60 protein-coding genes (1 of these 60 running past the window's edge) are annotated in these 54,893 nt (G+C 70.0%); 36 read left to right on the top strand and 24 right to left on the bottom strand.

What is annotated here, in order from left to right; translation table 11 throughout:
• Positions 1–392 carry the 5' portion of a DUF3761 domain-containing protein gene (locus AC1DXK_RS10850; protein WP_457106863.1) on the bottom strand. The gene continues 10 nt to the left of window position 1, outside the view, so the window shows 392 of its 402 coding nt (coding positions 1–392); its start codon is at positions 390–392; its stop codon lies beyond the left edge, outside the window.
• Between the two features lie 316 nt (positions 393–708).
• Here AC1DXK_RS10850 and AC1DXK_RS10845 point away from each other — a divergent pair, with 316 nt between their 5' ends.
• Positions 709–1,806, top strand: a complete 1,098-nt coding sequence (locus tag AC1DXK_RS10845) for a sensor histidine kinase (protein ID WP_457106864.1) — start codon at positions 709–711, stop codon at positions 1,804–1,806.
• Positions 1,807–1,947: 141 nt separating this feature from the next.
• Positions 1,948–2,376 (top strand): SufE family protein, encoded by a 429-nt coding sequence (locus AC1DXK_RS10840; RefSeq protein WP_457106865.1) that lies wholly within the window; start codon positions 1,948–1,950, stop codon positions 2,374–2,376.
• A 182-nt stretch (positions 2,377–2,558) separates the two neighbouring features.
• On the opposite strand, the gene AC1DXK_RS10835 is transcribed toward AC1DXK_RS10840, so the two are convergent.
• Entirely contained in the window at positions 2,559–3,413 is an 855-nt protein-coding gene (locus AC1DXK_RS10835) for a DUF6456 domain-containing protein (RefSeq protein ID WP_477297735.1), read from the bottom strand.
• A 108-nt stretch (positions 3,414–3,521) separates the two neighbouring features.
• Positions 3,522–3,731: a hypothetical protein gene (locus tag AC1DXK_RS10830; RefSeq protein ID WP_457106867.1), complete on the bottom strand. Its 210-nt coding sequence runs from the start codon at positions 3,729–3,731 to the stop codon at positions 3,522–3,524.
• A 218-nt stretch (positions 3,732–3,949) separates the two neighbouring features.
• On the opposite strand from AC1DXK_RS10830, the gene AC1DXK_RS10825 reads away from it, so the two are divergent.
• Positions 3,950–6,085 carry a S9 family peptidase gene (locus AC1DXK_RS10825; RefSeq protein ID WP_457106868.1) on the top strand — a complete coding sequence of 712 codons (2,136 nt, stop codon included), beginning with the start codon at positions 3,950–3,952 and terminating at the stop codon, positions 6,083–6,085.
• Positions 6,086–6,199: 114 nt separating this feature from the next.
• On the opposite strand, the gene AC1DXK_RS10820 is transcribed toward AC1DXK_RS10825, so the two are convergent.
• Positions 6,200–9,625 carry an AsmA family protein gene (locus AC1DXK_RS10820; protein ID WP_457106869.1) on the bottom strand — a complete coding sequence of 1,142 codons (3,426 nt, stop codon included), beginning with the start codon at positions 9,623–9,625 and terminating at the stop codon, positions 6,200–6,202.
• A 610-nt stretch (positions 9,626–10,235) separates the two neighbouring features.
• Between AC1DXK_RS10820 and AC1DXK_RS10815 the strand changes: the two genes are divergently transcribed.
• From AC1DXK_RS10815 to AC1DXK_RS10775, 9 genes are all read left to right on the top strand, one after another.
• The gene (locus tag AC1DXK_RS10815) at positions 10,236–11,696 is read left to right on the top strand and encodes a methyl-accepting chemotaxis protein (protein WP_477297732.1); all 1,461 of its coding nucleotides are present in this window, start codon (positions 10,236–10,238) and stop codon (positions 11,694–11,696) included.
• Between the two features lie 450 nt (positions 11,697–12,146).
• The gene (locus tag AC1DXK_RS10810; RefSeq protein WP_457106871.1) at positions 12,147–12,371 is read left to right on the top strand and encodes a hypothetical protein; all 225 of its coding nucleotides are present in this window, start codon (positions 12,147–12,149) and stop codon (positions 12,369–12,371) included.
• 392 nt (positions 12,372–12,763) lie between these two features.
• Positions 12,764–15,139 (top strand): ATP-dependent helicase, encoded by a 2,376-nt coding sequence (locus AC1DXK_RS10805; RefSeq protein WP_477297730.1) that lies wholly within the window; start codon positions 12,764–12,766, stop codon positions 15,137–15,139.
• Between the two features lie 418 nt (positions 15,140–15,557).
• Entirely contained in the window at positions 15,558–16,274 is a 717-nt protein-coding gene (locus AC1DXK_RS10800; RefSeq protein WP_012321860.1) for a PhoH family protein, read from the top strand.
• A gap of 133 nt (positions 16,275–16,407) precedes the next feature.
• The gene (locus AC1DXK_RS10795; protein WP_457106873.1) at positions 16,408–16,644 is read left to right on the top strand and encodes a hypothetical protein; all 237 of its coding nucleotides are present in this window, start codon (positions 16,408–16,410) and stop codon (positions 16,642–16,644) included.
• A 141-nt stretch (positions 16,645–16,785) separates the two neighbouring features.
• The gene (locus tag AC1DXK_RS10790) at positions 16,786–17,070 is read left to right on the top strand and encodes an accessory factor UbiK family protein (protein ID WP_457106874.1); all 285 of its coding nucleotides are present in this window, start codon (positions 16,786–16,788) and stop codon (positions 17,068–17,070) included.
• Between the two features lie 290 nt (positions 17,071–17,360).
• Positions 17,361–17,870, top strand: a complete 510-nt coding sequence (locus AC1DXK_RS10785; RefSeq protein WP_457106875.1) for a type III secretion system chaperone family protein — start codon at positions 17,361–17,363, stop codon at positions 17,868–17,870.
• 14 nt (positions 17,871–17,884) lie between these two features.
• On the top strand, positions 17,885–18,688 hold the full coding sequence (gene proC / locus AC1DXK_RS10780) for a pyrroline-5-carboxylate reductase (RefSeq protein ID WP_457106920.1): 804 nt from the start codon (positions 17,885–17,887) through the stop codon (positions 18,686–18,688).
• Positions 18,689–18,792: 104 nt separating this feature from the next.
• Entirely contained in the window at positions 18,793–19,614 is an 822-nt protein-coding gene (locus tag AC1DXK_RS10775; RefSeq protein ID WP_477297727.1) for a TetR/AcrR family transcriptional regulator, read from the top strand.
• Positions 19,615–19,682: 68 nt separating this feature from the next.
• Here the strand turns inward: AC1DXK_RS10775 and AC1DXK_RS10770 are convergent, their stop codons facing one another.
• Both AC1DXK_RS10770 and AC1DXK_RS10765 read right to left on the bottom strand, forming a co-directional pair.
• Positions 19,683–21,629 carry a methyl-accepting chemotaxis protein gene (locus AC1DXK_RS10770; RefSeq protein WP_477297725.1) on the bottom strand — a complete coding sequence of 649 codons (1,947 nt, stop codon included), beginning with the start codon at positions 21,627–21,629 and terminating at the stop codon, positions 19,683–19,685.
• 606 nt (positions 21,630–22,235) lie between these two features.
• Positions 22,236–22,670, bottom strand: a complete 435-nt coding sequence (locus AC1DXK_RS10765) for a response regulator (RefSeq protein WP_457106878.1) — start codon at positions 22,668–22,670, stop codon at positions 22,236–22,238.
• Positions 22,671–22,900: 230 nt separating this feature from the next.
• Between AC1DXK_RS10765 and argJ the strand changes: the two genes are divergently transcribed.
• From argJ to AC1DXK_RS10750, 3 genes are read left to right on the top strand one after another with little or no spacing between them, the layout of a single operon-like run.
• Positions 22,901–24,151 carry a bifunctional glutamate N-acetyltransferase/amino-acid acetyltransferase ArgJ gene (argJ, locus tag AC1DXK_RS10760; RefSeq protein ID WP_457106879.1) on the top strand — a complete coding sequence of 417 codons (1,251 nt, stop codon included), beginning with the start codon at positions 22,901–22,903 and terminating at the stop codon, positions 24,149–24,151.
• Positions 24,148–24,864, top strand: a complete 717-nt coding sequence (locus AC1DXK_RS10755) for an SIMPL domain-containing protein (RefSeq protein ID WP_477297722.1) — start codon at positions 24,148–24,150, stop codon at positions 24,862–24,864. The genes argJ and AC1DXK_RS10755 overlap by 4 nt, the downstream gene beginning before the upstream one ends.
• Positions 24,861–25,289 carry a (deoxy)nucleoside triphosphate pyrophosphohydrolase gene (locus AC1DXK_RS10750; protein WP_457106881.1) on the top strand — a complete coding sequence of 143 codons (429 nt, stop codon included), beginning with the start codon at positions 24,861–24,863 and terminating at the stop codon, positions 25,287–25,289. The genes AC1DXK_RS10755 and AC1DXK_RS10750 overlap by 4 nt, the downstream gene beginning before the upstream one ends.
• A 6-nt stretch (positions 25,290–25,295) precedes the next feature.
• On the opposite strand, the gene AC1DXK_RS10745 is transcribed toward AC1DXK_RS10750, so the two are convergent.
• The 4 genes from AC1DXK_RS10745 to AC1DXK_RS10730 form a co-directional block, all read right to left on the bottom strand.
• On the bottom strand, positions 25,296–26,273 hold the full coding sequence (locus AC1DXK_RS10745) for a Gfo/Idh/MocA family protein (protein WP_457106882.1): 978 nt from the start codon (positions 26,271–26,273) through the stop codon (positions 25,296–25,298).
• Between the two features lie 265 nt (positions 26,274–26,538).
• The gene (locus AC1DXK_RS10740) at positions 26,539–26,949 is read right to left on the bottom strand and encodes a DoxX family protein (protein ID WP_457106883.1); all 411 of its coding nucleotides are present in this window, start codon (positions 26,947–26,949) and stop codon (positions 26,539–26,541) included.
• 32 nt (positions 26,950–26,981) lie between these two features.
• Positions 26,982–27,614 carry an alpha/beta hydrolase gene (locus tag AC1DXK_RS10735; RefSeq protein WP_457106884.1) on the bottom strand — a complete coding sequence of 211 codons (633 nt, stop codon included), beginning with the start codon at positions 27,612–27,614 and terminating at the stop codon, positions 26,982–26,984.
• 71 nt (positions 27,615–27,685) lie between these two features.
• Positions 27,686–28,609, bottom strand: a complete 924-nt coding sequence (locus AC1DXK_RS10730; RefSeq protein WP_457106885.1) for a ring-cleaving dioxygenase — start codon at positions 28,607–28,609, stop codon at positions 27,686–27,688.
• A 120-nt stretch (positions 28,610–28,729) separates the two neighbouring features.
• Here AC1DXK_RS10730 and AC1DXK_RS10725 point away from each other — a divergent pair, with 120 nt between their 5' ends.
• Both AC1DXK_RS10725 and AC1DXK_RS10720 read left to right on the top strand, forming a co-directional pair.
• Complete coding sequence (locus tag AC1DXK_RS10725; RefSeq protein WP_457106886.1) at positions 28,730–29,668, top strand: LysR family transcriptional regulator; 939 nt, start codon at positions 28,730–28,732, stop codon at positions 29,666–29,668.
• Positions 29,669–29,954: 286 nt separating this feature from the next.
• Positions 29,955–30,650, top strand: coding sequence for a GntR family transcriptional regulator (locus tag AC1DXK_RS10720; protein ID WP_457106887.1), 696 nt, complete (start codon positions 29,955–29,957; stop codon positions 30,648–30,650).
• A gap of 49 nt (positions 30,651–30,699) precedes the next feature.
• On the opposite strand, the gene AC1DXK_RS10715 is transcribed toward AC1DXK_RS10720, so the two are convergent.
• The 4 genes from AC1DXK_RS10715 to AC1DXK_RS10700 are packed head-to-tail and all read right to left on the bottom strand — an operon-like array spanning position 30,700 to position 33,882.
• A complete protein-coding gene (locus AC1DXK_RS10715; RefSeq protein ID WP_457106888.1) occupies positions 30,700–31,278 on the bottom strand; it encodes a GbsR/MarR family transcriptional regulator in 579 nt (192 codons plus the stop codon).
• A 48-nt stretch (positions 31,279–31,326) separates the two neighbouring features.
• Positions 31,327–31,449 carry a DUF2474 family protein gene (locus AC1DXK_RS10710; RefSeq protein WP_331294531.1) on the bottom strand — a complete coding sequence of 41 codons (123 nt, stop codon included), beginning with the start codon at positions 31,447–31,449 and terminating at the stop codon, positions 31,327–31,329.
• A complete protein-coding gene (gene cydB, locus AC1DXK_RS10705) occupies positions 31,449–32,456 on the bottom strand; it encodes a cytochrome d ubiquinol oxidase subunit II (protein ID WP_457106889.1) in 1,008 nt (335 codons plus the stop codon). The genes AC1DXK_RS10710 and cydB overlap by 1 nt, the downstream gene beginning before the upstream one ends.
• A gap of 7 nt (positions 32,457–32,463) precedes the next feature.
• Positions 32,464–33,882 carry a cytochrome ubiquinol oxidase subunit I gene (locus AC1DXK_RS10700; protein WP_457106890.1) on the bottom strand — a complete coding sequence of 473 codons (1,419 nt, stop codon included), beginning with the start codon at positions 33,880–33,882 and terminating at the stop codon, positions 32,464–32,466.
• A gap of 257 nt (positions 33,883–34,139) precedes the next feature.
• Between AC1DXK_RS10700 and AC1DXK_RS10695 the strand changes: the two genes are divergently transcribed.
• Positions 34,140–35,354 (top strand): pyridoxal phosphate-dependent aminotransferase, encoded by a 1,215-nt coding sequence (locus AC1DXK_RS10695; protein ID WP_457106891.1) that lies wholly within the window; start codon positions 34,140–34,142, stop codon positions 35,352–35,354.
• A 42-nt stretch (positions 35,355–35,396) separates the two neighbouring features.
• On the opposite strand, the gene AC1DXK_RS10690 is transcribed toward AC1DXK_RS10695, so the two are convergent.
• Positions 35,397–36,323, bottom strand: coding sequence for a dihydrodipicolinate synthase family protein (locus AC1DXK_RS10690; protein WP_457106892.1), 927 nt, complete (start codon positions 36,321–36,323; stop codon positions 35,397–35,399).
• A 266-nt stretch (positions 36,324–36,589) separates the two neighbouring features.
• Between AC1DXK_RS10690 and AC1DXK_RS10685 the strand changes: the two genes are divergently transcribed.
• From AC1DXK_RS10685 to AC1DXK_RS10675, 3 genes are all read left to right on the top strand, one after another.
• The gene (locus AC1DXK_RS10685) at positions 36,590–37,363 is read left to right on the top strand and encodes an amino acid ABC transporter substrate-binding protein (protein ID WP_457106893.1); all 774 of its coding nucleotides are present in this window, start codon (positions 36,590–36,592) and stop codon (positions 37,361–37,363) included.
• Between the two features lie 123 nt (positions 37,364–37,486).
• Positions 37,487–38,167 carry an amino acid ABC transporter permease gene (locus tag AC1DXK_RS10680; RefSeq protein ID WP_477297716.1) on the top strand — a complete coding sequence of 227 codons (681 nt, stop codon included), beginning with the start codon at positions 37,487–37,489 and terminating at the stop codon, positions 38,165–38,167.
• Positions 38,164–38,925, top strand: coding sequence for an amino acid ABC transporter ATP-binding protein (locus tag AC1DXK_RS10675; RefSeq protein ID WP_457106895.1), 762 nt, complete (start codon positions 38,164–38,166; stop codon positions 38,923–38,925). Before AC1DXK_RS10680 ends, AC1DXK_RS10675 begins: the two co-directional genes overlap by 4 nt.
• Before the next feature lie 43 nt (positions 38,926–38,968).
• Here AC1DXK_RS10675 and AC1DXK_RS10670 read toward each other — a convergent pair whose 3' ends face one another.
• Positions 38,969–39,697 carry an SDR family oxidoreductase gene (locus tag AC1DXK_RS10670; RefSeq protein WP_477297714.1) on the bottom strand — a complete coding sequence of 243 codons (729 nt, stop codon included), beginning with the start codon at positions 39,695–39,697 and terminating at the stop codon, positions 38,969–38,971.
• Positions 39,698–40,007: 310 nt separating this feature from the next.
• On the opposite strand from AC1DXK_RS10670, the gene AC1DXK_RS10665 reads away from it, so the two are divergent.
• Positions 40,008–40,232: a hypothetical protein gene (locus AC1DXK_RS10665; protein ID WP_457106897.1), complete on the top strand. Its 225-nt coding sequence runs from the start codon at positions 40,008–40,010 to the stop codon at positions 40,230–40,232.
• 125 nt (positions 40,233–40,357) lie between these two features.
• Positions 40,358–41,098 (top strand): DUF4336 domain-containing protein, encoded by a 741-nt coding sequence (locus AC1DXK_RS10660; protein WP_457106898.1) that lies wholly within the window; start codon positions 40,358–40,360, stop codon positions 41,096–41,098.
• 11 nt (positions 41,099–41,109) lie between these two features.
• Here AC1DXK_RS10660 and AC1DXK_RS10655 read toward each other — a convergent pair whose 3' ends face one another.
• The 4 genes from AC1DXK_RS10655 to AC1DXK_RS10640 all read right to left on the bottom strand — a co-directional run bounded on the left by AC1DXK_RS10655 (position 41,110) and on the right by AC1DXK_RS10640 (position 42,522).
• Positions 41,110–41,349 carry a hypothetical protein gene (locus AC1DXK_RS10655; RefSeq protein WP_457106899.1) on the bottom strand — a complete coding sequence of 80 codons (240 nt, stop codon included), beginning with the start codon at positions 41,347–41,349 and terminating at the stop codon, positions 41,110–41,112.
• A gap of 259 nt (positions 41,350–41,608) precedes the next feature.
• Positions 41,609–41,872 (bottom strand): hypothetical protein, encoded by a 264-nt coding sequence (locus AC1DXK_RS10650; RefSeq protein WP_457106900.1) that lies wholly within the window; start codon positions 41,870–41,872, stop codon positions 41,609–41,611.
• A 65-nt stretch (positions 41,873–41,937) separates the two neighbouring features.
• On the bottom strand, positions 41,938–42,141 hold the full coding sequence (locus AC1DXK_RS10645; protein ID WP_457106901.1) for a hypothetical protein: 204 nt from the start codon (positions 42,139–42,141) through the stop codon (positions 41,938–41,940).
• 15 nt (positions 42,142–42,156) lie between these two features.
• On the bottom strand, positions 42,157–42,522 hold the full coding sequence (locus AC1DXK_RS10640; RefSeq protein ID WP_477297711.1) for a hypothetical protein: 366 nt from the start codon (positions 42,520–42,522) through the stop codon (positions 42,157–42,159).
• 255 nt (positions 42,523–42,777) lie between these two features.
• Between AC1DXK_RS10640 and AC1DXK_RS10635 the strand changes: the two genes are divergently transcribed.
• On the top strand, positions 42,778–43,041 hold the full coding sequence (locus AC1DXK_RS10635) for a hypothetical protein (RefSeq protein WP_457106903.1): 264 nt from the start codon (positions 42,778–42,780) through the stop codon (positions 43,039–43,041).
• 168 nt (positions 43,042–43,209) lie between these two features.
• Positions 43,210–43,398, top strand: coding sequence for a hypothetical protein (locus tag AC1DXK_RS10630; RefSeq protein ID WP_457106904.1), 189 nt, complete (start codon positions 43,210–43,212; stop codon positions 43,396–43,398).
• 17 nt (positions 43,399–43,415) lie between these two features.
• Here the strand turns inward: AC1DXK_RS10630 and AC1DXK_RS10625 are convergent, their stop codons facing one another.
• The 3 genes from AC1DXK_RS10625 to AC1DXK_RS10615 form a co-directional block, all read right to left on the bottom strand.
• Positions 43,416–43,661 (bottom strand): hypothetical protein, encoded by a 246-nt coding sequence (locus AC1DXK_RS10625; protein WP_457106905.1) that lies wholly within the window; start codon positions 43,659–43,661, stop codon positions 43,416–43,418.
• A gap of 130 nt (positions 43,662–43,791) precedes the next feature.
• The gene (locus AC1DXK_RS10620) at positions 43,792–44,127 is read right to left on the bottom strand and encodes a hypothetical protein (protein ID WP_457106906.1); all 336 of its coding nucleotides are present in this window, start codon (positions 44,125–44,127) and stop codon (positions 43,792–43,794) included.
• Positions 44,128–44,206: 79 nt separating this feature from the next.
• Positions 44,207–44,965, bottom strand: coding sequence for a CDP-diacylglycerol diphosphatase (locus tag AC1DXK_RS10615; RefSeq protein ID WP_457106907.1), 759 nt, complete (start codon positions 44,963–44,965; stop codon positions 44,207–44,209).
• A gap of 96 nt (positions 44,966–45,061) precedes the next feature.
• Here AC1DXK_RS10615 and AC1DXK_RS10610 point away from each other — a divergent pair, with 96 nt between their 5' ends.
• From AC1DXK_RS10610 to AC1DXK_RS10590, 5 genes are all read left to right on the top strand, one after another.
• Positions 45,062–45,442: a hypothetical protein gene (locus tag AC1DXK_RS10610; protein WP_457106908.1), complete on the top strand. Its 381-nt coding sequence runs from the start codon at positions 45,062–45,064 to the stop codon at positions 45,440–45,442.
• Positions 45,443–45,663: 221 nt separating this feature from the next.
• Complete coding sequence (locus AC1DXK_RS10605; RefSeq protein ID WP_457106909.1) at positions 45,664–45,966, top strand: hypothetical protein; 303 nt, start codon at positions 45,664–45,666, stop codon at positions 45,964–45,966.
• A 358-nt stretch (positions 45,967–46,324) separates the two neighbouring features.
• Entirely contained in the window at positions 46,325–46,858 is a 534-nt protein-coding gene (locus AC1DXK_RS10600) for a Ros/MucR family transcriptional regulator (protein WP_457106910.1), read from the top strand.
• Positions 46,859–47,055: 197 nt separating this feature from the next.
• A complete protein-coding gene (locus tag AC1DXK_RS10595; RefSeq protein WP_457106911.1) occupies positions 47,056–47,316 on the top strand; it encodes a hypothetical protein in 261 nt (86 codons plus the stop codon).
• Positions 47,317–47,482: 166 nt separating this feature from the next.
• Positions 47,483–48,958 (top strand): protein adenylyltransferase SelO, encoded by a 1,476-nt coding sequence (locus tag AC1DXK_RS10590; protein ID WP_457106912.1) that lies wholly within the window; start codon positions 47,483–47,485, stop codon positions 48,956–48,958.
• A gap of 16 nt (positions 48,959–48,974) precedes the next feature.
• Here AC1DXK_RS10590 and AC1DXK_RS10585 read toward each other — a convergent pair whose 3' ends face one another.
• Complete coding sequence (locus AC1DXK_RS10585; protein ID WP_457106913.1) at positions 48,975–49,190, bottom strand: hypothetical protein; 216 nt, start codon at positions 49,188–49,190, stop codon at positions 48,975–48,977.
• A 226-nt stretch (positions 49,191–49,416) separates the two neighbouring features.
• On the opposite strand from AC1DXK_RS10585, the gene osmF reads away from it, so the two are divergent.
• From osmF to AC1DXK_RS10555, 6 genes are all read left to right on the top strand, one after another.
• Positions 49,417–50,337, top strand: a complete 921-nt coding sequence (osmF, locus tag AC1DXK_RS10580) for a glycine betaine ABC transporter substrate-binding protein OsmF (protein WP_477297707.1) — start codon at positions 49,417–49,419, stop codon at positions 50,335–50,337.
• Positions 50,338–50,589: 252 nt separating this feature from the next.
• Positions 50,590–51,780, top strand: a complete 1,191-nt coding sequence (locus tag AC1DXK_RS10575; RefSeq protein WP_457106915.1) for an ABC transporter permease — start codon at positions 50,590–50,592, stop codon at positions 51,778–51,780.
• Positions 51,777–52,709 (top strand): ABC transporter ATP-binding protein, encoded by a 933-nt coding sequence (locus AC1DXK_RS10570; protein ID WP_457106916.1) that lies wholly within the window; start codon positions 51,777–51,779, stop codon positions 52,707–52,709. The genes AC1DXK_RS10575 and AC1DXK_RS10570 overlap by 4 nt, the downstream gene beginning before the upstream one ends.
• The gene (locus AC1DXK_RS10565) at positions 52,706–53,449 is read left to right on the top strand and encodes an ABC transporter permease (RefSeq protein WP_477297705.1); all 744 of its coding nucleotides are present in this window, start codon (positions 52,706–52,708) and stop codon (positions 53,447–53,449) included. Before AC1DXK_RS10570 ends, AC1DXK_RS10565 begins: the two co-directional genes overlap by 4 nt.
• A gap of 255 nt (positions 53,450–53,704) precedes the next feature.
• Positions 53,705–53,923, top strand: a complete 219-nt coding sequence (locus AC1DXK_RS10560; RefSeq protein ID WP_457106918.1) for a hypothetical protein — start codon at positions 53,705–53,707, stop codon at positions 53,921–53,923.
• A gap of 488 nt (positions 53,924–54,411) precedes the next feature.
• Positions 54,412–54,777 carry a hypothetical protein gene (locus tag AC1DXK_RS10555; RefSeq protein WP_477297702.1) on the top strand — a complete coding sequence of 122 codons (366 nt, stop codon included), beginning with the start codon at positions 54,412–54,414 and terminating at the stop codon, positions 54,775–54,777.
• Positions 54,778–54,893: the final 116 nt, after the last annotated feature.

Genomic DNA, 54,893 nt, shown 5'->3' with positions numbered 1-54,893 from the left:
CACTGCGCGACCCCACGATGGCGCGAGCAGGTTCCGCGATGCGTGTGGCTGAAGCTCCATGTCCCGTCCCGGCATCTGGCCGTAGCGCCGGTGGGCTTGGTGCCGTCGAGACTTTTGGCCGGCTGATGGACCTCCGACCCGTCCCGGCTGCGATAATGGCCGTGCCGGTCCAGTGTCCGGTCGTCCGGCTCGGAGAACGGCCGGGCGGAGGCGCTCCCGGACACGCCGAAGGGGACGACGAGCAGGACGACGATCAGGACGACGAGGCCGGCGAGCCCGAGCCCGCGCCCCCGCGCAGCGCCCGGCCAGCGCCACGGCGGCAGACTCACCAGCGGCACCAAACTGCGGGCCATTGGCCGGAGGACGCGATGGCTCGGGATCGGGATGGGCACCAGGATGCCTCTTCAAGGTTGTGTCTGATCCCATCAGACACAACCGGAGAAGGGCGTCACGGACTATCTACGGTTATCCATAGAACAGTTACAGGTTGCGAATCGGCCTCCCGGGCGCCGACCGTCGGGGCCGGGCGGGCCTGCCCGCAACCGGACGCGGAACGGCCTCGAAAGCTATCGCGGCTATTTCCGCTGTGAACGGCGGTCCCGAAGGCGGACGAAGACCGGAACGGCCGTCACCTCGACACGTTGACCGGCGCTATCCACACGCGGGCAAAGCCTTTCACGCAGTTCGTCAGAGTGAATCGGGTAAAGAATGGTCGGTGACCCACCAGAGTCCGGAGCGGCTCAGCCGCTGGACGAAGGCCCCGTGCGGGATCCTGGTGCGGGTCCGGCGCAGGGGACGACGGAGGCCGCTGCGCTGAGCGACAGTTTCAGGCGCTTCGCCGACGTCGTGCCGCTCATGATGTGGCGTTCGGACGAGGCCGGGCACGCGGTCCACCACAACGTGTGCTGGCTAGAATTCACCGGGCGCCCGCTTGAGGCGGAACTCGGTCTCGGCTGGCGCAGCGGCCTGCATCCCGAGGATTTCGACCGCCACGCCAAGGTCGTCGCGGAGGCCTTCGCGGCGCGGGCGCCGTTCACCGTCGAGTTCCGGCTGCGGCGGCACGACGGCGTCTATCGCTGGTTGCTCGACACCGCGCGGCCCGTCGTGGAGGACGGCCGGTTCCAGGGTTATCTCGGTTCCTGCTTCGACATCACCGACCGCAAGCACGCCGAGGAGCACATCGAGCACGCGCTCGCCGAGAAGGAGGCGCTGCTCGCCGAGGTCTACCACCGGGTCCGCAACAATCTGCAGGTGATGGTCAGCCTGATCGGTCTCTACGGCCGGGCGGCGCCCGACGCCTGCCGCGGCAGTTTCGAGGCCCTGGGCCAGCGGGTGCGGGCGATCGCGCTGGTGCAGCAGCACCTCCACGAGGCGCCACACATCGCGTCGATCGACCTGAAGGACTACCTGCACCGCCTCGCCTCGGGCCTCGGCCAGCTCCGGCGGGCGGGTCGGATCAGCGTCCAGGTCGGCGGCACCGGGAACGGCCTCGTGGAGCCCCGCATCGCCAATGCGCTGGGCATGATCGTGGCGGAGATCGTGGCGGAGTGTCTCGACGCCACGGCCGAGCACGTCGCCTGCTCGATCGCCATCGACATGGAGGCCCAAGCCGGTCGGCCGCCGCGCCTGTCGATCGTGTCCGGCGTGAGCGAGATGGCCGCCTCCGGCCGTCCCAACGTCCCGAACCTCGGCCCCCGTCTGATCGCCGCCTACGCGGCCCAGGCGGAGATCGCCGTCACCGGCGATGCCAGCCCGGGCGACCCCCTGTGGCTGACCCTGCCGCCATCGCACCCGACCGAACAGTGAGGGCGCCCGCGGCGCCGAGCCCCGTCGCCACGGCGGTTCGGCCGGCCTATACAGCAGCGTCCCGAAAGATGGCCGCCGGCTTTCGGATCCCGGCCTTGCCGCCACCAGACCGAGCGCAGTGTATCCCGGACCCGGCTGAGCATGCTTCCCCCGATCGAAACCATCATCGACAATTTCGAGATCGTCGAAGACGACGACATGCGGCTTGAGTACCTGATTGAACTCGGCCGTGCCCTGCCGTCGATGCCCGACGCGGAGCGGACCGAGGCGAACCGCGTTCATGGCTGCGAGAGCCAGGTCTGGATCGACACGGGCGTGGATCGGTCGGGTGGGGTGCCGCGCCTCGTCCTGCATGGCTTCAGCGACTCGTTCATCGTCCGCGGCTTCGTGGCGCTGATGGTGGCGCTCTACACCGGCAAGACCCCGAAGGAGGCTGCCGAGACCGACGGCCTGGAGCTGTTCCGGCAGCTGCGCTTCGGCTCCCATGTGACCTCGAAGCGCTCCAACGGGGTGCGGGCCATGGCCGAGCGGATCCACCATGACGCGGTCCGGCTCGCGGCGGAGGCCTGAGGATCGAGGCCGGCGCCGTCGCGCCGGGGACCGCGAGAGTGTCAGCTCGTCCCGCCGGCACGGCGCCCACTCCTCCCGAAGCGTGAAGCCGGTGGCCTGCGCGGGCATCGGCGCCGTGCCGTGCCCGCCCGTCGGCTCGATCCCATGCGCGGCATCGGGACCGGCCTGAACTGAGGTTCCCCTCAGCCCCGCCACAGGCGCAGGCGCCCGCGTTCCGGCCCGATGGCCTCCCGCTCCAGCCCGTAATGCTCGGCCAGCCGGCCCAGAGCGATCCGCGCCACGACCTTCGCCGACCGGGCCGGCCAGCGGCGCTCGGCCTCGATCCGCTCCAGACCCTTGAGGAACCCGCAGAGGTCGATCAGCAGCCCCGACAGGTCGCTCCCGACCGCGTCGAGGGCGCCGCGTACGCGCTGCCGGGCCGCGATCACGTGGTCGGCGGCGGAGGCCGGGTCCCGGGGACCGCCGCCATCGACCCGGGGGGCGCCGAAATCCGAGCCCATCCGCGGCAGCAGGGCGGCGGCGCTGATGTCCCGCCGCAGACGCTCCCCAGCCTCGAACGAGGCCGCGTCGATCAGCGGCGCGCCGTCCCGGTCACGCCGGCGCACCATCCAGGCGAGGGGATTCTCGGCGGCGTTGCGCAACGTCGGCCCCGCACCCGCATCCCCCGCCACGACCGTCAGTTCGCGGTGTTGCGCGGCGAAGGGCATGTCGCCGGACGAAGCCTGCCGCCGCAGGCGCGCCCGACCGGCCGCGCTGATCGTCAGCCGCGTCCCGGCGGCGTCCCACGCTGCAAGATCGGCCGCGGTGAGGGCGCGACCGGAGGCGGCCGCGAAGCGTCCGCCTCCCACCGAGATCCCGTCGCCGCCCCGCCGGGTCACCAGTGCATTCTCGACGAGGGGATCGGGCCGCGCGTACGCGCCCGCTTCGCCGAGCCGCGCCAAGAGGCGGACCGCCTCCGCCGGCAGGTCGCTCGACGCTGCACGGTCGTGCTTCGCCCCGGAAGCGCCGCTCCGCCCGCTCGCGGCAGTTTTGTTCATGTTTTGTTCCATATGTTCCGAGCCGAGTGCGCCGAACCCTCATCATGTCAGGAAATTTCAGATGATCAAGGTTTTTTTGCCTACAACCCACAGCTATCCTGCGGCGGCTTAGCGTGCCGCCCGGGTCGGCGGCCGATGGAGGATGTCGGCGATCTCGGTCTCGGACTTTCCGCGCACCTCGTAGCCCATCGCCTCGAAACGATCGATCAGCGTCGCGCTGGAGGCAGCGGACCGCGCCGCCCAGTCCGCGAGCACATTGTTCATCCGCGCGAGGTCCGGCTCGTTCTGCTTGTCCTGCGGATCGGGAATCGCGGCCATGTCGGCACCTCGGCGTCGATGCAGAGACCGTGATCGACGCCACGGCCAGCGGTTCAACGCGCGATCCGGAATCGGGCTCCCGCGCCCGGGACCGCGGGCGTCGCGCGAGGCGAAGGCCACGGCGGCGCGCGGCCCCCTCGGCCCCGACCGCTTGCATCGCGGCGCCCGGCGGGACACATGCCCTCACCCGGACGTGACGGGACCCGACGGGAGACACGATGACCGAGATTGGCCACGGATTGCTCGCTCACCCTGACGCTGCGCCGGTCGCGGACGCCCGGCCGCGACGCTTCAGCGTCCACGGGCACGAGATCGCCGATCCCTACGCGTGGCTGAAGGCCGAGAACTGGCAGACGGTCCTGAAGGATCCCGCCGCGCTGCCGGACGACATCGCCGCCTATCTCAAGGCCGAAAACGCCTACGCGGAGACGGCCCTGGCGGGGACCGCGGACCTGCGCCAGCGTCTGGTCGCCGAGATGCGCGGGCGGATCCAGGAGGACGAGAGCGGCGTCCCCGAGCCGGACGGACCCTTCGCCTACTACACGCGCCACCGCGAGGGCGGGCAGCACCCGCTGATCTGCCGGCGCCCGTCGACCGTGCCGGACGTGCCCGCGGCCGGCCCGGACCCGGACGAGACGATCCTCATCGACGGCGATCGGGAGGGCGAGGGCCTGCCGTTCTTCGAGATCGCGGCCGCGGTTCATTCGGACGACCACACGCGGCTCGCCTGGAGCGCTGACACCAAGGGATCGGAACTCTACACGGTCCGCGTGCGCGACATCGCCACCGGCCTCGACCGGGACGACCGGATCGAGGCGACCTCCGGCGAGGCGGTCTGGGCGGCGGACGGCGAGAGCTTCTGGTACGTGGCGGTCGATGCCAACCATCGGCCTGCCAAGGTCATGCGCCACCGCCTCGGTACCCCGCAGAGCGCGGACGAGACGATCTACACGGAAGGCGATGCCGGCTACTTCGTCCATATCGGCAAGACGCAGTCCGGCGCGTTCCTCGACATCACGGCGAGCGACCACGAGACGTCCGAGGTCCGGCTGCTCGACCGGCACGCGGAGTCGGCGAAATTGCGCCTCGTCGAGCCGCGCACCCCTCTGCTGATCTACGGAGTGGAGCACCGCGGCGACCGGCTGTTCATCCGCACCAACGCGGACGGGGCCGAGGACTTCAAGATCGTCACCGCCCCGGTCGACGACCCGGGGCGCGCCAACTGGACCGACCTCGTGCCCCACCGGCCCGGGGTGATGATCCGCCACCTGCACCTGCTCACCGGCCATCTCGTCCGGCTCGAGATCGAGAACGCGCGGCCGCGGATCGTCGTGCGCGACCTCGCCGACGGCGCCGAGCACACGGTCGCCTTCGAGGAGGAGGCCTATTCCCTCGGCCTGCGCGCCGGGCTCGCCTTCGACACGGATACGATCCGCTTCGTCTATTCGTCGATGACGACGCCGTCCGAGACCTGGGACTACGCGTGCGGCAGCCGCACCCGCGCCCTGCGCAAGCGGCAGGCGGTGCCGAGCGGGCACGATCCGGCCGCCTACGTGACCCGGCGGCTCTTCGCCACCGCGCCCGACGGCGAGCAGGTGCCGATCTCGCTGCTGCACCGGCGGGGGCTGCCCCTCGACGGCAGCGCGCCGCTGCTGCTCTACGGCTACGGCTCCTACGGGACGCTGATGCCGGCGGCGTTCCGCACCAACCTGCTCAGCCTTGTCGACCGGGGCTTCGTCTACGCCATCGCGCATATCCGCGGCGGCACCGAGAAAGGCTGGCGCTGGTATCTCGACGGTAAGCGCGAGAAGAAGCCCAATACCTTCACGGACTTCATCGCCTGTGCCCGCGCGCTGATCGCGGCCGGCTACACGACCGAGAGGCGGATCGTCGCCCATGGCGGATCGGCGGGCGGGATGTTGATGGGGGCGGTGGCGAACCTCGCGCCGGAACTGTTCGCCGGGATCGTGGCCGACGTGCCCTTCGTGGACGTGCTCAACACCATGCTCGACGCGGAGCTGCCGCTGACCCCGCCGGAATGGCCCGAATGGGGCAATCCGGCCGAGAGCGAGGCCGCTTTCCGGACGATCCTGTCGTACTCGCCCTACGACAACGTCTCCGCCAAACACTACCCGGCGATCCTGGCTCTCGGGGGCCTCACCGAYCCGCGSGTSACCTATTGGGARCCGGCSAAATGGGTGGCGCGGCTGCGCGCCACCATGACGGGGGGCGGGCCGGTGCTGCTGCGGATCAACATGGAGGCCGGCCACGGCGGTGCCGCCGGCCGGTTCGACCGGCTGGAGGAGGTCGGGCTGATCTACGCCTTCGCGCTGATGGCGGTGGGGAAGTCCTAGGGCTCAGACGCAGTCACCGCGGTCACGCGCATGAGCCCTAAGTCTTTGTTGAAGCATCAATTTTCAAAACTTCGCTGACGCGTTCGTTTGGATCGCTGCATCAGGGCCGCCCGATCACGGGCGGACCTCGGCGGGCGCGGGCGGCTGGGCCGCCCCTTCCTGCGCCCGCGCCCGGCGGGCCGCCTCCTCCGCCGCGGCCTTGTCGGCGCTGGCTTTGTCGGCGGCGGCCTTCAGTGCCGCAGCGCGGACCCTGTCCATCTCGATCCGGGCACGGCGGCGCTGCCGCTCGACCTGATCCGCCTCGGTGAGCTCGATCGTCTCCAGCTCGCGCTGGAGCACGAAGGTGGCCAGACCGTTCGACAGGGTGGCGACGTCGAGGACCCGTTCGGGCGCGGCGAGCGGTCCGTTCAGGCCGAACTGCACCGCCGGCGGCCCGGCATTCCAGCCCCGGGGGACCGGGCCGCCGGCCAGCGTCCCGCGGGCGTCGAGGCGCCCGGCCCGCAGGTCGTAGCCGATCATGCCGGTCCAGCGCGCCGGCCCGAGATCGAGGTCGACCGGCCCGGCCCGCACCACGCCACCCACGAGGGTGACGGCGGCCCGGGCGGTCCCCCGCGCCTGGGCGCCGCCTCGGGCGAGCTCCTCGGTGACCAAGGCTTGGAGGCGGCCGTCCCGCAACGGGTCGTCTATCTCCGCCGCCCGGGCGAGGGCTCGGCCCAGGGCAGCCGGATCGGCCTCGGGCAGGCTCAGATCCGTCAGCGCGAGCGCGCCGCTGCCCGAGAGGCTTTCGGCGAGGCCCGGCAGGGTCTCGGCCGTTGCCGCGAAGCGCAGGTCGGCACTCAGGCGGCCACCGAGCGGGCCGCCGGCCAGCATCGGAAGCGCCGCGCCGTCGAGGCTGCCCGCGCCGGAGACCGAGGCGCCGCCTCCGAGCCGGGCGATCGTGACCGATCCCGCGAGCCGCCCGCCAGCGAGCTTGGCGGTCAGGTCGCGCAGGGTCAGGGTGGCGTCGGCAAGCCCGAGGGCGGCGGTCGCATCCGTGGCGACGAGACCGCGACCGAGATCCAGGCTGGCGACCCGCGCGTCGAGGGAGAGGGCCGGATGGGCGCTCGCCGGCCCGAAGCTGCCGTTCACCCCCGGCGGAATCACCAGGGCGGCGGCCAGCTGCGGGACCGACAGACGGTCGAGGGCGAGGCGGCCGTGCAGGGCGCCCCCCGCCGCCCGCAGCACCGTCCCGTTCACCCCCGCTCCCGCGATCGTGCCAGCAAGAGCGGCAGCGGCCTCGCCCTGCTGCCGGGTGAGCGTGACGGTCAGGTCGGCCGGCCACGCGCCGGGAGCCAGGACCGCGGCGCCGGCCAGCGTCAGGAAGGGCGCCAGATCGCCTGTGTCGGCGCAGATCTCGCCACCGGTGGGGACGAGGTCGGGTCCGACCAGGATCGGGCGGCCCGTGGCCAGCCGCAGGCCCGCGACCGTGCCGTTGACCGTCAGAGAGAGGGCCTGCGCATCCGGCCGTTCGGCGGTCAGGTTCAAGGTGCCGGGCTGCTGGAGGCCGGCGATGTCGGCGCGGCCGAACCAGGCCCCTGCTCGGGGCGCAGTGAGCGTGGCTGTACCGCCTTCGATTTGCGTCCCGCGGCTGGCCAGGGTCAGGTCGAGGGTGCCGCCGCCGGCGCTGCCCCGGGCCTGGGTTCGCAGGGCCGCGGCCACGCCGCCCTCCCGGTCCAGGGTGACGGCGAGGTCGAGGGGTGCGTCCCGCAGGAAGGTGGGCAGCAGGCGGATCTCCCCGACCCAGACCCGCTCCAGAAGGCCCAGCAACGGCGCCGCCGACGGCGCCTTCAATCGGCCGGAGACGCGGCCGGTCCCGTCCGCGCCGATCTGGCCGGACAACCGGGCGCTTGCGCCGGCGAGGTCGGTGACGTCGAGGCTGTCGACCGTGAGACCGGCGCCGTCCGATTGGATCCGCGCCGCGATCGTGCCGGTGCCGGTGCCCGTCGCGCCGAAGCGGACATCCCTGGCCTCCAGGGTCAGGGCAAGGTCGGTGTCCCGCAGCCCGCCGAGCGCCGTCCCCACGGGCGGCAACCCGGCGATATCGAGACCGCTCGCGCGGATCTGTGCGTCGAACCGTCCGCGCTCCTGGCCCTCGGCCGCCATGTAGCGGGCGTTGCCGGTGATCCGCGCCGTCCCGAGGGCGAGGCGCAAGTTGCGCAGGGACAGGCCGGTCGTGGCGGCCGACAGGTCGGCGGCGGCCTCGACCCGGCGCCCGTCGAGGAGCGCGACGAGGGGCCCCTCGGCGCCGAGGCGGCGCAGGTAGCGGCCGAGCGCCTCCGAATCCGGAGCTGCGAGGGCCACCGGGCCGGTGAAGCGCAGGGGTGCCGTCTCGACCTGCCCGCTCGCGCTCAAGGTCGAGTCGGCCGGACCCACCACAGAGAATCGGCGCAGGAGCAGGCCGCCGACGCGCTCCAGGGTGCCGGTGAGGGCGAGGTTCGACCAGTCCTCGCCGCCGATCACGGTGCTGCCCACTGCGAGGTCGAGGTCGAGCATGGCGGGTAGGCCACCGGCCGAGCGCGGCAGGCCGCGGCCGATCAGGTTCTGGCCCTCAGGCGAGGCGAGGAAGGCGTCGAGATCGAGGCGGCGCGCCTCTAGGGTCAGGCCAGCGCGCCACTGGCGTAGGTCGAGCCGGCCGGTGCCGCCGAGCCGTAGCGCTCGGCCGCCGGGATCGATGGCCACGTCCACGCCCTCGAACCGGACCTGCGTGCCCCGGGCTTTGAAGGTTCCGGCGAGGGAGAACGGCAGGTAGGCGCCGGCCGCCTGGGTCGGCGGCCCAACGACGAGTCGCGCCGAGCCCTCGGCCTCCACCTGCGACCCGCCGGACTCGGCCGGCACGAGGCCGAAGCGGGCATCCGCCTCGAAGCGCGGATGCGCGTCGCCACCCCCGGAGATCTTGGCCGCGAGCCGCCCATCGGGACCCGGCGTACCGCTGACCGCCCGGAATGGAACGCCGCCGGTCGTACCCTCGAGCCGCCAGGGTCCGACCAGGGTCGGGGCCTGCAGGTGCAGGTCCTGGACGTAGAGCTGGTCGGTGCGCCCGGTGGCCGGCACCTGGGTGGTGACCAGGAACTGCTGGATCTGGAGGTTCTCGATCGCGAGGTCGCGGTCGCGCAGGGCGCCGCCGAAATCCGGCGGCAGCTTCAGGGCATCCGGGCCGGCGACGGGCAGCTTGATCTCGGCCCGGCCGATTCGGGTCTCGGTGAAGCGGACCTCGCCCTTCAGCAGGGGCGCGAGGGCGATCTCGGCCTTGACGAACCGGGCATCGAGACTCGGGCGGTCCGGATCGCGACCGAGATGCAGGCGGTCCACGCGCAGCCGCGGTGACGGCAGAAGGCGCACCTCGATCCTTCCGTCGGTCCGGACCGGGACGCCGAGGGACCGGGCAAGCGCCCGGTCGACGAGGGCGCGCTGGGCCTGCCAGTCGACGAAGGGTGGGACGGCGAGCGCCGCCACGAGAACCAGGATGACGGCGCCCGCCAGCGCGGTCAGAAGATCACGCAATGGTCCCGTTCCGCACCATCTCTCCGCGAGGACGCGACATCGCCGTGCCCCGCGTGCCCCCGCGATTCAGTTGCCAGGGCCATAGCACGATAAGGGGCCGAGGGCGCCAGCGTTGCGCCTCCGGGCGAGACGCCGCGATTTGCGGGCTGTTCAGGTCAATCGCACGGCGCGCCAGCGGTCCCGGACGGGATCGCGGTTGCACCGGCCTCCTCGCCCGGATGCATCCACGAAGGCGGCGTGCGAGCCCGGATCGAAGGTCGGAAGCCGATACGCTCGAGCCTGCGAAGAGCCGCTTCGTGCGGCTCTGAGACTGCCTGTTCTGGAGCGAGAGTTGGAAGCATCTGACGAACCCATACGGTCGATTTGACAGCGACACGCGTTGTTATGGTGAAAAGGCCAGCCGATCGCCTTATTAGATCGTGTCCACCATATTTGCCCATCACTCGAATTGAAATCTTTCATTTCATTGATTTCGGCGATTTTTATCGCCGATTAAAAATATCTCGGAATGAAATATAACCTGTCACCGGACCCGCATAGTTCTGCACTCATAAAAACGGACACTTAGAGGCTCTGGTGAGACGATGCTGCGTCTACTGAGAGTTGTCCAATGTTCCGCAAGCCCGCCTACAGTGAGACCCAGGCTACGCTCGATGCCCTCACACGATCGCTGGCGATCATCGAGTTCGGCATGGATGGTACCATCCTGCGCGCCAACCCGAACTTCCTGTCGGTCGTGGACTACGACCTCGCCTCATTGCAAGGAAAGCATCACCGCGTCTTCGTCGGCAACGAGGTTGCCGATAGCTCGAACTATACCGAGTTCTGGGCAAAGCTTCGGGCCGGTGAGTTCGTATCCGGTGAGTTTCTCCGGAGAGCGAGGTCGGGCGCGAAGGTTTGGCTCGAGGCGACCTACAACCCGATCTTCGGTCCCGACGGCAGGCCGTTCAAGGTCGTCAAATTCGCCAGCGAAATCACGGCCAAGAAGAATGAAACCAGCCGGCTTCTTCGGATGATCGATGAGATGCCGGTCGCCGTCATGACTGCCGATCCGAAGAACGACTTCAAGATCAACTACCTCAACAACACGTCGCGCAAGACCCTCGAGGCGATCGAGAGATACCTACCGATCAAGGCGTCGGAGATGATGGGTCGATCGTTCGACGTCTTCCACAAGAACCCGCACCACCAGCGCAACATGCTGGCCGATGCGAGCCGGCTGCCGCACCGGACCAAGATCAAGGTCGGTCCCGAGACGCTGGACCTGCAGGTCTCGGCGATCACCGACGCGGACGGCGCCTACGTCGGTCCGATGCTGACCTGGTCGGTCATCACGGCGCAACTCGCCATGGCCGAGGAGGTCGCCGGCGTGGTCGAGGCGCTCGGGACCGCCATCGGCGAGATGAAAGACTCGGCGCAAGGCTTGAACCGCTCGGCCGACGCCGCGAGCGAGCGCGCCAATTCCGTCGCGGCCGGTTCAGAGGAGATGACGAGTTCGATCCATGAGATCTCGGGACAGGTCGGGCGGGTCTCCGAGCGCACTCAGCAGATCGCCAACCAGGCGACGGCGACGGACGCGACCGTGCGTAATCTCGCCACCAACGCGGGCGAGGTCGACGCGGTGGTGGGCATGATCAAGTCCATCGCCGACAAGACCAACCTGCTCGCCCTCAACGCCACGATCGAGGCGGCGCGCGCCGGGGCGGCCGGGCGCGGCTTCGCGGTCGTGGCCACGGAGGTCAAGGAGCTCGCCGGCCAGACGGCGAAGGCGACCGGCGAGATCACCCACAAGGTGCATGACATCCAGAAGGCGACCGGCGAAGCCGTCACAGCAATCCGCCTGATCACGGACGAAGTCGCCGAACTCTCGAAGCTGACGCTGGCCATGGCGAGCGCAGTCGAGGAGCAGGCCGCCTCGACCCAGGAGATGTCATCCAACATCGCCGGTGTCTCGACGGCGGCCGGCGAGACCGGGCAACTCGCCGAGATGGTCCGGCAGATCTCCGACACGCTCGAAGCGCATTCCGCTGGGCTCGGTGCCAGCATGGACAGGTACCTCAAGGCCGGCTGATGGCGTGTGTCAGACGAGCCCGTCGGACGACACGCCAACGGGCTCCCGGACGCTCTGAGGGACGTTGCCCGGTTGGTGCCGCGTCGAAGCGTCAGCAAGGGCTGCCGCACGGTACGCAAGCGGTGCGTACGGCCAAGTTCATGAGTCGAAGAGCGAGGTATTAATCCTGGCCGTTGCCGTTATGGGAGCGGCCCGGGCCTTTTCGTGACAGGGCGGCTCGATGCTTCACTCTGAGGAACGGGCTTCAGCCCCGTGACATCCAGGTCAGCGATCCCGCCCATCGCAACGGTCGACGGCGAGAAAATGATCACCCGCCGTGCGGCGCAAGCCGTCGAGGGGCTATTGGAGAGGTCGACGTCTCGGGCGGTGCGGCGATCGTGTGTCGGCCTTGATCACCACCCAGAACTGGGGTGCTTCCGCAGGCGCACGGGCCAGCCCGTGAGCGCGATCTTGAAGAAGACGCAGGGCGAACGCCTCAGCCTGATTGGCACGCGCAACCGTTCCATGGCGGCTGACGACGCCAGAAATCTCCTGTTGGAGCGTCTGGGCCTCATCGAGCGCATCGGAGATGTCCGCTCGCATCGCCTGGGTGGGCATTCCGTCATCGAGTGGGGCATCACCGATGCCGGTCTGGCTGCTCTTCTGGAAATCAAATCCGCTCCAGGCCCGAGTTGAAGCGTGAAGCGATGCGTCTTGGACGAGCGTCCCGCACGGGTCCACCATCAGCTCCGGCGATGAAGAGGAGGCCGGCCCTCGGACCCTCGCAGGCATGGGATCGACGTTCGGCCACCGGCGCATCGATCCGACGTCAGAGTTCCACCCCAAGCCAGAGTCGCTCGATGGGCCAGGAACGGCCGCGTTCGGGAAATACCGATCGCTGAGGGCGTGACCGAGAGGGGTCGGAGGCAGCCGCTCGAACAGCCGCACTGCAGGGTCCGGGTCCCGGCCCAGTTCGCGCCGCCGAGCGGTCGTCGACAGGCGAGGCGTATCGTCCCGCAACACACGCTCCGGTCGCATCCTGCCCGAACCACCTCGACGCCGTTCGCGATTTGGTCCAGGGAAGCGGGATGCAGAACCGCCCGCACGCGCAGCCCGCCGGGGACGGCGCTCCCGCCTCATCCATCGCCGCCCGCGCCATGGGTGCGCTCCGCCGCGACGCCGCCGCCTACCTCGAGGGGCTCAACCCCGAGCAGCGCCGCGCCGTCGAGACCACGGAGGGACCGGTGCTCGTGCTGGCAGGCGCCGGCACCGGCAAGACCCGGGTGCTCACCACCCGCATCGCCCACCTGATCGCCACGAACCGCGCGCGCCCCTTCGACATCCTGGCGGTTACCTTCACCAACAAGGCCGCTCGGGAGATGAAGCTCCGGATCGGCGCGCTGATCGGTCCCGCCGGCGAGGGCATGCCCTGGCTCGGTACGTTCCACGCCATCGGCACCAAGATCCTGCGCCGCCACGCCGAACTTGTCGGCCTGAAATCCGACTTCACCATCCTCGGCACCGACGACCAGCTCCGGCTGATGAAGCAGGTCATCGCCGATCAGAACGTCGACGAGAAGCGCTGGCCGGCCCGCGCCCTGTCCCACGCCATCGATGGCTGGAAGAACCGCGGCCTCGCGCCCGAGCAGGTGCCGCCCGGCGAGGCCGCCTCGTTCGCGTTCGGCAAGGGCGGCACGCTCTACAGCGCCTACCAGGCCCGACTGGCGACGCTGAACGCCGTCGATTTCGGCGACCTTTTGCTCCTGTGCCTCAAGCTCTGGCGGGACAATCCCGATGTGCTCGCCAACTACCAAGACCGGTTCCGGTACATCCTGGTCGACGAGTATCAGGACACCAACGTCGCCCAGTACCTGTGGCTGCGCCTCCTCGCCCAGAACCGCAAGAACATCGCCTGCGTGGGCGACGACGACCAATCGATCTATGGCTGGCGCGGTGCTGAGGTCGACAACATCCTGCGCTTCGAGCACGACTTCCCCGGCGCCGTGGTGGTGCGGCTGGAGCGCAACTACCGCTCCACGGGACACATCCTGGCCGCCGCCTCGGGGCTGATCGCCAGGAACGAGAGCCGCCTCGGCAAGACCCTGCGCACCGACGACGAGCCGGGCGAGCGCGTCACCGTGACGGGCGCCTGGGATTCCGAGGAGGAGGCTCGGATGCTCGCCGAGTCGATCGAATCCCTCCAGGCGAAGCAGCATCCCCTCTCGGAGATCGCCGTGCTGGTGCGGATCTCCGCGCAGATGCGCGAGATCGAGGACCGGTTCGTCCAGCTCGGGCTCCCCTATCGGGTGATCGGCGGCCCGCGCTTCTACGAGCGCGCCGAGATCCGCGACGCGCTGGCTTATCTCCGGGCCACCGTGAACGTCAGCGACGACCTCGCCTTCGAGCGGATCGTCAACACGCCCAAGCGCGGCCTCGGCGACGCGACCCTCCAGCAGCTCCACACCTATGGCCGGGCCAACCGGCTGCCCCTGCGGATCGCCGCCGAGCGCCTGTGCGAGACCGACGAGCTGAAGCCCCGGGTCCGCTCCACCCTGCGGGCGCTCACCCAGAGTTTCTCGCGGTGGGCTCGGCTGGTCGAATCGCAGCCGCACAGCGAGGTCGCCCAGATCGTCCTGGAGGAATCCGGGTATACCGAGATGTGGCAGAAGGACCGCTCGGCGGATGCCGCCGGGCGTCTCGAGAACCTGAAGGAATTCGTCCGGTCCATGGAGGAATTCCCCGACATGGCGGCCTTCCTGGAGCACGTCTCCCTGGTGATGGAGGCCTCCGAGACCGAGGGCGCCGACCGGGTCTCGCTGATGACGCTCCACGCCGCCAAGGGACTCGAATTCGACACCGTGTTCCTGCCCGGTTGGGAGGACGGCCTGTTCCCCAGCCAGCGCGCACTGGACGAGAGCGGGCGGGCGGGTCTCGAGGAGGAGCGGCGCCTCGCCCATGTCGGCCTGACCCGGGCGCGGAAGCGGGCGAAGCTCTCCTTCGCGGTCAACCGGCGGATCCATGGCCTGTGGTCATCGACCATCCCGTCCCGGTTCATCGACGAGTTGCCGGAATCGGCCGTCGACGTGGTCGAGGCGCCCGCCCACTTCTCGGCCGGGGCCTCGCGGTTCGACCGCAACCCGGCCCCGTTCGGGTCGAGCTACGGCACGCCGGGCTGGCAGCGGGCGCAGGCCAACACCGCCCAGACCGGCTCCCGGGGCGGCGACCGGGCCGGTCGCAGCTTCGGGTCGGCGCCCGGCGGGCGAGCCGGCGGACCGCGTCAGATCGAAGGCGAGCTGATCGCCAAGTCGACCGGCGCGCCCTCGGCGTTCCAGGCTGGACAGCGGGTCTTCCACACCAAGTTCGGCCCCGGAACAGTCGCGGGCGTCKACGGCAACAAGCTGACGGTTGACTTCGATAAAGCCGGCCAGAAGATGGTGCTCGACAGCTTCATCCAGGCGGGATGAGGCACGTCCCGTCGATCAAGCCCGGACTTTCCAGGGCAGCAGGATCGGCCGGCTTCGCCCGGGCGGGCGGGGAGGATCGAGGTCGTGCCGGATGCCGCGTCATCGCGTCTCCTCCATCCTGGATCTGATGCATCGGTGCCAGCCGGGCGGCTTTTTCCCGGCGACCACCCTGAACGTCACCCCTTAGTCACACCCGACGCGCAATCGTCGGGGGCGAATCGCGGTGGTGCGGCAGTTGCATCGCGTATTCGGCCGTGCGCGGCACGTCGTGACGCTCTCCACAGGCGGACGCACGCGGCGCGGAACCTTCGGCACGGGGCCGGTATTAGGTCCGCAAACAAGTAGATCCGGGAGCAAGCAGGTAAACGGCAGTTCAGCGACAGATCCAGGTTGGCAAGTCCCGTTGGAGTGTACATCCATGAAGAGACGCCGCGCACGACTTGAACTGGTTGAAGACCGCACGTCCCGCATTCACCGCACGCGCTTCGACGAAGAACGCAACCTCGCCCCGATCCAACCGCTCACCGAACGCCAAGCCGAGTATCTCGACGCCCTCGCCCGCTCCCCGCAGGTCATCGTCCTCGGGCCGGCCGGCACCGGCAAGACCTTCATCGCCGGTACCCGCGCGGCCGACCAGCTCCGTCAGCGCCGGATCGCCAAGGTGGTGATCACTCGCCCGAACGTCCCGTCCGGCCGGTCCCTCGGCTACTTCCCCGGCACCCTCGAAGAGAAGATCGCCCCCTGGGTCGCCCCGCTGACCGAGGCCATGAAGGAGCGCATGGGCGCCGCCGCCTTCGAGATCGCCCTCAAGACCGGCGACATCGAGATCGTCCCCTTCGAAGTGATGCGTGGTCGGACCTTCAAGAATTGCCTCGTGATCCTCGACGAGGCCCAGAACACCACGATCAACGAGATCAAGATGTTCCTGACCCGCATCGGCGACGATTGCCAGGTCATCATCAACGGCGACGTCTCGCAGACCGACCTGCGCGAGACCTCGGGCCTGCGCACGGTGATGCACATGGTCAAGAGCCGGATGATGCCGATCCCCGTGGTGGAGTTCACCCGCAACGATATCGTGCGCTCGGGCATCTGCGCTGAATGGGTGAAGGCGTTCGAGGAAACAAATCTCTAATCCAAAAGTTGATGGCGGCGGGTCCTCGACGACCCGCCGTGCCGTCCCCCGGCACGAGACGACTCTCCGCTCCTCCCGTCCGGGAGGATGAACCGGGTACCATACCCGGCCATCAGAGAACTGGAGTCTCCTCGTGAGGAAACTGACCTTCGCCTTCGCCGTTCTGGCCTCCCTCGGCGGTGCCGCCCTCGTCCAGCCGGCTTCGGCCGCCCCCGCCATGCCCGGTGCCGTCACGACCACCGACGCCGTGACGCACGTTCGGATGACTCCGAGGGAACACCGGATGATGCACCGCCGCATGCATCACCGGATGATGCATCATCGCATGCACCGCCGGATGATGCACCGCCGCATGCATCACCGTATGTGACGTTCTACGGCGGGGCGGGGTCAGACCGGCCCCGTTCCGCCCGTTCTGACGTTGCTCCCCGGCTCGAAGATTCCTATCTCCTCGGCTCGCATCGCGCAGTCAGGCGGCCGTCGCGGCAGCCGGCCGATCCGGGAGACCAGGATGCCCCCCTCCAATCGACTGTTCGACGATCTTGCCCGCCTGATGACGGACGCCGCCGGCGCCGCGCAGGGTGTGCGCCGCGAGGCTGAGACCGTGGTCAAGGCGCAGCTCGAACGCGTGATCCGCGATCTCGACGTCGCCTCCCGCGAGGAGCTCGATGTCCTGCGCGATCTGGTCACCCATCTTCAGGCCCAGAACGACGCTCTGACGGCCCGCGTGACGGCCTTGGAGGCGAAATCCGGTGCCGCGGCAGCCGGGGCGGCGGGCCTGAGTGAGGCCGTCTGAGTCCCCGCGGCAACGCCGGGGGCTTTTACACAGGAAGCGGCGTCGACGATCCCGTTTCCTGTTCACTGAATGTGACCTGCACTTTGTGTCGCGAGTCACGGGCGGTCTATAGTCAGGCATAGGGTGATTCGGGGCCTGCAGGGCGATGTCAGCAGCGCTTTGACAGTCGATCGCTTCACCTCCGGCGCAAATCTGCCGGCCGTTCCAGTTCTCGGAGTGTTCTCGCGCTCCGGATTCGCGTCACCGTCACGTCGGGCCGGATCTCATCCGGGCCGTCCTTTTGGATCGTCATGCCGCTTCTCAACGTCGACTTTCACGACCCGGACCGGAACGAGCATCCGCTCGACGTCGTCGAGCGTTTGGCGTCCCTGCGCGACTGGATCTTCGACCGGGCAGAGACCGACGAGATGTCGGTCACGAGCCCCGGCCGTTGGACCGACTATAACGTGGCCTTCACGTGGATCGAGGACGTCGAGGCCCTCCATGTGGCCTGCGCCTTCGACCTGAAGGTTCCGGAGCGGCAACGCACCGAAGTGATGCGCCTGATCGCGCTGATCAACGAGCAGCTCTGGGTCGGCCATTTCGACCTCTGGACGACCGATAGCGTAGTGATGTTCCGCCACGCGCTCCTGCTGACGGGCGGCGCGGTTCCGACCCATCCGCAATGCGCCACCATGATGAAGACCGCGGTGACCGCCTGCGAGCGTTACTTCCAGGCGTTCCAGTTCGTACTCTGGGCCGGCAAGAGCGCCCGAGAGGCGCTGGACGCCGTGCTGTTCGAGACCGAAGGCGAGGCGTGACCGGCCCCATGCGGATGCCCGCCTCCCTGGTCCTCGCCGGGGCCGGCAAGATGGGCGGCGCGATGCTGGTGGGCTGGCTGGATGCGGGCCTCGACCCGCACCACACGACGATCATCGACCCCGTGCCGATGCGCGAGATCGCGGAACTCTGCGCTGCGCGGGGTATCGCCCTGAACCCGCCGGTCGCTGCGCCCGGCGCCGTGCTGGTCCTCGGGATCAAGCCGCAGGGCCTGGACTCCGCCGCACCCAGTCTCGATCGGCTGATCGGACGTGAAACGCTCCTCGTCTCGATCCTGGCGGGCAAGTCCGTAGCCGACCTGCGCGCCCGGCTGCCGCGGGCGCGCGCCGTGGTTCGGGCGATGCCGAATCTGCCGGCGAGCATCGGCCGGGGCGCCACCGGGGCCTGCGCGAATTCCGAGGTCTCGGCCGATCAGCGCGCGGCCGCCGAAGCGCTGTTCGCGGCGAACGGCACGGTCGAGTGGCTTGCGGACGAGTCGCAGATCGACGCGGTGACGGCGGTCTCTGGGTCCGGTCCAGCCTACGTCTTCCTGCTCGCCGAAACCCTGGCCGAGGCGGGCATCGCGGCCGGTCTGGAGCCCGCCATAGCCCACCGCCTCGCCCGGGCGACGGTGGCGGGGGCCGGCGCGCTCCTCGATGCGAGCCCGACCGAGGCGGCGGAGCTGCGCCGCAACGTCACGTCACCCGGCGGCACCACGGCGGCGGCGCTGGACGTGCTGATGCGCCCGGACGGGCTCGGGGCTCTGATGCGCGACGCGGTGGCGGCAGCGCGTCGCCGGGCGGGTGAGCTGTCCGGCTGACGCGGCGGCGACCTCCGTGCGGCATGGCCGCGCGACGGCCCTGCCCTTCGCCGAACGGCCGCCTACATGAGGCGACACGACCGACAGATCCGGGCGATCGATCCATGACCGAAAGCAAAGTCTCCGCAAAGCGCCCCCGCAAGGCCGCGACCCCGTCCAAGGGAACCGGCACCCACGAGCGTGTCGGGCAGGAGAGCGTTGCACAGGCTGCCTCCGCTCAGGACAGCGCAGCGCCGGCCGCCGGCGCGTCGAAGCTATCTCCCCGTGAGGCCGCCGTCGAAGCCCTGATGCGGCTCGCCGCCGAGCAGCCCTGGAACGACATCGAGGTCAGCGATATTGCCCGCGAGGCAGGCCTGACGCTTGCCGAGTTGCGCGACCTCTTCCCGTCGAAGGGCGCCGTCCTCGGCGGCCTGACACGCATCATCGACCGCAAGGTCCTGGAAGGTGATCTGGCGGGCCTCGAGGAGGAGCCGACCCGCGAGCGCCTGTTCGACGTGCTGATGCGCCGCCTCGACGCGATGGAGCCCTACAAGCCGGCCCTGCGCCGCATCGCCTATGCCCTGCGCGGCGAGCCGCTCTCGATGCTGGCGCTGAACGGCGTCATGCTGAACTCCCACCGTTACATGCTGGCCGCGGCCGGGATCGATACCGAGGGTCCGCTCGGCCAGCTCAAGCTCCAGGGCGTGGTCATTGCCTTCGCCCGCGTGACTCAGGTCTGGCTCGACGACGACGATCCGGCGCTGGCCCGGACGATGGCGCGGCTCGACAAGGAGATCCGCAACGGCGAGCGCATCATGGAGCGGGCCGAGGATGTCCGCCGGTTGACGGCGCCGCTGCGTGCGCTCGGGCGCTCCTTCCTGGATCGTCGCCCACGCACGCGCCGGGGCGACGACGGCGACGAGACCGATCCCGCGGCCGCGATCTGAGCCGGTTTCACGGACGGGGTTCTCCGACCAGCCGGGGCCGTGGCGAGGCGAGCTTGCACGTCCCCATGTCACGCGGCCTGAATATCGCTGAGGAAGCTGTCGACCTCTCGCTTGACCGTCTGAGATTGCGTGGCCAGCTCGGAGGCCACGCTCTGGACCTGCCCGGCGGCATTGCCGGTCTCTCGGGCCGCGGCCAGCACCCGCGAGACGTTGGCCGAGACGTCTTCCGTGCCCCGTGCCGCCTCGCCGGCGTTGCGCGAGATCTCGGCCGTGGCCGCCGTCTGCTGCACCACGGTCGCGGCGATGGCGCCGCTGATCTCGTTGACGGTGGCGATCGTCCGGGCAATCTGCTGCATCGCCTCCGCGGCCTGCCCGGAGGCCATCTGGATCGCGGCGATCTGCCCGCCGATCTCCTCGGTGGCCCGCGCCGTCTGACCCGCCAGTTCCTTCACCTCTGACGCGACAACGGCAAAGCCGCGCCCCGACTCACCGGCACGCGCAGCCTCGATGGTGGCGTTGAGCGCCAGCAGGTTGGTCTGGCTCGCGATCCCCGAGATCATGCTCACGGCCGCGCCGATCTGCTCGGCGGCGGTACGCAGACTCACCATGGCGGCGTTGGTCGCCTCCGCCTCGTGGGCCGCAAGTCCGGCCACCTCGTTGGAGCGCAGCACCTGCCGCTCGATCTCCTGGAGGGAGGAGACCATCTCCTCGGCGGCCGCCGCCACGGTCTGAACGTTGGCCGAGGTCTGTTCGGCGGCCGAACTCGATGTCACCGCCTGGCTATTGGTATCATCAGCCACCCGGGTCATGGCCCGCGCGGTGGCATCGAGTTCGCTCGTGGCCGCCGTTACGATGTCGAGCGAGCCCGCGATCTTACGATGGAAGGCATGGACCAGTTCGTCCACCCGTTCGACCCGGTGCTGGCGGGCCTCCTGCTCGGCGGCCTGCGCCGCCTCCAGTTCGGCCCGGGCCACGGCGTTGTGGCGGAAGATGTCGATCGCCCGGGCCATGGCCCCCATCTCGTCGGTGGCGCTGCGGTAGGGCACCGTGACCTTCATGTCGCCGTCGGCCAATCGGGTCATCGCCCCGGTCATAACGGCGATCGGCCGGCCGACGCTGCGCGCGAGCAGGAAGGCCAGGATGCCGCCGAGGACCAGCGCCAGGACGATCAGGACGATCTCCACCCGCCTGACAGTCTTGACGGCCTCGCTGGCCTCCGCGTCCATCCGGTTGATGCCAGCCAGGATCCTGCCGCGCAGATCCGTGCCGACCTCGTCGATGGCCTCGACATGCGGCTTGATCCCGGTTTCGAATGCTGCGCGGGCAGCCTTCGCCGCCTGATCGAAGCTTTGAAAGCTGCCGAAGGCGGCGTCGAGCGCAGCCCGCAGAGCCGCGGCCTGCGGGCTGAACGGAGCGCCCCCCGGGGTCGCCTTGAACGCCTCGACGGCGGCGCGTGCTTCGTCCATGGAGCGGATGTAGGCCTCGAAGTCACGCGGATCGGATTTGATGGCGTAGCGCGCGGCTGCCAGACGCGCTTCGAGAACGACGGTCTCGACGCCTGCAGCCCGACTGAACATCCTCTCTTCGTTGCGTGCACGGACGTCCGCAACCAGCGTCTTCGTGAGGTGGGCGAGGCTGTTGCCGGCCTCGAACATGCGCGTCCTGGCCTCGACGAGCGCCGCACCCGTGGCCGTGAGGTGCTCGAGTTCGGGCTTCAGGGCTCGGGCATCGTCGCCAATCCTGGCGAAGAGCATGCGCCCGAGATCCGTTATGGCGCTGGCCGTGCCCTTCTCAGAACTCTCTTCGATCGTGCGGCGCGCCTGTTCCATGGCGGGAATCCGCTCGGGCTGCGGCATGAGCCGATACGTCTCGGCGAAGCCCCTGAGTCGCGCGGCGAGACCATCGACCGCGAGGATCGTCTGCGCAGTCCTGTAGAGGCGGCTGCGGACCTCGTAGCTGTCATCCAGTCGATCCTGTTGATAAATCGCGTACGCACCGATGATTGCCGCCGTCATTACAAGCAGAACGAATCCAGCGTATAATCGCGATCGTATCCCAATGTACATTTTAGATGCTCCCAAAGAGCACGCTGCCAAATTACCAACTTCAACAAAGTCAAGATATTGTGACATTACTGTGTCGTTCCAGATAAAACAATTTCAGGTCTTGTTTTAGAGCAAATCAAAAGAAGGCATATTTTTATGAACGCTCCAATGATCGTCGCGTCACAGGTGCTGAAAGATTGGTGTTGTCGCTCGAACACATCCGGCCGGCGACCAAGACACGATGATCGGGCAAACGCTTGGCCCGAAGCGTTTCAATCTCAACGTGCCAATGCGTTAGGCCAGCGAAGCGGGAGCCATGACTAATCAAGTCCTTGGGCGAAGACGTATCCTCGCGGAACTGAAACTCCGCTCATCCAATCGTGCTTTCGGGATAGCTTGCGAAACTTCGCGTGACGCGGTCCTGTCCGACCCTCGTGATGCGCGAACGGCTAGGCGCGGCTGGGCATCGAGCCGAGCTCCTGCCGATTCCCTCGATAGCTCGCGTGCGCACCGCACGGCTGGCTGTCCGTCCTGATGGCAGGCGGAGCGGCGGCTTCAGGACCGAGAGGGAGCGCCTCAGGCGGCGCGGTTCGCGAGCGCCTCGCGCATCATCGTGGCGACCATCCCGTTCTGGAGCTGGTCGCGCGGAACGAGCAGCGCGTCGGGGATCCGCGCAGAAGCTTCCGGCCCCACAGCCTCGACCGGATCGCTGGCGAGGATGATGCGCAGCGCCGGTCGCAACGCACGGGCCTCGACGGCGAGCTGCGCGCAGCAGAGGCCGCCCTGCAGCGCCGTATCCACCACGATCACGTCCACGGGCAGGCCGAGGGCGAGCACCGTCATCGCGTCCACGCCCCGATCACAGGCCGTGACCTGATACCCCAGCATCCGGACCTGCGCCGAGACCTCGTCGCGCCAGCGCTTGTTCCGGCCGACCACCAGAACCTGGATCCGGTAGCAGCCGCCCTTGGGACGCGTGCTGGAGGCAGTCTCGACGTCGGCTGGGGGCATTCCGCACTCGACTTCGCGCTGGCATTGCGATGCAGCATGCTAAGCTGGGAAGCAATCCACGCGCAAGCCCGCCGCCGTGATGGCGCCGCATTCGGCGCCGCCGTTGCACAAAGCCGATGCACCTGCGCAGCCTGACCATAGGCTGGGCACGGAGTTGACGCCCCGGGGTTCGCGTGGGCAACACCGGCACGCCGCGGAACCTGAGCCGCGCGCTGCCGGAGCCCGAGCCGATGTCGTCCGCGAAAGCCCCTCCCGTCTCCCCGCTGGCGCCCACCTCGATTCCCGAGCTGCCCCCCCTGCCGGGGGTGCGAATCGCCACCGCCCAGGCGGGGATCCGCTACAGCGGCCGCACCGACGTGCTCTACGTCTCCCTGGAACCCGGGACCCGGGCGGCGGGAGTGTTCACCCGCTCGAAATGCCCTTCGGCGCCGGTAGATTGGTGTCGGGAAGCCCTGGCGGACGGGTCCGCGCGAGCCCTCGTGGTCAATTCCGGCAACGCCAACGCCTTCACGGGCCGTCTCGGCCGCGATGCGGTGGCACGTACCGTCGAGATCGCCGCGCAGGCGGCGGGATGCGCCACGCGCGAGGTCTACGTCGCCTCGACCGGAGTGATCGGCGAGCCGCTTCCGGCGGAGCGATTCGAGGGCGTGCTGGCGGACTGCGCGGCCCGGGCCGAGGACGGGGCGGCCGCCTGGGCCGCGGCGGCCCGCGCAATCATGACCACCGACACCTTCCCGAAGCTCGCCACGCGCTCCGCCGAGATCGACAGCGTGCGCGTGACGATCAACGGCATCGCCAAGGGCGCCGGCATGATCGCCCCCGACATGGCTACGATGCTGTCCTTCGTCTTCACCGATGCGGCGCTGCCGCAGGACGTGCTCCAGGCGCTCCTGTCGGCGGGAACGAAGACGAGCTTCAACTGTGTGACCGTGGACGGCGACACCTCCACCTCCGACACGCTCATGCTGTTCGCCACCGCCAAGGCCGGAAATCCGGCGATCGGCGACCCCGCCGACCCGCGCCTCGCCGGCTTCCGGGAGGCGCTGGACGGCCTGCTGGTGGAGCTGGCCCAGCTCGTCGCCAAGGATGGCGAGGGCGCGCGCAAGTTCGTCACCGTGCGGGTCACGGGCGCCGAGAGCGACGCCTCCGCCCACCGCATCGCGATGTCCATCGCAAACTCGCCGCTGGTGAAGACCGCGGTGGCGGGCGAGGACGCCAATTGGGGCCGGGTCGTGATGGCCGTGGGCAAGGCCGGCGAGCCCGCCGACCGGGACCGGCTGGCGATCTGGTTCGGCGACGTGCGCGTCGCCGTCCAGGGTGCCCGCGATCCGACTTACAGCGAGGCGACGGCGAGCGCCGTGATGCGCGAGGCCGAGATCGGGATCCGGGTCGATCTCGGCCTCGGCGAGGGCTCGGCCCGCGTCTGGACCTGCGACCTGACCAAGGCCTACATCGAGATCAACGGGGATTACCGCTCGTGAAGGCGGCCTTCGTCGGCGCTCTCCTCGTCACGGCCCTGGCGACCCCGGCGCGGGCCGATGACGCGGCGTGCAAGCGCCACATCAGCGTCGTCGGGCGGGCCGCGGAGGCCCGGACGCCGGACTTCGCCGAGGTGACCCTGGGTATCGAGGCACGGGGCGCGACCGCGGCCGCCGCCCTCGACGCAGCTTCGAAGGCGGTGACCGGGGTCTCGGCACAGGCCCGCACCCTCGGGGTCCCGCCGGCCGATATCGGCACGGCCGCCGTCAGCCTGCAGACCGCCACACGCTCCGTCGCCCGGCCGGGCGGCGCCGTCACCGAGGAGCCCGACGGCTACCGCGCCAGCAACCTGGTCAGCGTCCGGCTCGCCGACATGGACCGGCTGGGCGACCTGCTCCGGCAGGCTCTCGATGCCGGAGCGAACCGGATCGACGGTGTGAGCTTCGGGATGCGCGATCCGGACAAGATCGAGTCCGCCCTCCAAGTCGCTGCGACTCGGGACGCGCGCGCGCGGGCCGAGGCGCTCGCAGAGGCGCTCGGTGCCAAGCTCGGCCCGCTCTGCACCCTGAGCACCACGGGCGCAGCCGCGTACCGCCCGGCGCTGGAGATGGCCCGCGCGGCCCCGATGACGGCCAAGGGCCGCCGGGTCCCGATCGAGGCGGGCACGATCCCGATGTCCGCCGAGGTCTCGGCCACCTTCGCGGTGGCGCCATGAGCGCGCCCGGAACCGCTCCCCTGCGCCTCCTCCTGGTGGTCGCGGTGGCCCTCGTCGACGTCGACGGCCGCGTGCTGGTGAGCGAGCGCCCGGCGGGCAAGCAGCTCGCCGGCCTGTGGGAGTTTCCCGGCGGCAAGGTCGAGCCCGGCGAGCGCCCGGAGCAGACCCTGATCCGGGAGCTCGCGGAGGAACTCGGCATCGCGGTCGAGGAGCCCTGCCTCGCACCGCTGACCTTCGCCAGCCACGCCTATCCGGATTTCCACCTTCTGATGCCGCTCTACGTCTGCCGGCGCTGGACGGGGACACCGCGGTCGATGGAGGGGCAAGCGCTCAGATGGGTCCGGCCCAGGGCGCTGCGCGACCTCGCGATGCCGCCCGCCGACGCGCCGCTGATCCCGTTCCTGATCGACCTGCTGGAGGTCTGATCCCGGTCACAGGGCCAGGATGCCCTCCACGACTTCCTGCACGTCGAGCGCCTCCGCGAACGTGGCGAGGTGGTGGGGCTCGCCGCGTGCCATCCGGACGACGCCTTCCAGCTGGCGCCGGAGGGTGATCGGCCGGAGCCGTTCGTTGGGAATCGCGCCGGGCTCCGGCTCGAAGCGCCCGTCGGCACCCCGACGCTCGGCGATGGCCCAGTCGCGCAGCCGGACGGCCCCGGCATCGCCCTCCAGCGTCCAGGTGTTGTGATCGTCAGCCTCGACGCCCCCGACCCGTCCGGTCAGGGTCACGGGGATCCCGCCGGCCGTGAGCGTCACGTCGACCGCCCGCTCGGACCGGCCCGGCTCCGGGAAGTCGATCCGGCCGGCCAACCCCTGGAGCGGGCCGAGCTGCCGGCGGGCCAGGAACAGGAAATGCGAGACCACCTCACGGGTGAACCCGCCTTCGGCCCGGGCGTCGAGCCAGCGCGCGGCATCGGCCTGCCAGGGTCGGGGCCACCGCGCGAACGCCACCGCGATGGTGAGCGTCCGTGGCGTGCCGATCGCGCCTGCGGCGATCCAGCCCTCGATCGTCGTCACGCCGGGCGACGAGGCGAACGGAAAATTGACCGCCCCGGCGCCCCCGGCTTCCGCCACGAAGGCGCGGGCATCGGCGCGGTCGATGGCCAGCGGCTTCTCGCAGAACACGCTCCGGCCGGCGGCCAGGGCGGCGCGGGCGTAGCCCAGATGCGAAGCGGGCGGCGAGGCGACGTAAACGCAATCGCTCGCCGAGACGACGGCGGCGGCATCGGCGACGCGGGGTACCGCCGGGAAGGCGGCGCCGATCCGGGCCAGGGCGTCCGGCGCCGGATCCCAGATCGCCGCGACGCGAACCGGGGAATCCGCCGCCCCGTGGATGGCGCCGAGCAGGCGCTCGCCCATGATCCCCGCGCCGATGATCCCGAGGGCGAGGGGGGCGTCGGAGGCAGGCATGAAGGGATCCGTGAAGGTTTGCGTCTGACGGGCCGCGCCGGTGGCCCCTCGGAGAGGCTTTAGGGGCACGGACCGACGCGGGAAAGGCCGCCCGACCCTTCAACCCCCGATGAAGGCGAGCCTCCGCTCGTTCCAGGCGCCGCCGTCGAGGGGGCAGCGGGGGCTGAAGTCCTCCGGCTGCCCGGTGACCCATCCTCGACATCGATCGACGCGCCAGCCTGCACCTAGGATCGGCAGGCTGGTCTGCCGAGGGTCGGGACACCGGTCAGGCCCGGCCCCGTCGGGCGTCGAAGCTGATCGGGCCAGCCCCGAAGGCCGCAACCTGGAGCAGGCCGCCCGCCATGGCCAGGTTCTTGAGGAAGTGGAACATCTGGTTCTGGTCGCCGAGGGCCGCGTGGAAGGTCACCGCGGTGGCCACCGCGAAGAGGGCGAGGGCCAGGGCGACGAGCCGGGTGCGATAGCCGGCGACGAGCAGCAGGCCCCCGACGACTTCCACGGTGGTCGCTGCCGCGTAGGCGACCGGCGGCAGCGGCAGGTGGGCGGCCTCGATGGTCGCGAGCGTCGCGGCGGGCGCGGCGAGCTTGCCGGCGCCGCTCACGAGGAAGATCGCGCTCATCAGGATCCGGCCGGTGACCGGCAGCAGGGCCGTCGGGCCGGACAGGGTCGAGGAAGTCATGGTGGTCATCCGTTCTGGCTTCTGTCTGAGAATCAGGCCGCTTCGGGGAGAGCGAGGCTGTGGAGCCAGCCTCGCGCCAGACTGACATCGACCTGCGACAGGCCGTGGCCACTAGGCAGGATCCGGTGCTCGACCCGCGCCCCGGAGGCGGCGAGTTGCTGCGCGAGACGAGCGGCATTCTCTGCCGGGACGATCGGATCCATGGACCCGGACAGGATCAGGACCGGCTTTCCGGCGAGATCCGCCGCCGGGGGCTCGGCGAACGGGACCATCGGGCGGATCAGCACGGCGCCCGCCAAACTCTCCGGCCGGAGCATCAGCAGCGACGCGGCGATGTTGGCACCGTTCGAGAAGCCCAGCGCGAGAGGTGCCCGGAGGCCGTACCGCGCCCGGGAGGCCATCACGAAGGCGGCGAGGTCGCCGGTGCGCCGACGCAGATCCGCCTCATCGAAGACGCCTTCCGCCAGCCGGCGGAAGAACCGCGGCATCCCGTTCTCGCTCACCGGGCCGCGCGGGGACAGCAGCGCAGCCTCCGGCGCGACCGACCGGCCGAGGGGCAGGAGATCGGACTCGTCTCCGCCGGTCCCATGGAGCAGCAGAAGCGGGTGCACGGTGTCCGCTCCGGGCTCGAAGCGGTGGATGAAGCCGAGGGTGTCCTGGGTCATGGCGACCTCGCTGGTGATCGGTGCGGATCCCGCCCCGCTCTACGCGGGGCGGGCGGGATGATCGTCCGGGTTCAGGCGACCTCGGGGAGTACGGCCTCGATCTCGGCCCGGTGCGGCTCAAGCCCGGCAGGGAGTTTCAGGGCCTGCCCGAGTTCCTCGATCGGCTCGTCGACCGCGAAGCCGGGCGCGTCCGTGGCGATCTCGAACAGCACCCCGCCGGGCTCGCGGAAGTAGATCGAGCGGAAATACTGCCGGTCGCGCTGCTCGGTGACGTGGAGACCCCGCGCCGCCAGCGCCCGGCCCATCGCGGCCTGCGCGGCATCGTCGGCTGCCCGGAACGCGATGTGGTGAACCGAGCCCGCCCCCGGCCGACCGGGCAGGAACCCGCCGACGGCCCGCAGGGTGACGAGGCCGCCGAGCGCGGCGCTGCCGGCGAAGCGGACCAGGTTGCCCTCGCGGCCGACCTCCTGCAGCCCCAGCACCTCCGTCAGGATCGCGGCCGTAGGCTCGGCCCTTTCGAGGAGCAGCGTCACCCCGTGCAGGCCGCGGATCGCGTGCTCGGCCGGCACTTCGCTCGAGGCCCAGCCCTCCGCGTCGCCGACATCGACGCCCACCAGGGCGAGCATCATGCCGTCCGGATCGCGGAAACGCAGGGTCGGCTCGCCGAAGACCTGGACCAGCGGCTCGTGTGCGACTCCCTTCTCGATCAGGCGGTGGGTCCACCAGCCGATCGAGGCGCGGGGCACCCGGAAGGCGGTTTCCTGGGTCTCGCCGATCCCGACGCGACCGGGCGCGGCGTGCTCGATGGGGAAGAAGGTCAGGATCGTGCCGGGCTGACCCGCGGCGTCACCGTAGTACAGGTGGTAGGTGCCCGGATCGTCGAAATTGACCGTCTTCTTGACCAGCCGCAACCCGAGGACGCGGGTGTGGAAGTCGAGGTTGCGCAGGGCCGGGCCGGAGAAGGCTGTGACGTGGTGGAGGCCAGTCTGAACCATGGCGATGTCTCCCTGAAGACCGCTGCGACGGGCAGCGCGTGTCCGATGCCGGGAATGTGCCCCTTGCCAAGTTTCGCGAAAATAGAAACGATGGAAACCTATCGTTTCCGGATTTGATCGATGCGGCTACCCGATTTCGAGGCCTGGGCGGTGTTCGCCAAGGTGGTGGAGACCGGCTCCTTCGGCCGGGCCGCCGAGGAACTCGGCCTGTCGAAGGCCACGGTGTCGAAGGCTGTCAGCCGGCTGGAGGTCCGGATCGGCGCGCGGCTATTCAACCGCACGTCCCGGAAGCTCGCGCTCACCGAGGCCGGTCAAGCCGCCAAGGACAGCGCGGCGCGCATCCTGGCGGAGGGCGAGGCGGCCGAGGCGCTCGCCACGGCGGGCGCCTCGGAGCCCCGCGGTCTGGTGCGGCTCGCCGCGCCGATGACCTTCGGCGTGATGCACGTGGCGCCGATCCTCCCGGCTTTCCTGCGGCTTTATCCGTCGGTGTCGGTGGACCTGCATCTGTCCGACGCGGTCGTCGACCTCGTCGGCGGCGGATTCGATATCGGGCTGCGCATCGCGGCGCTGCCCGATTCGTCGCTGCGGGCGCGGCGGCTCTGCGCGATCCGCCGCTCGCTGGTAGCCACGCCCGCCTACCTCGATCGGCATGGCCGCCCTGAGCATCCGGACGACCTCGCCCGCCATGCCTGCCTCGGCTATGCCTACCTGCCGACGCCCGATCGCTGGCGATTCGCGGATGGCGACGGTTCGGACGCCGTCGTGGTGCCGGCGGGGCCGCTCCGGGCGAACAACGCGGAGGCGCTGGCGCCGGCCCTGCGGGCGGGCCTGGGCCTCGCCCTGCAACCCGATTTCATGATCTGGGACGACCTTGAGGCCGGGCGGCTTGAAAGGGTCCTGCCGGCCTGGTCGCTGCCGCCCATCGCGCTGCATCTCGTCATGCCACCGGGCGATCCGCGGCCGGCGCGGGTGACGGCGCTGATCGCGTATCTCGGGCAGACACTCGCCCGAGCGCCCTGGGCCGATCCGCACGATCGGCAAACTCCGCCAACGGGATAGAGTGCTAATCAGAGACCGGCACGACAGTGCCCACTCTACAGACCCGGCTTCTTTCCCAACCTATGACAGTGTCGTCCGCGAATACGTGTACTATCGGCGCCCGGCGTGATTCGAGGTCGCGACGCCGGTCGCGCGGTTGGGCATCGAGCATGGCGCGTGGCGTGACAGAATGGTCGCGGCGCCATTGAACCTCAGGTTGTGCAAGGCAATCTGGCATTGGACACGCGCGCAATTCCAGGGCATGCCAACGCCGCGTATGAATGTATACCTTCCCGCTGAGGCGCTGATGTCCCCTGGGGTCCCGGAACTGCCTGCGCCCGACCGGCTGCGGCACAAGACCGTGGCTGCGGCTGTCGCAGACTCGCTGCGTCAGCAAATTCTGAACGGGGACCTGCCGGCCGGCGCGCAGCTCCGCCAGGACGCCCTGGCCGAGGCGTTCGGGATCAGCCGGATCCCGGTCCGCGAGGCCCTGCTGCAGCTGGAAGCCACCAATCTCGTGAAGATCATGCCGCACCGCGGCGCAGTGGTGACAGGACTGTCGCTGTTGGAGGTCGAGGATATCTTCCAGCTGCGCGTCCAGCTGGAGCCGCAATTGCTGCTGCTCTCGGCACCGCACCTGACGCCCGACGACCTCCGGAACCTCGACGTCGTCTCGAAGGAGTACGGCACGGCGCTGGAGACCGGACAGGTCCTTCGGTGGGGCGACCTGAACCGCCGTTTCCACCTCGACCTGCTTCGCCACGCCGATCGCCCGCGCTCGCTGAGCATCGTGTCCGGATTGCTGCAGGATTGCGAGCGCCCGACGCGCCTGCAGATCGGCACCTCCGAAGACGCGACCCGCGCCGTCCGCGAGCACGCGGAGATCCTGGCTCTGTGCGCAGCGCGCAAGGGCGAGGAGGCAGCAGCGTCCCTGCGCCACCACATCGAGCATATCGCCGACACCCTCACCACCCTCTACCGAGGGGCGCTGGCCAACGCCTGATCACCGTCAGCACGCCCCGCTCGGCGGCGCGAGCCCGGAGGAGGCCCCGTCAGTCCGACTTGGGCGCCCGACCGCCGATCCGCGCCGGCAGGCGGGTCAGGCGGTCCTTCATCTCCAGGACCTTCTGGACCTTCGCGCCGAGGCTGAGGAGCTGGACGAGGCGCTCGGTATCGAGGCGGCGCACGTCGGCGTACCAGCCGGCGAACAGTTCGAAGAGATCGTGCATCTCGGTGAGGCGCGCCTGGGCATGCCGCTCCTCCTCGGTGCCGGCTTCCTGCATGAGAAGTTCGCGCAGGAGGGTCAGCGTCGGATCGACCTCCCGCTTCTTGCGCTCTTCGACCAGGGTCCGGACGATCTGCCAGATGTCCTCGGGCGTCGTGAAGTAGTCGCGTCTGTCCCCCGGTCTGTGCTGGAGACGGACGAGATTCCAGGCCTGCAATTCCTTCAGGCCCATGCTGACGTTGGAGCGCGACACGCCGAGCCGCTCCACGATCTCATCGGCGTTGAGCGGCCGCTCGGCCACGAACAGCAGGGCGTAGATCTGCCCCACGGTCCGGTTGATGCCCCAGCGCGAACCCATCTCGCCGAAATGCAGCACGAAGGTCTGGACGAGCGGGGGCAGCTGCACGGCAAGGATCCCACGCGGGCAAGGGTCAGGAGGGCGCCCCCCGGTCTATCAGCTCTTGAGCCAATACCGGAGGACTGTCGCGACGAAGCCGAGGCCGACGATGCTGGAGGCCCAGAGCCCCACGAACCACGCGAGGCGCTTCCAGAGGGGCTGTGCTGCTGCGGGTGCCATCAGTGATATCCGTGCGCGTCGACCTTGCCGCGGAAGACCCAGTACGAGTAGGCCGTGTAGGACAGTATGATCGGGATCAAAACCGACGCGCCGGCGAGCAGGAAGATCTGGCTCGCCTCGGGGGCGGCCGCCTGCCAGATCGTGATCCGGCCCGGCACGATGTCGGGGAAGATGCTGATGCCGAGCCCCAGGAAGGTCAGGGCGAACAGCCCCAGCGCGATCAGGAAGGGCGCCCGCTCGGCGCCGCCCCGCAGGCTGCGCCACAGGGCGTAGGCCGCGAGCGCCACGAGCAGCGGCACCTGCGCGGTGACGAGCACGTTCGGCATCGCCAGCCAGCGCTCGTAGTAGCGGCCCTGCAGGAACGGCGTCACCGCGCTGACGAGGGCGATGGCTGCGACCGTCGCCACGGTGAGGCGCAGGGCGTAGCGCCGGGCCTGCAGCTGGAGCAGGCCCTCGGTGCGCATCACCAGCCACGTCGCCCCGAGCAGCGCGTAGGCGACGACCAAGCTCGCGCCGACGAGGAGGCTGAAGGGCGTGAGCCAGTCCCACCAGCCGCCAGCATAGGCCCGTCCCTCGACCGCGATGCCCTGCAGGAGGGCGCCCAGCGTGATCCCCTGGGCCAGGGCCGCCACCAGCGAGCCGCCCGCGAAGGTGACGTCCCAGGCGGCGCGGTGGCGGGGATCGCGCCAGCGGAACTCGAAGGCGACGCCGCGGAAGATCAGCCCGAGCAGCATCGCGATGATCGGCGCGTAGAGCGCCGGCAGGATCACCGCGTAGGCCAGGGGGAAGACGGCGAACAGGCCGCCGCCGCCCAGCACCAGCCAGGTCTCGTTGCCGTCCCAGACCGGGGCGACCGAGTTCATGGCGGTGTCGCGGTCCGCGCCCGGCCGGAGGACCGGGAACAGGAGGCCGATCCCGAGATCGAAGCCGTCCATGACGATGTAGGCGAAGACCGCGAAGGCGATCACGAACGCCCAGATCACCGTGAGGTCGAAGCTGTAGGCCATGGGTCTCTCACTCGGCCGGCTGGAGGTGGCGGTCGGGATCGATCGCCGGGGCGGGCGTGATGCCCGCCGTCCGGATCGGCGCGCCGGGCTCGATCCCGCTCTCGCCGGCATGCGGGGGCTGGCCCATCAGGCGCAGCATGTAGCCGGTGCCCATGGCGAAGACCGCGAAGTAGACCACCACGAAGGCGGTGAGCGAGGCCGCCACCGCCGGCGCGTGCAGCGGCGAGGCCGACTGCGCCGTGCGCAGCAGGCCGTAGACCGTGTAGGGCTGGCGCCCGACCTCGGTGGTGATCCAGCCGGCCAGCACCGCCACGAAGCCCGCCGGACCCATGGCCACCGCGAAGCGGTGCAGCGGGCGCCACGCGTAGAGGGTGCCGCGCCAACGGGCGAGGAGGCTCAAGGCGCCGAGCAGCAGCATCAGCATCCCGAGGCCGACCATGATGCGGAACGACCAGAACACGATCGGCACCGGCGGCCACTCCGCCCGCGGCAGGCTGTCGAGCCCCTTCAGGGGCGCGTCGAGGGCGTGCTTCAGCACCAGCGAGGACAGCTTCGGGATCTCGACCGCGTAGCGCACGGTCCCGGCCTTTTGGTCGGGCAGGCCGAACAGCACCAGCGGCGCGCCGTCCGGGTGGCTCTGGAAGTGCCCCTCCATGGCCATGACCTTGGCGGGCTGGTGCTCAAGGGTGTTGAGGCCGTGCGCGTCGCCCGCGAGGATCTGGACCGGCGCGACCAGGGCGGCCATCCACATCGCCATCGAGAACATCGTCCTGGCGGCCGGGTTGGCCCGGTCGCGCAGCAGGTGCCACGCGCCGACCGCACCCACCACAAGGGCCGTCGTCAGGTAGGCGGCGAGGACCATGTGCACGAGGCGGAACGGGAAGGACGGGTTGAACACGATCGCCCACCAGTCCAGCGGCACGAACTGGCCCTCGGCGTTCGTGCCGTAGCCCGCCGGCGTCTGCATCCACGAGTTCACCGCCAGGATCCAGAACGCCGAGAAGAAGGTCCCGAACGCCACCATCAGCGTCGCCGCGAAGTGCAGCCGCGGCCCGACCTTGCGCATGCCGAACAGCATCACGCCGAGGAAGCCCGCCTCCAGGAAGAAGGCCGACAGCACCTCGTAGGCCATCATCGGACCGAGCACTGGGCCGGTCTTGTCGGAGAAGACCGACCAGTTCGTGCCGAACTGGTAGGACATCACCAGCCCGGACACGACGCCCATCGCGAAGGCGATGGCGAAGATCTTAATCCAGTACTTGAACAGATCCAGGAAGACCGGGCGGCCGGTAACGAGCCAGAGCCCCTCCAGGACGGCGAGGAAGCTCGCGAGGCCGATCGAGAAGGCCGGGAACACGATGTGGAAGGCGACCGTGAACCCGAACTGCATGCGGGCGAGGATCAGGGGATCGAGGTTGGCGAGCACGTCGGGCCTCCGGCTCTGAGCGTGACCCGGCGTGTAGCATTTTCAGAAATGTCTGAAAAGTCAGAACGTCAATGTGCTACGCTTCGAGATAGGCCGCGCCGGCCTGCGAAGCCCATCCGGATACCGCGCGGGTCTGGACGTCCGTGGCCGAACGCGGCAGGGTCGCGCTCTTCCCCACAGGCCGGGACCCTGCAGGCGCATCGGTGCATGCCGCGCACCGGCACGCCGCGTCCCGACGCAAGGAGAGCACGCGCCGCATGGCCGACACCCTCGTATCCGCCGCGCCCGTCGATCTCGCCGCCGCGCTCTCGGCGCGCATCCGCGGCATCGGCACGAGCCAGATCGGCCTCGTCGCGGATCGCGGGCGGGACGACCCGGAGGTGGTGAAGCTGTGGATCGGCGAGGGCGATCTGCCGACGCCGCCCTTCATCGTCGAGGCCGCGCACCGGGCGATGCTGGCCGGACATACCCGCTACACGACGTCGCTTGGCCTGCCGGCGCTGCGCGCGGCGCTCGGGGCCTACCACGCCCGCCACTGGGCCGTGGAGATCCCGCCGGACCGGTTCGGCGTCACGGCGGGCGGCATGAACGCGATCATGCAGGCGGCCCAGGTGCTGCTGGAGCCGGGCGACGAGATGATCATCCCCTCCCCGGCCTGGCCCAATCTCGCCGAGGCGGTGCGCATCGCCGGCGGCGTGCCCGTGACGGTGCCTTACCGCCGCCTGCCGGACGGCCGCTTCGCGCTGCCGCTCGCCGACATCGCGGCGGCGATCACGCCGCGCACCCGGGTGATCATGGTGAACTCGCCCTCGAACCCGACGGGCTGGACCATGCCGCTTCCGGAGATGAAGGCCCTGCGCGACCTCGCCCGGGACCGCGGCCTCTGGATCCTCTCGGACGAGGTCTACGCGCACTTCACCTACGGCAACCGGATCGCGCCGTCCTTCCTGCAGATCTGCACGGAGGACGACCGGCTGATCGTGACCAACACCTTCTCGAAGAACTGGGCGATGACCGGCTGGCGGGCCGGCTGGGTGATCTATCCCCGCGGCCTCGCGCCCACCTTCTCCAAGCTCGGGCAGTACAGCACCACCTCGATCCCGACCTTCGTCCAGCACGCCTGCATCGCGGCCCTCGAGGAGGGCGACGGCTTCATCCGCACGATGGTGGACCGCTGCGCCGAGGCCCGGGCGATCCTGGTGGAGGGGCTGTCGCGCCTGCCGGGCGTCACGGTCGCGCCGCCGGACGGGGCCTTCTACCTCATGGCCCGGATGGGCGGCGACGAGCCGAGCCTCGACCTGGCGCTGCGCCTGCTGCGGGAGGCCAAGGTCGGCGTGGCGCCGGGCACCGCCTTCGGGCCGGAGGGCGAGGGCCTCGTGCGGATGTGCTTCGCCATCAGCCCGGATCTGGCCCGGGAGGCGGTGCGCCGGCTCGCGGGCGTGCTCGGGACCCGGGCGCCGGCCGCGCACTGAGATCCGGCGCGGGCCGCGCGACCGGGACCCGTATCCCCCGTCTCAGCGGCCCCAGCGCAGGACCAGCGCGTCGTTGCGCCGGGCGAGCTCGATCAGGCCGGCTCGCGTCGCCGGGTGCAGGGGCTGGATCGGCAGCCGCGCGGTCTCGCTCGCGATCACGCCGCCCTCGGCCATCAGCGCCTTGCAGGCGAGCAGGCCGCACTGCCGGTTCTCGTAGTTGATCAGCGGCAGCCAGCGCGCGTAGGCGTCCATCGCCGCCTCCCGGCGGCCCGCCGCGTAGGCGTCGGTGATCTGGCGGATGCCGTCTGGGTAGCCGCCGCCGGTCATCGCCCCGGTGGCGCCGGCGTCGAGGTCGGCCATCAGGGTGATCGCCTCTTCGCCGTCCCAGGGACCCGCGACCGCGTCGCCGCCCAGCGCGATCAGCTCGCGGAGCTTGGACGCGGCGCCGGCGGTCTCGATCTTGAAGTAGGCGACGTTCGCGATCTCCCGGGCCATGCGCGCCAGGAGCGGCGCCGACAGCGGCGTGCCGGCCACCGGCGCGTCCTGGATCATGATCGGGATCGCGATCGCGTCCGAGACCGCGCGAAAGAAATCGACGACGCCGAGTTCCGGCACGCGGATCGTGGCGCCGTGATAGGGCGGCATGACCATCACCATGGCGGCCCCGGCGGCTTGCGCCTGACGCGAGCGCTCCGCACAGACCTGCGTGGCGAAGTGGGTGGTCGTCACGATCACCGGGACGCGGCCGGCCACATGCTCCAGGACAGCGTGCATCACCCGTTCGCGCTCGTCGTCGGTGAGGACGAACTGCTCTGAGAAGTTGGCCAGGATGCACAGGCCCTCGCTGCCGGCATCGATCATGAAGTCGATCGCCCGGCGCTGCCCGTCGAGATCGAGCGCGCCCGAGGCGTCGAAGACCGTGGGGGCCACCGGGAAGACGCCCCGATAGGCGTGAGCAGGCGAGGTCATGCGCGGTCCTTCGGATCGCACGTCCCGGCGGACGAATCGTGTCCTGGGGCGGGACCCGGCCGCGTCTTAGCACGAGGCGACGCTGCGCCGAACGGAGCGGCGCGCCCGGATCGTTGAGCGCGCGGCCGGGATTGAGCAAACCAAGCTGTCGACAAGCCCACCGCCTTTCCTGTACGGCCAAGCTCTTCTTTGTTTTGTCCATCGATAGCCGAGATCACGCGCGGCGACCGCACGAGAACAGTGCTCTCCATTCGGAGTCTATTGTAATGCGATTCTTCTTCGTCAGCCGCGTTGCGGCCCTCGTCGCCGCTACACTCCTTGGCGTACCCGCCCGGGCCGACGACCTCGACGCCATCCGTACCGCGAAGACACTGCGCATCGGGACGGAGGGCACCTACGCGCCCTTCACGTTCCACGACGCCTCCGGGGCGCTCGTCGGCTTCGACGTGGAGATCGGCCGCAAGGTCGCCGAGCAATTGGGCGTCACGCCGCAATTTCTCGAAGGCAAATGGGATGGGCTGATCGCCGGGCTCGACGGCAAGCGCTACGACGTGGTGATCAACCAAGTCGGCATCACCAAGGAACGGCAGGCGAAGTTCGACTTCTCCGAACCCTACATCCGGTCGCGGGCCGTGCTGATCACCCGGGCGGACCGGTCGGACGTCAAGTCCTTCGCCGACCTGAAGGGCAAGAAGGCCGCGCAGAGTCTCAGCAGCAACTTTGCGCGCCTCGCCGAGCAGTCCGGGGCCGAGCTCGTCGGGACGGATGGCTTCGACCAGTCGGTCCAGCTCGTCCTCACAGGGCGCGCCGACGCAACCGTCAACGACAGCTTGTCGTTCTTGGACTTCCACAAGCAGAAGCCGAACGCCCCGCTGAAGATCGCCGCCGAGCAGGCCGACGCGGATGCCTCCGGCATCATCATGCGCAAGGACAACCCCGCGCTGAAGGCCGCCATCGACAAGGCGCTCGAGACGATCAAGGCCGACGGCAGCTACGCGGCGATCGCCCAGAAGTATTTCGGCGCCGACGTCTCGAAGTAGACCGTCCGCCGGAAAGACTGTTCAGGGCGCGCCACCGAGGCGCGCCCGCCGCGGAGAGGCCACGCCCGGCCGCCGATTCTCGACAGCCCGTCGCTCGTTCCGCCCGATAGGAGACGCCGCCCCGTGCCGCACTGGCTCGACCTCATGCTCCAGTCGCTCGGGCCGCTGCTCGCGGCCGGCCTGCGCTTCACCGTCCCGCTGACGCTCATCGCCTTCGCGCTGGGACTCGGGCTGGGGCTCGGAACCGCCCTCGTGCGCCTGTTCGCGCCCCGACCGCTGGCGGCCCTCGCCTGGCTCTACGTGTGGGTCTTCCGGGGCACGCCGCTACTCGTGCAGCTCTTCGTCATCTTCTACGGCCTACCAAGCGCAGGGATCCTGATCGACGCCTTCCCGGCCGCCGTGATCGGTTTCACGCTCAATGTCGGCGCCTACACGTCCGAGGTCATCCGCGCCRCCATCGCCTCCATCCCGAAGGGGCAGTGGGAGGCCGCCTACGCCACCGGCATGAACCCGGTCCAGGCCCTGCGCCGCACGATCCTGCCCCAGGCCGCGCGGGTGGCGGTGCCGTCGCTGGCCAATTCCTTCATCGCGCTGGTCAAGGACACCTCGCTCGCCGCTGCGATCACCGTGCCGGAGCTCTTCCAGGCGGCCCAGCGCATCGTCGCCGTCACCTACGAGCCGCTGATCCTCTACATCGAGGTGGCGCTGATCTACCTCGTCCTGTGCACGCTCCTGTCCTGGCTGCAATCGCTCCTGGAGCGGCGCCTCGGACGCTACGGCGGCTATCTGGAGGCGCGCGCGTGATCGCCCTGTCGGCCATCGAGAAGAGCTTCGGCGGCAACCCGGTCCTGCGGGGCGTCGACCTCGACATCCCGGAGGGACAGGTCACGGCGCTGATCGGCCCATCGGGCTCGGGCAAGTCGACGCTCCTGCGCTGCGTGAATCTCCTGGAGATCCCGCAGGCCGGCACGCTCACCCTGGGCGACCTCCACCTCACCTTCCGGCCGGGAAAGCCGCCCGGCCGGCGGGAAGTCCTCGCGGTGCGCCGCCAGACCGGTATGGTGTTTCAGAACTTCCAGCTCTTCCCCCACCGCACCGTGATCGAGAACGTCACGGAGGGCCTCGTCACCGTCGCCGGTTGGCCTCAGGCCAAGGCCAAGGGGCGCGCTCTGGAACTGCTGGAACGCGTCGGCCTCGCCCACAAGGCCGCAGCCTGGCCAGCCAGCCTGTCGGGCGGCCAGCAGCAGCGTGTCGCCATTGCCCGCGCGCTCGCCCCCTCACCGCGCCTGCTCCTGTGCGACGAGCCGACCTCTGCCCTGGACCCGGAACTCGCCGCCGAGGTGGTGGACGTGCTCGCCGGGCTCGCGGGCGAGGGCATGACCATGCTGATGGCCACGCACGACCTGCGGCTCGCGCGGCGTGTCGCGGACCGTGTGGTGTTCCTGGAGGGCGGCACGATCGTCGAGCAGGGACCGGCCGCCGCTCTGTTCGGCCGGCCGACCGATCCGCGCACCCGCCGCTTCGTCCGGACGCTGCTCGGCGAGGCGGCGGAGGGGACCTGAGACAACGTCGCCGCGCCCAAGGGCGGCCGGGCCGGCGGCGCGGTCAGATCGTCCATCCGCCGTCGATCGTCACGGCCTGGCCGGTGGTGTAGGTCGCGCCCGCCAGGTAGACGGCGAGGTCGGCGATCTCCTCCGGGCGGCCCAGCCGCCCGATCGGCTGCCTCGCGATGAAGGCGGCCCGGGTCTGCTCGTAATCGCCCTGCGCGCGGATCCGCTCCTGCAGAGACGGGCTCTCCACCGTGCCCGGGCAAATCGCGTTGCAGCGGATGTTGTGGCCGACATAGTCGGCGGCCACCGCCTTGGTCAGGCCGATCACCGCCGCCTTGGTGACGCCGTATGCGAAGCGGTTGGGCACCCCCTTCACCGAGGAGGCGACGGAGGCCATGTTGACGATGGCACCGTCGTGGCGCTCCAGCATGCCGGGCAGCACCGCCCGGATCGTGCGGATCATGGCCTTGACGTTGAGGTCGAGGGCGAAATCGAGGTCGGCGTCGTCCATCTCGAGGATGGTCCCGCCATGGACCACCCCGGCGCAGTTGAACAACACGTCGACGGGACCGATGCGCTCGACCAGGGCGGTGACCGCGCTCGGGTCCAACACGTCGAGGACGGCGGTGCTGAGAGCGTCACCCTTCAGCTCGGCCAGGGTGTCGGCGTTCACGTCGGTGGCGTAAACCCGCGCCCCGGCCCGCGCGAAGGCGAGCGCGCTGGCGCGCCCGATCCCCTGCGCCGCTGCCGTGATCAGGACCGTCTTCCCGGAGAGATCTGCCATTTCTCGCTCCTCGCAGGCTGGGTGTCGGTGCGCGGCGTCCAAGCGGATACGCCTGTCGCGCCCGGCAGGGCCGCCGATCAGATCCGGGGCCTCGGGCCGAGCGGCCAGACGTTGTAGGTTCCGACCGGGCCGTGTTCCAAGCCCGGCCCGGTCGGTAGCGCGGCCTCGTCGCCGACATGATCGATCGCCCTCCGCACACTGCGCAGGTGAGGGAAGGGAATCGTGCCCGTCCGGCCATCGCCGCGCAGCTGCGGATCCACAGCAGCCGTTCCGGCGTTCTTTCGTCAGTATCGTTTGGTGGAGGATCGCCGTGGGACTTGCAGCCTTCGTCTTTTTCGTCGTCCCCTGGATGGCCGTCGCGATCTGGCTCTCAATGCGCCCGTCCGGTGCTCGCCTCGGCGTACCGGCCGCGCCCTGGCGTACGCTGACGGACAATCCGCCGCCGTCGCGGGATCAGCAGCGCGCGCCCGAGACGCACAGCATGGGATCGGCCACGGCGCATGACGGCAAGCACGCGCCGATCGAGGTCGTGTAGGTTCGGCCGGGCGGCTCGGAGCGCCTCCGCCTTCGAATAGGAGCGGCCGGGATCGCACTTGCCGCCCGCGGCGTTCCAGGGAGCGCGTCCGTATCACGCCGCGCCTTCCAGGGAGCGACCGGTTTTTGCCCGAGGCCACCTACCCTCCGCTCGACGTGCTCAAGCCTGTCGCCGACGGTCTCTGGATCGTCGACAGCGGCCCGCTGCACGCCTTCGGCATTCCCTTGCCCGTCCGGATGACCGTCGTCCGGCTCCAAGACGGAACGATCTGGCTGCATACGCCGACCCGCTACGACGCGCGCCTTCACCGGGACATCGCGACGCTGGGACCGATTCGGCATCTGGTCGCTCCGAACATCGCCCATTGGCTCTTTCTGAAGGATTGGCAGAGCCATTGCCCACAGGCGCTGACCTGGGCCGCGCCGAACCTGCGCCGGCGCATCCAGGTCCGCCGCGCCGGCGTGCGCATCGACCGTGAGTTGGGGGAGACGGCGCCGGCCGCTTGGGAGGCGGACCTGCGCCAGGTCGTCGTCCCGGGTGGCTTGGGATTCCGGGAGGTCGCGTTCTTCCACGGCGCGACCCGAACCCTGATCCTGACCGATCTCGTCCTCAATCTAGAGCCGGCGAAGATGCCCCCGCTCCTGCGTCCTTTCCTGCGCCTCGCGCGCATGACGCCGCCGCACGGACAGCCGCCGCCCTATCTCCGCCTCGCCATCAAGCTGCGCCGGCGCGACGCGGCGCGCGCTGCGGCGGAGCTGATCGCCCTGGCTCCTGAGCGGGTCGTCTTCGCGCACGGTCTCTGGTTCGCGGGGGATGGCGCAGCACGGGTGCGGCACGCCCTGCGCTGGCTCGGGCCGTATTCCTGATCGCCTAAGGCTCAGACCGCGAGTTGCCGCATGATCCAGACCCGCGCTGCGGCAAGATCTACGAAGAGCGGTGGAGCGACTGGTTCGATCGGACCGAAGCCCGCCTCCAGGAACCACTTCCCCGCATCGTCGTCGTGCTGCGCCGAGAGTCGAACCAGGATCGCGACCAGGAAGCCGTCGGCGAAAACAAGCTGACTTTCCACATCGTCGCTGCTGGTCGCGACCTGCGCGGACTGCAGGCTCAGGATCATGCGGCCATCGACTTCATGACGGAACACTTCAGCCGGAAAAAACCGTCGTGCGACGGGCGCGCGCCGCGGGCCAGTCAACCTGATCAATCGGCCCTCGGCGTCGAAGTTCCGGCCCGGAATGCGGCCGCGTCGGACCGGCGGGCTCGGCCGGGAAGGCTTGGGAGGACCGGCCCGATCGTATGGCGACGGCAGCGCCGAGGGTGAGACCGTGCCCTCCACCAGTGACCCTCGGACCCGATCACAGCGAGGAGTGACGTCTTCAGAACGCCTCCGACACGTCCCCCGCGGCCGGGCCGCCACCCTCGATCGTGCGGGCGAGTTCGGTCAGCACCTCTTCCACCATCGGTGGCCACGGCACCTTCTCCTCGTCCATGAGGCGCGCGGCACCGACCAGCGCAGCGATCTGCGCCTCGTAGACCGGCCGACCGACGAGTTGCGCGTAGCGCATCCGGGCGGCGAGCGCCGTGGCGAGGCGCTGGACCTCCGCGATCTTCGCGCTCGGCGCGCCGCTGGCGTCGCTCATCCGTCCCTCCCGTCCGGAGCCTCACCGATCCTCATAGGCCATGGGCGGGATGGCGTCAGGACCGGTTACCAAGCCAGGAGGATCTGGCCGCCGATCAGCGCGACGATGACGCCGGCCAGCAGCGCCGCGGCGATGTCGCGCAACGGAGCGGCGATCCACCCCGGTTCCGGAACCGGCTCGGTGGTGAGGCGTGTCAGGCTCTCGGGAAGAACCGGCGCGTGCGGGACGCGCGTCGTGCGCGTCGGCTTGCGCTTGCGCGGCCTGGACATGATTTCTCCGCGGCCTCAGGCGGTTTCGATCTGTCGGGCGGCGTTAGCCGCCAGCGCCCGCCGTGCCCCGGTCTTCGGGCGGACGAAGTCGGCGAGCGGCTTGCAGGGCGGGAGGCCGATCGCCTCGCCCGGCAGCGGACCGACCTGCAGCGCCGGCGCGCAAGGAGCGTCGGCGCTGGCGTTCGATCCCTGACCCGCGTCCTCGCCGTTGCTCGACAACGCGACGCGATGTCCGAACAGGTAGGCCTCCAAGTCGATGAGTCGGTGGCGCAATCGCCCGATGTCGTTCTCGACGCCGATGATCTGAACCAGAAGGTCGGAGACGGTGTCCCTCCGCGCCGCGATGGCTGACAGCACGGCGTCCCGCTCGTTCAGCAGCACAGCTTTGACGGTCGGGTTCATGACGCAAGTCTCCGAAGGTTACATCACCACGATCTGCAGACCGGCCCTCGAAGACAGTTGTCAAAATGGCTTAGCCGTTACGCCTGAGGGTGAACGACCAGGATTCGGGGTCGTGGCGTCCGCATCCGCCGCGGAATGCCGGTCTCGGCGGCCGACGCGTCGCGCCGGCGGGAACTTCTCGCCCGCGCATGCGTCGGTTTCACGCAGACCGACACGCATTGATGGGAGTTCCACATGCGCAGATCCGCGACATTCACCCTGGCGGCCGCCCTGATCCTGGCTTCCGTCCCGGCCTGGGCCGAGCCCGTGAGCCAGACGGGGACAGGCGGTGGTCCCGGCACGGCAGCCAAGGCCCCCCATACCACCGCGACCGGCCAGACGGTCCCGAACCCGAGTGTCCTCAGTCCCAACGAGACCGGCAGCATTGAGCGGCGGGATGCCGTGGAAGAGCGCAACGACGCGATCACCCGCGGCATCTGCATCGGCTGCAGTCGCTAGAATACCGTCACCCGCCCGAAACGGACCCTCTTGGGCCGGGCGGGTATACGAGAGCGGCATGAAAGACGTTCATGGCCGGGGCGCACCGGTTGCAGGCCGGGCTTGAAGCATTCCGCGGCTTGGCCCAGATCATCGACCTCCACCGCAACCATGAACAGGAGTCGAAGCGTGGCGAACGAATCTGTCGAACAGGCGGCAGAGAAGACCTATTACGGCCTCAGCCTCTCGCAGCACGCGGAACGGATCCGGAAGCTCGCGTCGGAACGCGGCCTCGCCGGCGACGCCTTCGATCGCGTGACCGCGAAGGCCGTCGCGATGATCCCCTCCATCAAGCTCAACGACGCCGCCCAGCGTTAGGGCCGGAACGGGCCGGCTTACAGCTCGGCCCGGAGGCTCTTGAGGATGCGGCGCGCGACCGTACGCACGGCCTCGTCGTCCCGCGCCTCGCCCTCGACCGAATCCCACAGGTGGGGGAGGCTGCCCTCCAGATCGTCCAGCAGTTCCGGGTGACGCTGCGCCAGGAACCGGATCGTCCCGAACAACAGGTGCTCCGTCGCGATCTCGCGACGGCGCGCCTCGGTGACGGGGTCCGGATGGGATTTCGGGGTCTGCTCGCTCATGGAAGCCCAACGATCCGCGGATGCGGGCGGTTCGGCCCGGCGGGCGCGGTGGGACGCCGCGGAAACGAGTCCCGTTCCACTCCGGCGGTCAGCTGCCGACGCAGGCCCTCACTCGTCGATCACGACGGCGTCAGCGCCGCAAGGCCCCGAACCACGCGGTCAGCGGCTCCACGAACGCGGCCCAGGTCCGCGACCACACGGTGGCGGTACGGCCATCATCCGGGCGCGGAGCGGTCATCAGGGCCGCCACCAGGGCATCCTCGCGGGGCTTGCATTCATCGAGGGCGTTGCGCTCGTCGCCGGCGCGGCTCTGGCCCGTCGGCTGATGCCCGGAGGCCTCACGCAGGCAGCGGTGCCAAGCCCGCTCCAGGGCAGCCGGATCGGCCGCACCGGCAGCCGGCGCCGCGACCGACGGGCCGGCGGACAGGACGAGCATTGCGGACAAGCTGAGCAGCGGCGTGCGCATGACCGTTCTATGCCTGATTCGTGCGCCCGCGGGATAGAACGTAGCGGCAACACCTTCCGGACCGCAGCGTGCCGGCCGCTCAGCCGGCCCGGCGCGGGCTGGCGATCCGGCAGCCGTGATCCATCAGGTCCTCGGCACTGGCCTCCGGCTCTCGATAGGCCAAGAGGATCATGCCGCCGCGCGGATCCGCCGGATCGGCCTCCACGGCCGCGAAGGTCGCGTCGTGCAGATGTCCTCGCCAGCCGGGCACGTCGGACAACGCCGCGAACGGGTTAAAGTCCGCCACGGCGTCCGCCGGAACCCGCCGGGCGAGGTAGTGCTCCTCCTCCAGCGGCATGGGGAACGGCACCCAGGTCTCTCCGACGCCGCCGCCATGAGCCTTGAGGGCGGCCATCACGCTCCGGTGCATGCAGTCGAGGTGGATGTGCAGCTGATCCTGGCTGCGGCCGTCCACCGAGTTCACCTCCAGGCCCACGGCCGAAACCGGAAGACGGCCCTGCAGCACGTCCGACACGTAGTGCCGCGCCGCGAGCGCCGCGCGCCAGTAGGCGGCGCCGCGCGGCCCCTGGAGCACGGGCGCCTCGATTCCCGAGACGCTGTCGGTGGGCATTACGACCGTGTGGGTGAGATGGCCCGGGGCGCGCAGCACGGCCGTGCCGGGGCGCGCACCGTCGCCGAGATCGACGGCCAGGCAGGGAAAGCTCCGGCCCGCGGCCTTCTTGGCGAGCACGCAGCCCTGCAGCGCCACCCAGAGCACGTCCCGCACCGGGTTGGCCGCAATGGCGGGCGGCATCGCCGTGAAGGCGAGCAGTGTCGCGACGACCAGACTACAACGCATGATCAGGCTTCCCGGTCTCCGCCCATTGTTATGCTACAGGCGATGGCCCGCCATCATTGTAGGCCAGGGCCGTCGACGTGAGGTTACGAGTCCGCGATGCTGAAATCGAACACGCAGTGGCCCGGCCCGATGCAGATCGCGGCCTGGATCCTGGTGGCCCTGATCGTCGCCGTAACCCTCGTGCCGATCGGTCTGCGCCCCGTCGTCACGACCGATCCCAGCCTCGAACGGATCGCCGCCTACGCGGCGGCCGGGCTTCTGATGGCCGCGGCATATCCCCGGCACTGGCTCTGGATCTTGGTCGGCAGCGTCATCATGGCGGGCGGCCTGGAGGCGGGGCAGACCCTCACCGGAACCCGGCACGGCCGGTTCGACGACTTTCTCGTGAAGGCCGCCGCCGCCCTGGCCGGTGCGGTGGCGGGCCGCGTGCTCGCGTCCATGGTCGGCCGGCGCCTGATCGACCGAGTGAACGGATGAGCCCGGATTGGGCCGGATCGCGGGCACGGGATCACCGTCAGGCCTGAGAGGGGGCGGTCGCCGCCCGGATGGGCGTGCGGGATTCGGAACGGGGACAAACACCACGCGCATGTAAACGGTGCATGTCTGCGGCGCCGGCCCGGCGCTGCGCAGGGGGCCGCGGCGGAAACCGCCGAGCTTGACCCGCGTTGGCTCAGGGGAACTCTGACGCGAGGTGCTGCATGTTCGGCACGGCCAAGCTCACGGGACGGTTCTGGTTCCGCAAGACATGGACGGGCAAGCTGGTCCTGCTTGTCGAAGAAGAGAAGCCGCGGTGGTTCGGCCGCGGCGGCCTCACCAAGCTGCGCTGGCGCGATGCCCGCCTCCTCGACTTGGCCGAGGCGCCGATGCGGACGCTGATGACCCTCGAGCGGAGCTATCGCGCGGATTACGCGACTGGTCCGGCTCGGGTGCTGCAAGCGGTCGTCCCGCCCGGGACGCGCGGCGCGATCACGACGCCGGTCGGATCTGCCGCGAACACTTGAGCGCCGTCGGAGCGCGAAGGCGCGGGCCGAGCATTGAAGGGGCAGGGCTCGGCCCGCCTGTCGTTCGGCTTCTTACCCCCAAAGCCGGAGCGACCCCGCCAGAGACCATGAACGGGGTTAACGCTTTCTGAAGCCGCTGGTCCGGCGCGCCCCCCCGATAGCCCCGCCACCGGGCCGAGAGCCGTCGGGACCGCGTGCAGAGCGATAACCGGGCGCGAGAAGCGTCATTGATCTATGTTGGTATTGGTTTGTTCATTCGGTAGATAACAGGCATTATAATTTATCTTCATGCGAATAAGGACTTGACTGTCGAGAAGCGAATCCACGTTCATGGGGCGCACCGACGTGAGAGGCGCCTATGGAAGACAGCAATCCTGTATCGCATCAGGACCCGATCGATTTCGTTGAGCTGACCGCCGATATCGTCTCGGCTTACGTGGCCAACAACTCGGTTCCGGTCCCCGACCTCCCGTTGCTTCTGTCCGGCGTTCATGCAGCACTGGCCGGCCTGGGTCAGGCGACGACCTCGGCTGAGCCGGAACTCAGGAAGGCGACACCCGCGCAGATCAAGAAGTCGATCACCCCCGACGCCCTGATCAGCTTCATCGACGGCAAGCCGTACAAGACGTTGAAGCGGCATCTCACCGGCAACGGCATGACGATCGAGCAGTATCGGCAGCGCTTCGGGCTGCCGCCGGACTATCCGACAACGTCATCCAACTATTCGGCGATGCGCGCCGAGTTCGCCCGCAATGCCGGGCTGGGCCACAAGCGCCGCGGCGCGGTCCCGAAGCGCAGCGAGCCCGCGGACGCCGTCGCGGCGCCGGACGGGGGCAGCGGGGCAAAGGCGGCCAAGGGCCGGAAGTCCAGGAAGTCCAACGCGGAGGCGTGAGCGCACCGACCGGGCGCTGGTGCGCCCGATCCTCCCCCCGCGGGAATGCGGGACCGGGGGCGGTCCCGTCCGGTCGCATGCGCCGGCCAGGCCCGGGACCGCCGGGCACAGGCAGGCGCCGTCCATCGGCTTCGGAACGCCGCGTACGGCCAACCGTTGGCCCCTGGAACGCCCGACCGCCTGTGACGGAGCCAAGCTTGACCCGACGGATCCCCGCCCTTCTCCTCGCCCTGGCGATCGTGACCGGCCACCCGGCCGCGGCCGGCGCGCAGGAGCAGAACGGAACCGGACCGACTCCGCGGGCCGAGACGGCGCCGAGGCCGGCGGCCGACACGAAGGACCCGGGCAAGACCGCCACTGAGGCCGTCACCCATCCCTCCGCTGTGCCCCCGACGGAGGGCGAGGTCGGCACCGGCAAGCCGCCCTCCACCGGGACGCCTTCGACGACGGGGCGCTGACCTTCCGGCGGAGCGCAGTGCCACGCAGCCACCCTTCCATCGCGACGCGCCCGCACGACCGGGATCGCCGCGCGGTGCGGGTTGCCCGAGACGCTTCCCGTCCTCGCCCGTGCCGCTGCGACGGGCAGCGCTTGTCCGCCGGTCCGGCCTCTCATAGATCCCGACGATGACGGTCTTCCCCTTCGACAACAGCTATGCCCGCCTGCCGGCGCGCTTCTATGCACACCGGCCGCCGACTCCGGTGGCGGCCCCGCGCCTGATCCGCTTGAACCGGGGGCTCGCCGAGACGCTCGGCCTCGATCCGGAACGGCTCGCCGAGCCCGAAGGCGTCGCGGCCCTCGCCGGGAACGCCGTCCCGGCTGGCGCCGAGCCGATCGCCGCCGCCTATGCCGGGCACCAGTTCGGCCAGTTCGTGCCACAGCTCGGCGACGGCCGCGCGATCCTTCTCGGCGAGGTGATCGATCGGGACGGGCAACGCCGCGACATCCAGCTCAAGGGCGCCGGCCCGACGCCGTTCTCCCGCCGGGGCGACGGGCGGGCAGCCCTCGGCCCGGTCCTGAGGGAGTATCTCGTCAGCGAGGCCATGGCGGCGCTCGGCATCCCGACCACCCGGGCGCTCGCGGCCGTGGCGACGGGCGAGACCGTGGTGCGCGAGACGCTCCTGCCCGGCGCGGTGCTCACCCGCGTGGCCGCCAGCCACATCCGGGTCGGCACGTTCCAGTTCTTCGCGACGCGGGGCGACGCAGAAGGCGTTCGGATGCTCGCCGACCACGTGGTCGCCCGGCACTATCCAGAGGCCGCTGCAGCCACGAATCCCTATCGGGCGCTCTTAGAGGGCGTCGTCGGCCGTCAGGCCGACCTCGTCGCCCGGTGGCTGCACGTCGGCTTCGTCCACGGGGTGATGAACACCGACAACATGTCGGTCGCCGGCGAGACGATCGATTACGGCCCTTGCGCGTTCCTCGATGCCTACGATCCCCGGACGGTCTACAGCTCCATCGATCGGAACGGGCGATACGCCTACGGGCAGCAGCCGCGCATCGCGCTCTGGAACCTGACGCGGCTCGCCGAGACCCTGCTGCCTCTGCTCGCCGCGGACGAGACGCAGGCGGTTGCCGAGGCGGAGGCGGCCCTCGGCGGCTTTGCGCCGCGCTTCGAAGCTGCCTATCGCAGCGGCCTCGGCCGCAAGCTCGGCCTCGCCGAGGTCCGGGACGGCGACTCCGCCCTGGCGAGCGACCTGCTCGAGCGGATGGCCGCGAACCAAGCCGACTTCACCCTGACGTTCCGCACCCTCTGTGCCGCCGCGGAGCGGCCGGAAGCCGACGCGGCGGTGCGCGACCTGTTCGTCGATCCCACCGCATACGATGCCTGGGCGGTGGGCTGGCGCGCGCGGCTGGCGCAGGAGGCGCGTGAGCCGGCCGAGACCGCCGCCGCGATGCGGGCGGTCAACCCGGCCTTCATCCCGCGCAACCACCGCGTCGAGGCGATGATCGAGGCGGCCGTGGAACGGGGCGATTTCGCGCCGTTCGAGGCACTCCTGGCCGTCTTGTCCCGTCCCTACACGGAGCAGCCGGGCGACGCCGCCTTCGCGGAGGCGCCGGAGGGCGGGGGCGTGGGCTATCGCACCTTCTGTGGCACCTGAGACGAGGCGCAGCCGGTCACTGCTTCGGCCACGTGAAGATCTCGTGCACGTTTCCGTGGTGCAGAAACCAGTGGACACGGGTTTCTGGATTGAACCCGTGATTTCGGTACGAGTGGGCGATCACAGAGACGAGGGTTTCCGCTGCCGACCGATCATGGATGTCGTAGGCCAGAAGCTGCGGGGCGCCGCCATCCACGCGGGCAAGATCGCGGACGAGAATCGAATACGACATATCTCCCCTCCTTTCGACCAAAACAGTCTACGCAAAATTATATCTTCAACTCCAGGAATGTTCATGGAAGCCTTGTGTAAAGGTTAAGCAATCTTAACCGAATGTCATTGATTTGATTGATCATTATCCGCGATGTTCCAGCTGGACCATCCCAGGTCGTCGCCCACGCCGATCCGGGATGATGACGCGCCGGCGCCCGGCGAGGCGGACGAGGGACCCGAAGGCCATGGTGAAGCGGAACCTCGCGCGGTTCGCGGCCACGGCCCTCGCGCTGCTCGTCGCCCTGCCCGACGCACGGGCGGCCGGGATCGTCGTCGCCTCCAAGCTCGRCACGGAGGGCGGGGTCCTCGGGAACATCATCCTGCAGGCTTTGAAGTCCAAGGGCCTCCCGACTGTCGACAGGATCCAGCTCGGCGCCACGTCGATCGTGCGCCAAGCCCTGATCGAGGGTCAGGTCGACATCTACCCGGAATATACCGGCAACGCGGCGTTCTTCTTCGGGAAAGCGGATCTGCCGGTCTGGAAGGACCCGGACGCCGCCTACCAGACGGCCCGGAGCCTGGACCGCGCGGCCAACGACCTCATCTGGCTGACGCCGGCCTCGGCCAACAACACCTGGGCGATCGCGGTGCGCCAGGACGTCGCGCAGGCTGCCGACCTGAAGACGATGAGCGATTTTGGCCGCTACGTGGCCGGCGGCGGCGCGATCAAGCTCGCCGCCTCGTCGGAATTCGTGACCGCCCCGGCCGCGCTCCCGGCCTTCGGCAGGACCTACGGCTTCGCCCTCAGGCCGGAGCAGCTCATCATCCTGGCGGGTGGGGATACCGCCGCCACGATCGCCGCGGCGGCGCGCGGCACCTCCGGAACCAACGCGGCCATGGTGTTCGGTACCGACGGTGGTCTCGCCGTCGCGCGCCTCACGGTGATGGCGGACGACAAGGGCGTCCAACCCGTCTATCAGCCGGCGCCGGTCGTCCGCGGGGCCGTCCTCAAGGCCCATCCCGAGATCGCCACCGTGCTGGACCCGATCTTCCGCAGGCTCGATCTGGCCACGCTCCGAGACCTCAACGGCCGCGTTCAGATCGGCGGCGAACCGGCCTCCGCCGTCGCAGCGGATTTCCTCAGCCGGAACGGCTTCGTGCCGTGAGCGGACTTGCATCGGCAAGCCGCACGGTACACGCGGGCATGGCGCCGGCCCTTTCGGCGGACGCGTCGTCCCCTCCTCTCCGTGCCAAGGCAGGATCGCTGTCGTGCCCCGTGGACTAGCCGACGCACCGTTCGCTCCCGTCCGTGTCAGACCGCGGCCCCTGGCTGCGGGCACGACGCCCACTTTTGCTGGCACCGCTCGAAAACGGGTCGCGCGCCGTTCCCCGCCCCCTGAGGCTTTCGGCGCTTGAGGATGGACGGATCCGCCCCGACCCGGCTCGGGCGCCCAAGGATCGATCCCCTGGGGTCGGCCTTCGCCGTGGTTCTGGGGCTGAGCTTGTCGGCCCTGCCGCTGATGACCGAACGGCCGAACCGGATCGCGTCAGGCACCGCGCTGATGGCCTGGTCGGCCCTCCCGTCCGGTCAGGCGCTGATCCTCGGATGCGTCGTCGCCCTTGCCCTGCCGCTGGTGGCCCTGCGGGGAACACCGACCCGGCGCCTGGCGGCCGTCTTCGCGGTCCTCCTGATCCTCGGCCTCGTGGCCGGCTGGGCGGCCGACCACTTGACGCCGCCCGGCGACCGGTACAGCCGGGTCGCACCGGATGCGGGCTGGTGGCTGGCCTTCGTGACGGCGGCCCTCGCGGTCGGCGACGGGCTGGCGCGGCTGCGTCCAGGACCGATCCTGCGGATCGCGCTGCTGGCGGGCGCGGTCGCCCTGACCGGCCTCGCCCTGCGATCCGGGTTCTGGAACAACCTCTCGATCCTGCGGGAATACACCAGCCGGTCCGACACCTTCGGCCGGGAGTTGCGGACCCATGCCGGGCTCGCCCTCGCCTCCGTGGCCGCGGCCAGCGCGGTCGGGATCCCGGCGGCCATTCTGGCGCGCCCGGTCCCGGCGCTGCGCGCGGGGATGCTCACCGTCCTCAACGTCGTGCAGACCATCCCGTCCATGGCGCTGTTCGGCATGCTGATCGCGCCGCTGGCCTGGGTCGGCCGGGAGGTCCCGGGCGCATCCGCTTTGGGCATCGCGGGAATCGGCGCCGCGCCGGCCTTCCTGGCCCTGTTCGCCTACGCGCTCCTGCCCCTGGCCGCCGCGACCGTCGCGGGCCTGGACGCGGTGCCGTGGCCGGTGCGTGACGCCGCCCGGGGCGTCGGCATGACCGCGCGGCAGCGCCTGCTCCAGGTGGAGATACCGCTGGCCCTCCCGGCGATCCTGACGGGGATCCGCATCGTCCTCGTCCAGAACATCGGGCTCGCTGTGATCGCGGGGCTCGTGGGCGGCGGCGGCCTCGGCGTGTTCGTCTTCCAGGGCATCAGCCAGACCGCGGGCGACCTCGTCCTGCTCGGGGCGCTGCCGACCGTCGCCATGGCGAGCGGCGCCGGCGTCCTGCTCGACGCGGTCATCGATCTGAGCCGCGGCCGCGCGGCGGAGCGGCTGCCATGATCGAACTCGCAGGGGTCAGCCGCGTCTTCGGGGGGCGGACGGTCGTGGCCGACGTCACACTCCGGGTCGAGGCCGGGACGATCCTGACGGTGGTCGGCACCTCGGGGTCGGGCAAGACAACCCTGCTGCGGATGATCAACCGCCTGATCGAACCCAGCGCCGGGACGATCCGGATCGCCGGGCGGGACATCCGGGACATGCCCCCCCATCGCCTGCGGCGCGGGATCGGCTATGCCATCCAGGGACACGGCCTGTTCCCCCACCGCACCGTGGCGGAGAACATCGCGGTGGTGCCGAACCTGCTCGGCTGGGAGAGCGGGCGGATCGCCGCCCGGGTCGACGAACTCCTCGGCCAGTTCAACCTCGATCCGGCGGAATACCGGAACCGCTTGCCGGCGGCCTTGTCCGGAGGCGAGCAGCAGCGGATCGGCGTCGCCCGGGCTCTCGCGGCCGAGCCGCCGATCCTGCTCATGGACGAGCCCTTCGGCGCCCTCGACCCGATCATCCGCGGCCGCGCCCAGGCGGATCTGCGGGCCATCCAGACGCGCTACGGCACCACGATCGTGCTCGTGACCCACGACATGGACGAGGCCCTGCACCTCGGCCACCGGATCGCCGTGATGGACGGGGGGCGCCTGGTCCAGGAAGCCGCCCCGGCCGACCTGATCGGCGCGCCCGCGACCGCGTTCGTCGGCGAACTCCTCGGCAGCGGCGACCGGGCCTTCCAACTCATGGCCCTGCGCGTCGTGGACGCCCTCGTCGAGCCCGGTCCTGCGCCGGGGCCGCCCATCCCGGCCGGAACCTCCGTGCGCGCCGCCCTGGCGGAGAGCCTGTGGTCCCGGCGCCCGGCCCTGCCGGTCAGCCGCGACGGCGTGGTCCTGGGACGGGTGACGCGGGCGGTCCTCGAGGCGCAGGGCGGGCGGCCGTGAGCCGGGTCGCACCGCTGACCTGGGCGGCGCTCCTCGCCCTGCTCGGCGCGTTCCTGCTCACGCCGGAGAGCTTCGCGCCCCTTTTCCGTCCCTTCGCCCCCGACGACACCCCGCCGATCTACGCACAGACGCCCCTATGGACGCTGGCCGTCGACCACCTCTTGCTGGTCGCCGCCGCCACCCTGGCGTCGACCGGGATCGCCCTCGGCCTCGCCATCGCGGCCACCCGGCCGGCCGGGCGCGAGATGCTGCCCTTCGCCCGTTTGGTGACCCGGATCGGCCAGACCTTCCCGCCCGTGGCGGTCCTGGCCCTGGCCGTGCCGATCTTCGGCTTCGGCGCCGTCCCGACCCTCATCGCCCTCGTGCTGTACGGCCTGCTGCCGATCTTCGAGACCGCCCTGACCGGGCTCGACGGCCTCGATCCGGCCCTGATGGAAGCCGCACGCGGGATGGGCATGACCGACCGCCAGCGCCTCGTCCAGGTCGAGCTGCCCCTGGCCTTGCCGATGATCCTGTCGGGCATTCGCCTCGCGGCCGTGATCGGGCTCGCCACGGCCACGATCGGCTCGACGGTGGCGGCCAGCACCCTCGGCGAAGTGATCGTGTCCGGCCTCCTCTCGGGCAACACCGCCTACGTGCTCCAGGGCGGCCTCGTCGTGTCGGCGCTGGCGCTCCTGATCGATGGCGGCTTCCGCCGCCTTGAGCGTGCCGCCGCGCGCCGGGCTGGATTTCGTTCCTAGAGGCGACTAGAAAGCCGGCGGGGCCGTACGCGCGGTCCTGGGGCTTGGAATCCCCTGTCTGATGGTTGGTGCCGACCACAACGGCACCCGCTCCTGGCCACACGGTCGGGGAGCCTGCGACGCATGTCCAGGCGTTCCGGCGCTAAAGGTCGTAGGGACCGTTCAGACACGGTTTTCCAACTCCCCGACTCGGGGTGGTCGAAGGCTCGTTCGCGGGGGCGGACCGCGGATCGAGGGCCGCCGGGAGGGTGGACCATGGGTTCCCGCGATCCCGATACGCGCGCAAACCAGTTCGCCCGCCTGCGCGCGGCCTACGAGGCCCGCCCGGGCCGCCCGCGTCCCGACGCCCCCTGCAACAGCGCGCACCACTCGCGCGCGCTCCTGGGACGAATCCTCGTCGTGCTGGGCGGCTTGCAGGACGGGGCGGGCGTGACGTCGAACGGACCGGACGGCAAGACGCGCGCCCGGCCGTAGCGTCGCGGGACGTGGCGCATGACGTCTCGTGCGCCGGTCCATGGGCAGGACCTGTCCCGCGAACCGGACCATCGACGAGGAGACGCTGCGCCGTCGCCACACTTCGCCGGCGCTCGGTCCGTAATGTCCGATATTTTTCATCAAAAATCTGTGATCGTTGCTATATATTGAATAATCGTCATATATTAATTAGTATTCATGTGACGCGCCTGATTCGGTCGTCCGTCGTTCGGCAGTGCGATCGATACCGATCGGTCTCGAATGCGTCGGACTGGGAGGTCGCCATGACACGAAGGGCAATTCACGCAGCATCCCACGCGGGCATCCCCGCCGCGACACTCTGCCTGCTTCTTCTCGGCACGATCATGGCCCGTGCCGAAGACATTCCACGGGAGGGTGACTTCCGGATCACCTACACGTCGACCAGTGTATTCGCACCTAAACCTGTCTCGATCGGCGGAAATCGAACGGCTTCGGCGACGATCTACATGATGACCGCCGTGAACGAATCAGGGGGCCGGCTCCTGCACAACATGGCGGGGCGCTGCACCTCGGCGCCGATCATCGACAGCGGCGCCAAGACTCTGGAGAACCACGGGTACTGCGACTACGTCGACGCYGACGGAGACCACGTCTTCGAGAAGTGGGACTATCCGGTCCAGCCGCTGGGGGCGGCGATCGAGGGGACGGGCGAGTGGCTCGGCGGCACCGGCAAGTTCGCGGGCCTGTCCGGTACCATGAAGATCCGCTCCCGCCGGCTGAACTCCCCGACCGAGGGTGCCATCCAGGTCGTCGGCGAGAAGCTCGGCAGCTACAGCCTCGCCAACACGGTAGCCAGCGCGAAACCGAACTGACGCGCGCGACACGACGCGACAGGCGGGTCGACTTGGCGGTATGAGGCCGCCCATGACGCCCGCCGACCGCGACCGGTTCGAAAAATGCCTCGCGCTCTCCGCGCAGGGCGCCACGG

The organism is Methylobacterium sp. P3_A11 (assembly GCF_056403155.1).
Note: the sequence above shows the minus strand (reverse complement) of the source record. Positions and strands in the feature narration are given on the sequence as shown.

Bases quoted from the DNA above. Each gene is read 5' to 3' on its own strand.
- AC1DXK_RS10845 (WP_457106864.1), top strand. From the start codon at position 709: ATGGTCGGTGACCCACCAGAGTCCGGAGCGGCTCAGCCGCTGGACGAA.
- AC1DXK_RS10840 (WP_457106865.1), top strand. From the start codon at position 1,948: ATGCTTCCCCCGATCGAAACCATCATCGACAATTTCGAGATCGTCGAA.
- AC1DXK_RS10835 (WP_477297735.1), bottom strand. From the start codon at position 3,413: ATGAACAAAACTGCCGCGAGCGGGCGGAGCGGCGCTTCCGGGGCGAAG.
- AC1DXK_RS10830 (WP_457106867.1), bottom strand. From the start codon at position 3,731: ATGGCCGCGATTCCCGATCCGCAGGACAAGCAGAACGAGCCGGACCTC.
- AC1DXK_RS10815 (WP_477297732.1), top strand. From the start codon at position 10,236: ATGTTCCGCAAGCCCGCCTACAGTGAGACCCAGGCTACGCTCGATGCC.
- AC1DXK_RS10800 (WP_012321860.1), top strand. From the start codon at position 15,558: ATGAAGAGACGCCGCGCACGACTTGAACTGGTTGAAGACCGCACGTCC.
- AC1DXK_RS10790 (WP_457106874.1), top strand. From the start codon at position 16,786: ATGCCCCCCTCCAATCGACTGTTCGACGATCTTGCCCGCCTGATGACG.
- AC1DXK_RS10785 (WP_457106875.1), top strand. From the start codon at position 17,361: ATGCCGCTTCTCAACGTCGACTTTCACGACCCGGACCGGAACGAGCAT.
- proC (WP_457106920.1), top strand. From the start codon at position 17,885: ATGCCCGCCTCCCTGGTCCTCGCCGGGGCCGGCAAGATGGGCGGCGCG.
- AC1DXK_RS10775 (WP_477297727.1), top strand. From the start codon at position 18,793: ATGACCGAAAGCAAAGTCTCCGCAAAGCGCCCCCGCAAGGCCGCGACC.
- AC1DXK_RS10770 (WP_477297725.1), bottom strand. From the start codon at position 21,629: ATGACGGCGGCAATCATCGGTGCGTACGCGATTTATCAACAGGATCGA.
- AC1DXK_RS10765 (WP_457106878.1), bottom strand. From the start codon at position 22,670: ATGCCCCCAGCCGACGTCGAGACTGCCTCCAGCACGCGTCCCAAGGGC.
- argJ (WP_457106879.1), top strand. From the start codon at position 22,901: ATGTCGTCCGCGAAAGCCCCTCCCGTCTCCCCGCTGGCGCCCACCTCG.
- AC1DXK_RS10750 (WP_457106881.1), top strand. From the start codon at position 24,861: ATGAGCGCGCCCGGAACCGCTCCCCTGCGCCTCCTCCTGGTGGTCGCG.
- AC1DXK_RS10745 (WP_457106882.1), bottom strand. From the start codon at position 26,273: ATGCCTGCCTCCGACGCCCCCCTCGCCCTCGGGATCATCGGCGCGGGG.
- AC1DXK_RS10740 (WP_457106883.1), bottom strand. From the start codon at position 26,949: ATGACTTCCTCGACCCTGTCCGGCCCGACGGCCCTGCTGCCGGTCACC.
- AC1DXK_RS10735 (WP_457106884.1), bottom strand. From the start codon at position 27,614: ATGACCCAGGACACCCTCGGCTTCATCCACCGCTTCGAGCCCGGAGCG.
- AC1DXK_RS10730 (WP_457106885.1), bottom strand. From the start codon at position 28,609: ATGGTTCAGACTGGCCTCCACCACGTCACAGCCTTCTCCGGCCCGGCC.
- AC1DXK_RS10725 (WP_457106886.1), top strand. From the start codon at position 28,730: ATGCGGCTACCCGATTTCGAGGCCTGGGCGGTGTTCGCCAAGGTGGTG.
- AC1DXK_RS10720 (WP_457106887.1), top strand. From the start codon at position 29,955: ATGTCCCCTGGGGTCCCGGAACTGCCTGCGCCCGACCGGCTGCGGCAC.
- AC1DXK_RS10710 (WP_331294531.1), bottom strand. From the start codon at position 31,449: ATGGCACCCGCAGCAGCACAGCCCCTCTGGAAGCGCCTCGCGTGGTTC.
- cydB (WP_457106889.1), bottom strand. From the start codon at position 32,456: ATGGCCTACAGCTTCGACCTCACGGTGATCTGGGCGTTCGTGATCGCC.
- AC1DXK_RS10695 (WP_457106891.1), top strand. From the start codon at position 34,140: ATGGCCGACACCCTCGTATCCGCCGCGCCCGTCGATCTCGCCGCCGCG.
- AC1DXK_RS10690 (WP_457106892.1), bottom strand. From the start codon at position 36,323: ATGACCTCGCCTGCTCACGCCTATCGGGGCGTCTTCCCGGTGGCCCCC.
- AC1DXK_RS10685 (WP_457106893.1), top strand. From the start codon at position 36,590: ATGCGATTCTTCTTCGTCAGCCGCGTTGCGGCCCTCGTCGCCGCTACA.
- AC1DXK_RS10670 (WP_477297714.1), bottom strand. From the start codon at position 39,697: ATGGCAGATCTCTCCGGGAAGACGGTCCTGATCACGGCAGCGGCGCAG.
- AC1DXK_RS10655 (WP_457106899.1), bottom strand. From the start codon at position 41,349: ATGATCCTGAGCCTGCAGTCCGCGCAGGTCGCGACCAGCAGCGACGAT.
- AC1DXK_RS10650 (WP_457106900.1), bottom strand. From the start codon at position 41,872: ATGAGCGACGCCAGCGGCGCGCCGAGCGCGAAGATCGCGGAGGTCCAG.
- AC1DXK_RS10645 (WP_457106901.1), bottom strand. From the start codon at position 42,141: ATGTCCAGGCCGCGCAAGCGCAAGCCGACGCGCACGACGCGCGTCCCG.
- AC1DXK_RS10635 (WP_457106903.1), top strand. From the start codon at position 42,778: ATGCGCAGATCCGCGACATTCACCCTGGCGGCCGCCCTGATCCTGGCT.
- AC1DXK_RS10625 (WP_457106905.1), bottom strand. From the start codon at position 43,661: ATGAGCGAGCAGACCCCGAAATCCCATCCGGACCCCGTCACCGAGGCG.
- AC1DXK_RS10620 (WP_457106906.1), bottom strand. From the start codon at position 44,127: ATGCGCACGCCGCTGCTCAGCTTGTCCGCAATGCTCGTCCTGTCCGCC.
- AC1DXK_RS10615 (WP_457106907.1), bottom strand. From the start codon at position 44,965: ATGCGTTGTAGTCTGGTCGTCGCGACACTGCTCGCCTTCACGGCGATG.
- AC1DXK_RS10610 (WP_457106908.1), top strand. From the start codon at position 45,062: ATGCTGAAATCGAACACGCAGTGGCCCGGCCCGATGCAGATCGCGGCC.
- AC1DXK_RS10605 (WP_457106909.1), top strand. From the start codon at position 45,664: ATGTTCGGCACGGCCAAGCTCACGGGACGGTTCTGGTTCCGCAAGACA.
- AC1DXK_RS10600 (WP_457106910.1), top strand. From the start codon at position 46,325: ATGGAAGACAGCAATCCTGTATCGCATCAGGACCCGATCGATTTCGTT.
- AC1DXK_RS10590 (WP_457106912.1), top strand. From the start codon at position 47,483: ATGACGGTCTTCCCCTTCGACAACAGCTATGCCCGCCTGCCGGCGCGC.
- AC1DXK_RS10585 (WP_457106913.1), bottom strand. From the start codon at position 49,190: ATGTCGTATTCGATTCTCGTCCGCGATCTTGCCCGCGTGGATGGCGGC.
- AC1DXK_RS10575 (WP_457106915.1), top strand. From the start codon at position 50,590: ATGGACGGATCCGCCCCGACCCGGCTCGGGCGCCCAAGGATCGATCCC.
- AC1DXK_RS10570 (WP_457106916.1), top strand. From the start codon at position 51,777: ATGATCGAACTCGCAGGGGTCAGCCGCGTCTTCGGGGGGCGGACGGTC.
- AC1DXK_RS10560 (WP_457106918.1), top strand. From the start codon at position 53,705: ATGGGTTCCCGCGATCCCGATACGCGCGCAAACCAGTTCGCCCGCCTG.